The organism is Agromyces sp. NPDC055658 (assembly GCF_053618155.1).
The window spans coordinates 1-56,069 of record NZ_JBSHHD010000025.1 but is presented as its reverse complement, the minus strand read 5'-3'; the positions used below and the strand labels follow the sequence as shown (position 1 = coordinate 56,069).

The window sequence follows — 56,069 nt, the reverse complement described above, 5'->3', positions numbered from 1 at the left end:
TGCCGTCGTGCCCCATTTCGGGGTACAGGCAAGGAGACCTGTCCTGCAGATTCGGAATCTGTCGGACGGAATGATCCGGCGACTTGGCCCGCGTTCATGAAGGCGGTGAGCGTTCCCTAAGGAGCCTCCAATTCGATTCGGCGGGGGTACCCCCTCCGTGTCGCCCAGCTCGCTGGTGACTGTTGCTTGGATTGCTTGGGAGTTGCTTGGGGACGTTCGGTAGACGAAGCGAGCACGCCGAGGGCTCACGAGCCCTGTGACGGCTGAGATCGGCGATGTTTCAGGACGGAGCGACGACGCGCATAACACAGGTCGATACGGACTCAGGCTGACTCTTAATCAGTGGGTTCAGGGTTCAAGTCCCTGGGGGTGCACCAAGAGAAGCCCGGAAAGCGCGCGAATCGCGTGGTTCCGGGCTTCTTCCGTGTGCGGTCGTGCGGCGCGCACCTCTCGCGAGGACGTCAGGGCATCATGCCGCCGCGCATCTGCCGCATCGACTTCTCGCGCTCGACGTCGACCGAGTTCGCGACGTCCGTGCCGCCGGGCGCGGGTCGGCCGGAGCGGCCGGCCTTGCGGCGACGCGTGTACATCCACTGGCCGACCGCCCAGACGGCGATCAGCACCCCGATCGCGAGCCAGAAGGACCAATCCATCACGCACCTCCGCGAGGGTTTCCGACGAGTGACCCTCAATGTACCCCCGATGGTGGACGACGCGGCGGCGGGCGCGACGCGAGCGCGCCGAGGCGTGCGTCTCAGTCGTCGAAGCCGCGGGCGATGAGCGCCTCGCCGAGATGGTCGGCCGTGCGCAGCGCGCGCACGATGACGGGCACCGCGAGCGCCGTGACCGAACCCTCCGCACCTCGGGCCTTCCTCGCCTCGAGCACCTCGCGAACGATGTCGGCGAGCAGGGGCACGCAGCGGATCGCGAGCGCGAGGGCGAGGCCGACTCGGTCGGCGTCGACCCATCGGTGCAGCGGGCGCAAGAGCAGCTGCATGGCATCGAGGGTCGCGGAGACGGGCGTCGTGAGCGTGTAGAGCGCGGCGAGCGCAACGGCGATCACGAGCCGGAACGCCATCGTGGCCGCCGACTCCCAGCCGGAGAACAGCCACTGCACGGGCACGGCGAACGCGAGCACCCAGAGGATGGGGACGATCTGCCGCCAGGCGGCGCGCGCCGGAAGGCGCGCGACGAGGAACAGCACGATGGTCGCCGCAGCGGCGGCGCCCAGGACGACGAGCGAACTCTGCACCGCGACGACGGTCACGAGCACGGCGAGCAGCCCGAGCTTCAGGAGCGCGGGCGCCCGGTGCACGAGCGAGTCGCCGGGGTGGAAGACGCCGATCACGATTCCGCCGCTCAGCCGATCAGGAACCGGTAGGCCGCGAGCGCACCGGCGGGCTCGTCGTCGGCGACGACGCGGCCCGACTCCATGACGATCACCCGGTCGAAGTCCTCGAGCAGTTCGAGCTGGTGGCTCACGACGACGAGCCGCTGGTCGAGCGCGCGGAAGTGGTCGGCGACGAGCCGGGCGTTGCGCGCGTCGAGCAGTGTGGTGGGCTCGTCGGCGACGACGATCGCCGGGTCGGCGACGAGCACCGACGCGAGGGCGAGCAGCTGCTTCTGCCCGCCCGAGAGGCGGTGCGCCGGTCGATCGGCGAGGCCCATGAGCCCGAAGCGTTCGAGCGTCGCCTCGACGCGCGCCGCGGCATCCTCGGCCGGCAGCCGATGGCGGCGCAGGGTGAATGCGACGTCTTCGCGGACCGTGGGCATGACGATCTGGTTGTCGGCGTTCGTGAACACGAAGCCGACCCGGCGGCGCACGTCGCGACCGCGTCGCGCGACGTCGAGGTCGTCGACGATCACCCGACCCGTCTTCGGCGTCACGAGGCCGTTGATCATGCGGGCGAGGGTCGACTTGCCCGAGCCGTTCGCGCCGACGATGCCGACCCGTCGTTCGTCGATGACGAGCGAGACGTCGTCGACGATCGGCTCGGCGCCGAAGTCGTGCGAGACGCGGTCGAAGACGATCCCGCTCATGCGACGCGCTCCACGATCATCGCGATGCCCTGGCCGCCGCCGATCGAGCACGCGGCGAGGCCCGGGCGGTCGTCGTCGGCGGAGAGCATGCGCGCGGCGAGCCGCACGAGCAGCACGGCGCCCGAGGCACCCCACGGATGTCCGATCGCGATGGCACCGCCCTCGGCGTTGACGATCTCCTCGTCGAGCTCGAGGGCATCGGTCACGGCGAGGAGCTGCGCGGCGAACGCCTCGGTGATCTCGACGAAGCCGAGGTCGGCCGGGGCGAGGCCCGCCCGGACCAGGGCGGCCTGCGCGGCCGGCGCGGCGCCGAGCCCGGGCAGGGCGGGGTCGCCCGCGGCGACGGCGGCCGCGCGGACGCGGAGCGCGGGCAGCCCGAGTTCGCGCGCGAGCTCCGGCGTGGTCACGGCCATCGCCGCTGCGCCGTCGGAGAAGCCGCAGGAGTTGCCGGCCGTGACGGTGCCGGCACCGGCGGCATCGCTCGAGTCCGCCGGGTCCGACACGAAGGCGGGCGCGAATCGTGCGAGCGTCTCGAGACTCAGCCGGCGCGGCCGGTCGTCGCGGACGACCCCGTCGACGGCGACGAGCTCGGCATCGAAGCCGCCCGAGCGGTGGGTGGCGAGCGCGAGACGGTGCGAGCGCTCGGCCCAGGCGTCCTGGCGTGTGCGGGAGATGCCGGCGACGGCGGCGAGCCGGTCGGCGGCGGGACCCATGTCGGGGTCGGGCAGCCCGGGCGGGGCGAACGGTGCACGGTCGTACCGGGCGCCCGTGTCGCGCCAGCTGCGAACCGGCGCCGTCGACGCCGACTCGGCGCCGCCGGCGACGAGCAGCCGGCCGTCGCCCGCCCGCACGCGGGCGGCCGCCTGCATGACCGCGTCGAGACCCGAGCCGCACTGCCGGTCGACGGTCACACCGGGAACGCCGACGCCGAGACCGGCGCGGAGCGCGGCGACGCGGGCGAGGTCGCCGCCGGGGCCCATGCAGTTGCCGAGCACGACGTCGTCGATCGGCACCTCGGCCGGCGCGACCCGCGCGGCCACGGCCGCGAGCACGGGCGCGGCGAGCGCATCGACCGAGTGGCCGGCGAAGCCGCGGCCGGCAGTGCCGATGGGCGTACGGCGGCCGGCGACGAGGACGGGGGTCGGGGCGGCGGTCATGCGGGTCCTCCCGTCGGTGGTGCGGCGTTCGTCGGTGCGGCGCCTGCTGCGACGGCGCGGATCGCGTCGTGGCGGCGGGCTGCGGCCCGGTGCTCGCCGTCGAGCCCGCCGGCGGCGAGCGCCGACCGGAGCGCGCCGCGGGCGACCTTGCCCGAGTCGGTGCGCGGCAGCGGGGCGAAGAACCAGCGGCGCGGCAGCTCGGCGACCTCGAGGCGCGCCCTCGCCTCCGCGACGACCTCGTCGCGGAGGTCGGTCGCGTCGCGGGGGTCCGCGGCCTCGTCGTCGCCGCCGAATGCGTCGCGATCGGTCGCGCGGACGCGCTCGTCGAGCTCGTCGAGCTCGACGATCGCGACCACGCGCTCGCCGAGCAGCTCGTTCGGTTCGCCCACGACGGCCGCCGCGGCGACGCCCGGGAGGCCGGCGAGCACGCCCTCGATCCGTTCTGCGATCACGGTGGCACCGGCTGTCGTGATCGCCGCATCGCCGCGTCCGAGGATCATGAGGGTGCCGTCGGCGCCCAGTTCGGCGAGGTCGCCGACGGTGGCGAAACCGGCGGCGTCGCGGCGCAGCATCCCGCCGACCGCGTCGATCGCGAGAAAGGGCGACCGCACCCAGAGCTCACGACCGCCGGCGGCCTCGCGCAGCTCGATCTCGGCACCCGGGAACGCAACGAGCCCCTCGCCGTGCCCGGCCGCGACGAACGAGAGCTCGGCCGCACCGTAGTACTCCGTGAGCCGGAGGCGCGCACGGGCGGTGTGCCGCACCCGCTCGGGGAGCGCGGCGCCCGCGACCACGGCGGCACGGGCGTCGAGACCGCCGTCGAGGAGCCGGGCCAGCCTCGTCGGCGTCGCGTGCACGACCGTCGCATCGCGAACGGAGTCGCCGACGACCGCGCCCGCCCACAGCGCGTGCAGCGCCGCGTAGAGGTGCATCGAGACGTGCAGCGGCCCGGTCACGGCCACGCGGTCGCCGGCCTCGATGCCGGCGAGCTGCGCCAGCGGCGCAGCCGACTCGAGCCAGGATGCCTCGGTGCGGGCCACGACCGTGGGCGCGGTGCCCGACGAGCCCGAGGTGCGCAGCGCGATCGCGGTGGCCACAGGCAGCAGGTCGTCGAGGCGCCGTGCCTCGTCGGACGACCCGCCGACGAGGACGGGCCGACCGCGCTCGAGGGCCGCCAGCACGGTCGTGATGAGCTCGACCGGTGCCGTGCCGACGGGGCAGGGCACCAACCCGGTGCCGCCGGGCAGGCGGGCCGCGGCGACCGCCGCGGCGAGCTCGCCCACGCGCACGACGTCGCCGCCGAACGCGAGGGCGGGCGCACCGGGCGAACCCCGCAGCCACTCGCTCACGCGGCGTCGACCGCCCCGGCGTCGAGCGCGGCGCGGCGCGCCCACGGCCACGAACGCGGCTCGATGAGGCCCGGCCACGCGCGGTGCACGCCCTTCGCGACGAGCACCGTGATGACGACCTTCAGCGCATCGCCGGGCAGGAACAGCAGCGAGCCGGCGGCGGCGACGCCGATCGGGGTGCCCGTCATCGCCGCGAGGACGGGGATGCCGACGGCGTAGATCGCGACGATGCCGCCGAGCGCCGTCCAGAGCAGTGCGGGCACGACGCGGTAGCGGGGGAGCAGGCGCGCGGTCGCCCAGCCGATCACCACGACCCCGACGAGCCACCCGATCAGGTAGCCGACCGACGGGCCGACGAAGACGACGAGCCCGCCGCGGCCGCCGGAGAGGAGCGGGAGTCCCGCGGCGACGAGGGCGATGAGCAGCAGCACCGAGAGGAAGCCCTTGCGTGCACCGAGGATGGCGCCCGCGAGCATGACGCCGAGCGTCTGGAACGTGATCGGCACCGCGGTGCCGCCGAGGTAGATCGCGCCGGGCAGGCCGAGTGCGGCGATGAGGCCGGTGAAGACCGCGATCTGCGCGAGGTCGCGTGCGGTGTGGCGCCGCGTCGGCGCGTCGACGACGTCGGTCTCCGAACCGCTCGTCGGGCCGGCGGTGGGCGGGGTGCTGCTCGGTGCGGTGCTCATCGGGATCCCCTCTCAAGGCGTGCGGGCGGAGTGCCCGTGAATCACGCTATGAGGGCGGGGAGGGGTCGCGTCGCCCCAGCCGTACAAGAATCGGAGGTCGATTTTGGAAGCGCACGGTGGGGGTCCCGAGGCGCGCCGGCGCTCGCTCGTCACCCCGCTCGACGGGGTCAGGCGGCGGCGCGAGCCTCGAGCTCGGTGAGCGGACCGAACGGCCGCACGTCGGCTTCGAGGAAGGATGCCTCGGCGTCGGCGTCGATCGAACCGGAGGTCTCGACGGGGTCGGCCCAGACGATGAGCGGCGCGGGCTCCCAGCCGAGCGCCATCGACTCTTCGCCTGCGGGAACCACGACCGCGACCGAGTCGCGCTCGTCGAGGATCGCACGGGTGAGCTCGGCGGCGATCTGGTGCGTCAGCATCGCGTGGAAGATGCGGTCGGTGTCGCCGTCGCTGCGGCGCACGAGCGACCAGCCGCCGCCCGGGCCGATGAACTCGGAGAGGCGGGCGTTCAGCAGTTCGAAGATGTGCTCGCCGCGCAGGTCGGCCGCGGTGGGGCGCGGTGCGGGAGCGGGAGCGGCAGCGTGTGCGGAGGCCTGGGCGGCAAGCCGAGCGCGTCGCCAACGGCGGAACATCGGTGGCCCCTCTCGTCGTGTTGCAGCGGGTACTGCGATATTCGGGTCGTTCGCTCCAGTTTCGGGCACGGCGGAGCGGATTCCGCAAGACACGCCGCAGAGCGGCGGCTGCGACCGGCTATTCGCCGAGCTCGGGTCGCTTCGTCTCTTCGGCCACCGTGCCGATCGCGATCGCGAGGCTCGCGGCCCACGAGATCCAGAGCAGCAGCAGTCGCCAGTCGCGCGGACCCGACGCGGTGGCCTTGATCACGGTGATGCCGCTGACGGCTGCTGAGATCACGGCTCCGCTGAAGAGGTACTTGCGCATGGCGCCACGCTACCGCGCCACCCGCCCGTGCTGGGAGTCATCCGTGAATCTGACCGATCGTGCAGGATCTGACCGATCGGTCAAGTACCGTCGGAGCATGCCCACCGATGCGACCGCACCTCCGCGCGCCCGCGCGAGCGACGAGCTGCTGCACGCCGCCCTCGAACAGTTCGCCACCGTCGGCTTCGCAGGCACGTCGCTGCAGCAGATCGCCGACCACGCCGGCTACTCGAAGTCGAGCGTGCTCTACCACTACGCCTCGAAGGAGGCGCTGCTCGAGGCCGGCATCGCGCCCGCGATCGAGCGGCTCGAGGTGCTCGTCGCCGAGTTCGCCGAGGGGCGCCGCTCCGATGCGGCGCGCGGCGCGTTCATCGGCCGGTTCGTCGACCTGCTGCTCGGGGAGCGCCTCGCCGTGCACCTCTTCGTGAGCCAGGGGCACTCGCTCGGCGACATCCCGATCGTGAAGCGCGGCAACGCCGCGATCCGCGTCCTCGCCGACGCGATCTGCTCGGGAGCCTCGCTCGCCGAGCAGATGCGCTTCGGCGTCGCGCTCGCCGGGGCCACCTACGCCCTCGTCGCCGGGGCGACGTTCTTCGACGACGACGAGATGAGCGAGCTCATGAACACCCACTCCGACGACGAGGTGCGCACGGCCCTCGTCGACGTGCTCACCGAACTGCTGATCCCGGCCGACGGCCGGCCGACCCGTTAAGGCACCGCCCATGGCTCTGCTCCTCCATCGCATCGGGCGATTCGCCTACCGCCGCGCCTGGCTCGTCATCGTCGCGTGGGTCGTCGCGCTCGGCGCCGTCCTCGGCACCGGCGTCGCGCTCGGCGGCCAGCTGCAGGACTCGTTCGCCATCCCCGGCACCGAGTCGCAGCAGGCGATCGACCAGCTCGCCGCCGTCTTCCCGCAGACCGCTGGGGCGTCGGCGAAGGCCGTCGTCGAGGCCCCGGAAGGGGAGTCGGTCGAATCGGCGCAGTACCAGGGCGCCATCGAGGACATGGAATCCGCCCTCGAGGACGTCGACGGCATCGCGAGCGTTCTCGGGCCGTTCGACGAGTACGCGGGCGACCAGGTCTCGGGCGACGAGCGCACCGCGTACATCCAGATCACGTTCGACGGACAGGTCACCGACGTGACCCCCGAGACCCTCGACGAGGTCACCGCGACCGGCGAGATCGGCACCGACGCCGGGCTCCAGGTCGCGTTCGGCGGCGATGTCTTCCAGGAGACGAGCTTCGGCCTCACCATCACCGAGGTGTTCGGCGTGCTGTTCGCCGCCGTCGTGCTGATCATCACCTTCGGCTCGCTGCTGGCCGCGGGGATGCCGCTGCTCACCGCACTCGTGGGCGTCGGCACCGCCGTCGGCGGCATCACGATCGTCGCGGCGTTCGCGACGGTCTCGTCGACCGCGCCCATGCTCGCCGTCATGATCGGGCTCGCGGTCGGCATCGACTACGCCCTGTTCATCCTCTCGCGGCACCGCAACCAGCTCGCCCGCGGACAGGACCCGGAGGAGAGCGCGGCCGAGGCCGTCGCGACCGCGGGCGGCGCCGTCGTCTTCGCCGGACTCACGGTGATCATCGCGCTCCTCGGACTCCTCGTCGTCGGCATCCCGTTCCTCAGCGTCATGGGCGTCGGCGCCGCGTTCGCCGTCTTCATCGCGGTGGCCGGTGCGGTCACGCTCCTGCCGGCGCTGCTCGGGGTCTTCGGGCGCAAGCTCACGCCGAAGCCCGGCAGCCGTGCGCACCGTCGGGCGAACGCCGCCGACGAGGGCGGCGAGCGCACGATGGGCCGCCGCTGGGTCGACCTCGTGCTCAAGGCGCCCGTCGTCTTCGTCGTCGCCGTGGTCGGCCTCCTCGGCCTGGCCGCGGTGCCGGCGCTCAGCCTGGACCTCAACCTGCCGAACGGCTCGGGCGAGGCCGGATCGACCCAGCGCGAGGCCTACGAGATGATCGACGACGGCTTCGGCCCCGGGTACAACGGTCCCCTCATCGTCACGGTCGACATCACGCAGACGACCGACATCTTCGACGACCTCGACGCGATCGGCGCCCGCATCGCCGAACTCGACGACGTCGCCTACGTCGGCGACGGCCTGCCGAACGAGACGGTCGACACGGCGATCATCCAGGTCATCCCCGAGTCGGCGCCCGACTCGCCCGAGACGAAAGAGCTCGTCGCCTCGATCCGCGACCTCGCCCCGTCGATCGAGCGGGACTACGGCACTCCGATCGCGGTGACCGGCTTCACCGCGGTCGCGATCGACATCTCGAACCGGCTCGCCGACGCCCTCGTGCCGTTCGCCCTCATCGTCGTCGGACTCTCGGTGGTGCTCCTGCTCATGGTGTTCCGCTCGGTGTTCGTGCCGATCAAGGCCGCACTCGGCTTCCTCCTGTCGGCGTTCGGCGCCATCGGCGCGACGGTCGCGATCTTCCAGTGGGGATGGTTCGCCGACCTGCTGCACGTCGAGCCCGGCCCGATCCTGAGCTTCCTCCCCATCCTGCTCATGGCCGTGCTGTTCGGCCTCGCGATGGACTACGAGGTGTTCCTCGTGTCGGGCATGCGCGAGGAGTTCGTGAAGACGAAGGAGCCGCGCACGTCGATCGTGCACGGGTTCCAGCACGCCGCACGCGTCGTCACGGCTGCCGCGCTCATCATGTTCTTCGTCTTCTTCGCGTTCGTGCCCGAGGGGTCCGGCGTCATCAAGGGCATCGCGTTCGCCCTCGCGATCGGCGTGGCCTTCGACGCCTTCCTCGTGCGCATGACCCTCGTGCCCGCCGCGATGGCGCTCGCCGGGACGTCGGCGTGGTGGCTGCCGAAGTGGCTCGCCCGCATCCTCCCCGACGTCGACATCGAGGGCGAGGGCCTGCGCGCCCACCTCGAGCAGGCCGAGTGGGCGGCGGCGCGACCGGCGGCCGTCAACCTCGACGAAGCGGTCTTCGGGCTGCCCGAGCGGCCGATCGGGCCGCTCGCGGTCGAAGTCCCGACCGGCGGCGTGCTCGTCGTGCGCGGCGAGGCCGTCGACCGCCGTGTCGTCGCCGCGTCGCTCGCGGGCCGGCTCGCACCGGTCTCGGGCCGGGTCGCGGTGCAGGGCACACCCCTGCCGACCGGCGCGGGGCGGGTCATGCGGCAGGTCGCCATGGCCGAGGTCGCCTCCGACGCTCCGACCGGCTCGACCGTCGGCGAGCTCATCGCCGCCCGCCTCGACGCGACCCGTCCGTGGTACCGGCTCGCCCCGTCGAGCTCGCTCGTCCGCGAGTGGGCCGACCGTGCCGCGACCGCGCTCGGCGTCGACCGGACTCGGCTCGGTGTCGACACCCCGCTGTCGGCGCTCGGTGCCGAAGCCCGCACCGTCGTCGCCGTGGCGGCGGCGCTCGCCGAGCGTCCCGGAGTCGTCGTCGTCGACATCGACGACGATCCGGGCGACGCGAGCGACGAGCTCTGGGCCGCGCTCGGCCGGCTCCTGCCCGCGCAGGTCACCCTCATCGTCGGCCTTGGTGCCGGGTCGTGCACGCCCGACGCGGCGCCCGAGCTCGCAGCCCGAGGCATCCGATTCATCGAACCCGTTTCACGCTCCCTGGAGGCACAGCGATGAGCTCCCGACTCGCCCGCCTGTTCGGCTCGACCCCCGCCCAACGCCGCGTGCGCTACGGCGTGCTCGTCGCCGCCGTGATCGCCGTCCCCCTCGCCGTCACCGGGCTCGTCTCGGGCGCGCTCGGCGGCGCCGACGACAATCTCGAGCAGATCCCCGCCGTCGTCGTCAACAACGACGAGATGGTCACGATGACCCTGCCCGACGGCACCGAGCAGCCCGTGCTCGCCGGCCGCCAGCTCGTGACCGAGCTCACCGGGCCCGACACCGCAGGGTTCGAGTGGACGATCTCGAACGACGACGAGGCCGCCGACAAGCTCGCCTCGGGCGAGGCGTACGCCGTGCTCACCATCCCCTCCGACTTCTCGGAGTCGGTCACGTCGATCTCGGGGGAGTCGCCGACCCGTGCGAACCTCGACATCCGCACCGACGACGCGCACGGCTACCTCACCGGCTCGGTCGCCCAGTCGGTGGGCGACGCCATGTCGACCGCCTTCGGTCGCGAACTCACGACCCAGTACCTCGAGGGCTTCTACGGCAACCTCGCCACCATGGGAGGCTCGCTCGGCGACGCCGCCGACGGCGCCGCGCAGCTCTCGAGCGGTGCGGGCTCGCTCTCGAACGGCATCGGCCAGCTCGCCGACGGCGTCGCGCAGTCGGCCGCCGGTGCCTCGGATGCCGCGGACGGAGCATCGGCGTACGCCGGTGGGGTCGCCCAGTACACGCAGGGCGTCGACGGCATCGCGAGCGGCCTCTCGAGCTACTCGAGCGGTGTCGCCCAGTACACCCAGGGCGTCGACGGCATCGCGAGCGGGCTCTCACAGCTCGAGCAGAACACCGACCAGCTGGGCCAGCTCGGCGACGGCGTCGTGGCGTACACCGGGGGCGTCACGGCGCTCTCGGACAACTATGCCGCGCTCGAACCCGGCCTCCTCGCCCTGATCGACCAGACCATCTCGACCGCGACCGGCGGAGCCGCCGACTGCGCTACGAAGCCGCTGCCGACAGAGCTCACCTCCCTCTGCGAGATGCGTGCGGGCGTCGTCGGCGTCGGCGACGGCGCCGAAACCCTCTCGACGGAAGGTGCACCGCTCGCCGCCGGCGGGGCCGGGCTGCCGGCGCTGCAGGAGGGCATCGCCGGGCTCTCCACCGGCGCCGCGAAGCTCTCGGCCGGCTCGGCCGGGCTTCGCGACGGCGCTGCGGGACTCGCATCGGGCGCGCAGCAGCTCTCGGCCGGATCCGCGGGGCTGAGCGACGGCGCGAACGGCCTCGCCTCGGGCATCGGCGAGCTCGCCGGTGGGCTCGGCCAGCTCGAGTCGGGCGCCGACGGCGCCGCCGACGGCGCCACGAAGCTCGCGACCGGCGCCGACTCCCTCGCCGACGGCCTCGCCTCGGGCGCGAAGGAGGCGCAGAAGCTCGGCGACATCGACGCGGCGAAGACCGCCGACGTCGTCGCAGAACCGGTGAGCGTCGACACGTCGCGCGAGAACGAGATCGCTTCGACGAGCGAGGTCATCGGCATGCTGTTCGTGCCGATCGGGCTCTGGCTCGGCGCGATGGCGCTCTTCCTCGTGTTCCGGCCGTTCGGCCGCGAAGCGCTGCGCAGCACGGCCTCGAACGGCGGGCTCGTCTGGCGCTCCCTCGCGCGTGCCGGGCTCATCGCGCTCGCGCAGGCGGTCGCCGTCGTGCTCCTGCTGCACGGCGCCTTGGGCGTCGCATGGAGCCTGCTGCCGCAGACCCTCGCGTTCTCGGCTCTGCTCGCGCTCGCCTTCACGGCCCTGCACGCGTTCTTCACGGCGTGGCTCGGCCGGGCCGGACTGCTCGTCTCGCTCGTGCTCGTCGCGCTGCAGTTGACGTCGACGGGCGGGCTCGTGCCGATCGAGGTGCTGAGCGGGCCGTACCAGGCGATCAGCCCGTTCCTGCCGCTCACGTGGGCGGTGCAGGGCATGCAGACGATCGTGTCGGGTGCGGGCGGGGGAGCCGTCGCGGGCGCGGCCGGCGTGATCGCGCTGTTCGGCGTGATCGGGGTCGTCGGCACCGCGATCGTGGTCGGCCGACGCCGAGGCATCCGCTCGATCGGATTCGCGGCCGCAGCGCTCGGCTGAGCGAACCCGCCGCCGATCGAGCCGGCGCGCCGGGAGGGTATCGGGGCACCTGCGGTGGTGGTCTCGCTACGCTCCTTCGGGCGCTACTCGACCGGCGGCGGAATCAGGCGGGCAGCGCCGCGATCGCGCTCACCTCGATGAGCGCGCCCGGCACCCCGAGGCCCGCGACCGTCGCCGCGGTGACGAGGGGCGGCGCGCCGCCCGTGGCGAGGCGCGGCGCGATCGCACCGTAGGCGGCGCGCAGATCGGCGCCGTCGGCGATGAGCACGGTCCACTGCACGACGTCGGCGAGCGACGCACCCGCCGCGGCGAGGGCGACGGCCGCATTGTCGATGGTGCGCACGGCCTGCTCGGCGATGTCGCCCGAGACGACCGAGCCCGTCTCGTCGACGCCGTTCTGGCCGCCGAGGTAGACGGTCGTCGCGCCGGCGGGAACGATCGCGACGTGGCTGAACGCCGGGCTCACGACGAGCCCGTCTGGCTGGAGGCGTTGGATGTCCATGACCCGATGCTGGCAGGAACCCCCGACATCGGGGTGCGCGTCGACCCGACCGTCCGGCGCATGCGGGGGCGCTGTTAGCCTGAGGACAGCGCGAGGAGGGACATCCGCTCTATGAACGCCCCCGAACCATCACGCGACGACCTGTACGTCGATGCCGCCTACGACATGATCGTGGTCTCGAACCGGTTGCCCGTCGACTACCAGGCGGGGCCCGACGGCGAGACGCAGTGGAGGAGCTCGCCCGGCGGGCTCGTCACCGCCCTCGAGCCGGTCATGCGCACCGCCGACGGCGCCTGGATCGGGTGGGCCGGCGTGGCCGACCGCGAGTTCGAGCCGTTCGAGCACGACGGCATCTCCATCATCCCGGTGCCGCTCAGCGAGTCGGAGCTCGAGGAGTACTACGAGGGGTTCTCGAACGACACGCTCTGGCCGCTCTACCACGACGTGATCGCGCCGCCGTCGTACCACCGCGAGTGGTGGGACGCGTACGTGCGCGTCAACCGGCGCTTCGCCGAGGCGGCCGCCAGGGCCGCGTCGCCGGGCGCCGTCGTCTGGGTGCAGGACTACCAGCTGCAGCTCGTGCCGCGCATGCTGCGCGAGAGCCGGCCCGACCTCGTGATCGGCTTCTTCAACCACATCCCGTTCCCGGCGTACGGCATCTACTCGCAGCTGCCGTGGCGCCGCCAGGTCGTCCACGGACTGCTCGGGGCCGACGTCATCGGCTTCCAGCGCGCTGCCGACGCCGGCAACTTCACGCGGGCGGTGCGGCGGCTCTTCGGCTTCGCGACGCGCGGCAGCGTCATCGACGTGCCCGATGACTCGGGCGAGGTGCGGCACGTCGTCGCCAGGCAGTTCCCCATCTCGATCGACTCGGCCGGCTTCGAGGAGATCGCCCGCCGGCCCGAGGTGCAGGCCCGGGCCCGCGAGATCCGCGCGAGCCTCGGCGATCCCGAGACGATCATGCTCGGGGTCGACCGGCTCGACTACACGAAGGGCATCCGGCATCGGCTGAAGGCGTTCGGCGAGCTGCTGCGCGACGGACGCCTCTCGGTGCAGCAGGCCACGCTCGTGCAGGTCGCGAGTCCGTCGCGCGAGCGCGTCGAGACGTACCGGCAGCTCCGCGACGAGATCGAGCTCATGGTGGGCCGCCTGAACGGCGACTACTCGACGCTCGGCCACCAGGCGATCGCGTACCTGCACCACGGCTACCCGCGCGAGGAGATGGTGGCGCTCTACCTCGCCGCCGACGTCATGCTCGTGACGGCGCTGCGCGACGGCATGAACCTCGTCGCGAAGGAGTACGTCGCGTGCCGATTCGACGAAGACGGGGTCCTGCTGCTCAGCGAGTTCACCGGCGCGAGCGATGAGCTGCGCCAGGCCGTGCTCGTCAACCCGCACGACATCGAGGGCGTGAAGGACGCGATGGTCGAGGCGGTGTCGATGCCCAAGCGGGAGCGCACGCGGCGCATGCGGGCGCTCCGACGGCGCGTCCGCGACAACGACGTCGCGAACTGGTCGGCCTCGTTCCTGAAGACCCTCACGGGGGCCGGCATCATCGCCCCGGGCGTGCCCGAGCCGCTCGAGGCGGCCGTCCGTCGCGTCGCCGGCGCCGAGCGGCTGCTCGTGGCACTCGACTTCGACGGCACCCTCGCGCCGCTCGTCGACCGTCCTGAAGACGCGAGGGCGACCGGACGCGCCCGCGCCGCCGTCGAGCGGCTCGCGGCGGCCGACGACACCCGAGTCGCGATCGTCTCGGGCCGTGCGCTCGAGAGCCTGCGCGAGGTCGCCGACCCGCCGCACGGCGCCCTGCTGAGCGGTTCGCACGGCGTCGAACTGCAGCTCGACGGGGGAGCGGTGACGATGGAGCTGCGCGACGGCGAGCTCGCCGATCTCGAGGAGCTCACCCGCATCCTCGACGAGATCGCCGCGGGCGATGCGGCGGCGTGGGTCGAGTGGAAGCCGGCGGGACTCGCGCTGCACACGCGCAAGGTGCCCGCGGCCACGGCCAGCGAGCTGCAGCGCGCCGCGCGCGAGCGGGTCGCCGCCGAGCTGCCCGACCTCACGATGCGGGCCGGCAAGGGGGTCATCGAGTTCTCGGTGCGGCCGAGCGACAAGGGCGAGGCGCTCATGCGGCTCCGCCAGCATGCGGGCGCGAGTGCGGTCGTCTACGTCGGCGACGACGTCACCGACGAAGACGCCTTCGCCACCCTCGAGGGCGATGACGTCGGGGTGAAGGTCGGCCAGGGGCGCTCGCTCGCGACGCACCGGGTGCGCAGCCCCGAGGATGTCGCGCTCCTGCTCGAGCGCCTCGCCGACGAGCGTGACATCTCGCGCGGGGCCCCATCGCGCTGGCCATAGACTCGATGCATGTCGGAGTTCGATCCCAAACCGCGTAGTCGTACCGTCACCGATGGCATCGAGGCCATGACGAGCCGGGGCATGCTCCGCGCCGTCGGCATGGGCGATGCCGACTGGGACAAGCCGCAGATCGGCATCGCGAGCTCGTGGAACGAGATCACCCCCTGCAACCTCTCGCTCGGCCGCCTCGCGCAGGCCGCGAAGGAGGGCGTGCACGGCGGCGGCGGCTACCCGCTGCAGTTCGGCACCGTCTCGGTCTCCGACGGCATCTCGATGGGGCACGAGGGCATGCACTTCTCGCTCGTCTCGCGCGAGGTCATCGCCGACTCGGTCGAGGTCGTCATGCAGGCCGAGCGCCTCGACGGCTCGGTGCTGCTCGCCGGCTGCGACAAGTCGATCCCCGGCATGCTCATGGCGGCCGCCCGCCTCGACCTCGCGAGCGTCTTCCTCTACGCCGGCTCGATCGCGCCCGGTTGGGTGCGCCTCTCCGACGGCACCGAGAAGGACATCACGATCATCGACTCGTTCGAGGCGGTCGGCGCGGTCAAGGCCGGCACCATGAGCGAGGCCGATGCGAAGCGCATCGAGTGCGCCTTCGCGCCCGGCGAGGGCGCCTGCGGCGGCATGTACACCGCGAACACGATGGCGTCGGTCGCCGAGGCGCTCGGGCTCTCGCTGCCCGGCTCCGCCTCGCCGGCGTCGGCCGACCGCCGCCGCGACTACTACGCGCACCGCTCCGGCGAGGCCGTCGTCAACCTCCTCAATAAGGGCATCACCGCCCGCCAGATCCTCACCAAGAAGGCCTTCGAGAACGCCATCGCCGTCGGCATGGCGCTCGGCGGCTCGACGAACATCGTGCTGCACCTGCTCGCGATCGCCCGCGAGGCCGAGGTCGACCTCACCCTCGACGACTTCAACCGCATCGGCTCGAAGGTGCCGCACATCGGCGACCTCAAGCCGTTCGGCAAGTACGTCATGAACGACGTCGACCGCCGCGGCGGCGTGCCCGTGCTCATGAAGGCGCTGCTCGACGCGGGCCTCCTGCACGGCGACGTGCTCACCGTCACCGGCAAGACCATGGCCGAGAACCTCGCCGAGCTCGACCTGCCGCCGCTCGACGGCGAGGTGCTGCACACCCTCGACGACCCGATCCACGAGACCGGCGGCCTCACCATCCTTCACGGTACGCTCGCGCCCGAGGGCGCGGTCGTGAAGACCGCCGGCTTCGACGCGGCCGTGTTCGAGGGCCCTGCGCGCGTGTTCGAGCGCGAGCGCGGCGCGATGGATGCGCTCACGAACGGCGAGATCAAGCACGGCGACGTCGTCGTGATCCGCTACGAGGGGCCGAAGGGCGGCCCCGGCATGCGCGAGATGCTCGCGATCACCGCGGCCATCAAGGGCGCAGGGCTCGGAAAAGATGTACTACTCTTGACGGACGGTCGATTCTCAGGCGGCACAACCGGCCTGTGCATCGGCCATCTGGCACCCGAAGCAGTCGACGCAGGTCCGATTGCTTTCGTGCGCGATGGTGATCTGATTCGGGTCGATATCGCAGCCCGGTCCATCGACCTACTTGTCGACGAGGCCGAGCTGGCTGCCCGCCGTGAGGGCTGGGCTCCGCTTCCTCCGCGCTACACCCGAGGCGTTCTCGCGAAGTACTCCAAGCTCGTGCGCTCCGCTGCCGAAGGCGCGACGACGGGCTGAGTGCTGCGCACCCTTCGCAATCACCGTCCACCAGATAGGAACCGCATGCCCACGGAATCGACCCCCGTGCCGACGCCTGCGGCCGTGCCGTCCGCTGCACCCGTGGAGATCACGGGTGCCGAGGCGGTCGTCCGTTCGCTCGAACTGCTCGGCATCACCGACGTCTTCGGACTCCCGGGCGGGGCCATCCTGCCCGTCTACGACCCGCTCTTCGAGAGCAAGAAGCTCCGCCACATCCTCGTCCGTCACGAGCAGGGCGGCGGCCACGCCGCCCAGGGCTACGCGTCGTCGAGCGGCCGGCTCGGCGTCACGATCGCCACGTCGGGGCCCGGCGCGACGAACCTCGTCACCGCCATCGCCGACGCGCACATGGACTCGGTGCCGCTGCTCGCGATCACCGGCCAGGTGTTCTCGACGCTCATGGGCACCGACGCCTTCCAGGAGGCCGACATCGTCGGCATCACGATGCCGATCACGAAGCACTCCTTCCTCGTGAAGAAGGCGGAGGACATCCCCGCCACGATCGCCGCGGCCGTGCACATCGCCACGACGGGCCGGCCCGGCCCCGTGCTCGTCGACATCACGAAGGACGCCCAGCAGGCGAAGTTCCCCTTCCGATGGCCGCCGAAGGTCGAACTGCCCGGCTACCGCCCGATCACGAAGGCGCACGGCAAGCAGGTCACCGCCGCAGCGCAGCTGATCGCGGCGGCCAGGCGCCCGGTGCTCTACGTCGGCGGCGGCGTCATCCGCGCCCGCGCCTCCGAAGAGCTGCTCGCGCTCGCCGAGACGACGAAGGCCCCGGTCGTCACGACGCTCATGGCCCGCGGCGCCTTCCCCGACTCGCACCCGCAGCACCTCGGCATGCCCGGCATGCACGGCACCGTGCCCGCGGTGCTCGCGCTGCAGGAGTCCGACCTCATCGTCGCCCTCGGTGCGCGCTTCGACGACCGGGTCACCGGCAAGGCCGCGCTGTTCGCCCCCGATGCGAAGGTCGTGCACGTCGACATCGACCCCGCCGAGATCTCCAAGATCCGCACGGCCGACGTGCCGATCGTGGGCGACCTGAAAGAGGTGCTCGTCGACCTCGGCGCCGCCTACCGCGACGCGATCCGCGCGACGACGCCCGACCTCGACGAGTGGTGGGCGACGCTCGACGGGCTCCGCAACGAGTACCCGCTCGGCTACTCCGAGCCGAGCGACGGACTGCTCGCCCCGCAGTACGTGATCGAGCGCATCGGCGAGCTCACCGGCCCCGAGGGCGTCTACGCCGCGGGCGTCGGCCAGCACCAGATGTGGGCGGCCCAGTTCATCAAGTACGAGCGCCCCAACTCGTGGCTCAACTCCGGCGGCGCCGGCACGATGGGCTACGCGGTGCCCGCGGCGATGGGAGCGAAGGTCGCGCAGCCCGACCGCGACGTCTGGGCGATCGACGGCGACGGCTGCTTCCAGATGACGAACCAGGAGCTCGCGACGTGCGCCCTGAACGACATCCCCATCAAGGTCGCGGTCATCAACAACTCCTCGCTCGGCATGGTGCGCCAGTGGCAGACCCTGTTCTACGACGGCCGGTACTCGAACACCGACCTCAACACGGGGCACGACACCGTTCGCATCCCCGACTTCGTGAAGCTCGCCGAGGCGTACGGCGCCCTCGGCATCCGCGTCACGAAGAAAGAGGAGGTCGACGACGCGATCAAGCTCGCCCTCGAGACGAACGACCGCCCGGTCGTGATCGACTTCGTCGTCTCCGCCGACGCGATGGTGTGGCCGATGGTGCCGCAGGGTGTGTCGAACAGCTACATCCAGTACGCCCGCGATCACGCGCCGGCCTTCAGCGAGGAGGACTGACCATGTCGACCCACGTGCTCTCACTCCTCGTCGAGGACAAGCCCGGCCTCCTGACCCGCGTCGCGGGCCTCTTCGCACGCCGCGGCTTCAACATCGAGTCGCTCGCGGTCGGCCACTCCGAGATCGACGGCCTCAGCCGCATCACGGTCGTCGTCGACGTCGAGGACCTGCCGCTCGAGCAGGTGACGAAGCAGCTCAACAAGCTCGTCAACGTCATCAAGATCGTCGAGCTCGACCCCGCCCAGTCGGTGCAGCGCGAGCACCTGCTGATCAAGGTGCGCGTCGACAACACGACCCGCTCGCAGGTGCTCGAGGCGGTCAACCTCTTCCGCGCCCGCGTCGTCGACGTCTCGACCGACGCACTCGTGATCGAGGTCACCGGCGACTCGGGCAAGACCCAGGCGCTGCTCAAGGTGCTCGAGCCCTACGGCATCAAGGAGATCGCCCAGTCGGGTCTCCTCGCGATCGGCCGTGGCGGCAAGAGCATCACCGAACGCGTCTTCAAGAACTGAGCGCGGATGCCGCGGCACGGCGCCGAGGCATCCGTCATGAACACCCACACCAAGGAGAAGAACAGCAATGGCTGAGATGTATTACGACCAGGACGCCGACCTCTCGATCGTCCAGGGCAAGAAGGTCGCCGTCATCGGCTACGGCTCGCAGGGCCACGCGCACGCGCAGAACCTGCGCGACTCGGGCGTCGAGGTCGTCATCGGCCTCAAGGAGGGCTCGAAGTCGATCCAGAAGGCCGAAGAGGCCGGCTTCGAGGTCAAGAGCGTCGCGGATGCCGCGGCGTGGGCCGACGTCGTCGTCATCCTCGCCCCCGACCAGTACCAGCGCCACATCTACGCGGAGTCGGTGCGCGACAACCTCGTCGAGGGCAACGCGCTCGTCTTCGGTCACGGCTTCAACATCCGCTTCGGCTACATCGAGGCGCCCGCGGGCGTCGACGTGATCCTCGTCGCGCCGAAGGCGCCCGGTCACACCGTGCGCCGCGAGTTCGTCGCCGGCCGAGGCATCCCCGACATCATCGCCGTCGAGCAGGACGCGACCGGCACCGCCTGGGAGCTCGCGAAGTCGTACGCCAAGGGCATCGGCGGCACCCGCGCCGGCGTCATCAAGACCACCTTCACCGAAGAGACCGAGACCGACCTGTTCGGCGAGCAGGCCGTGCTCTGCGGCGGCACCTCGCAGCTCGTGCAGTACGGCTTCGAGACCCTCGTCGAGGCCGGCTACCAGCCCGAGATCGCCTACTTCGAGGTGCTGCACGAGCTCAAGCTCATCGTCGACCTCATGTGGGAGGGCGGCATCGCCAAGCAGCGCTGGTCGGTCTCCGACACGGCGGAGTACGGCGACTACGTGTCGGGCCCCCGCGTCATCGACCCGTCGGTCAAGGAGAACATGAAGGCGGTGCTCGCCGACATCCAGGACGGCACCTTCGCGAAGCGCTTCATCGCCGACCAGGACAACGGGCAGAAGGAGTTCCTCGAGCTCCGCGCCAAGGGCGAGCAGCACCCGATCGAGACGACCGGCCGCGAGCTGCGCAAGCTCTTCGCGTGGAACTCGTCGGACGACGACGACTACGTCGACGGCGAGGTCGCTCGCTGACCCACCCCGCCGGTTGAGGAGCGCCGGGCGAAGCCCGACGCGTCTCGAAACCCACACGGCCCGTCCAGGAATTCCCTCCTGGACGGGCCGTTCGTCGCCGTGCGCGAATGAGCACGAGGAATTCAGCTGCAAACCCTTGCAGTGAGGCATCCCGACGTGGTCGGATTCGATGCCATGAGCGATCACTCGAATCACGAACCCGTCCCCCGCTGGTGCTCGTGCGCAGTTCCCGACGAAGAGGTCGGCCACGCGTCATCCGGTTTCACCCGACGAAACGTCCTGATCGGCGCCTCGGCCGCGACCGCCCTCGCCGCGGCCGGCTGGTCGGCCGCCCCGGCGACGGCGGCGACGAACGGCACGACGGCGAAGATCACGATCATGGGCACGTCCGACCTGCATGCGAACGTCGTCAACTGGGACTACTACAAGGACGCGGTGTACTACGACGGCAAGCCGGGTGTTCCGAGCAACGCGGTCGGGCTCTCTCGGGTGGCCAGCCTCGTGAAGCAGGTCCGCGCCGACCGGGGGCGCGGCAACACCTTGCTGTTCGACGCCGGCGACACCATCCAGGGCACCCCGCTCGGGTTCTACTACGCGACCGTCGATCCGATCACCGAATCGGGTGCGATGCACCCGGTGGCCGCGCAGATGAACGCCCTCGAGTACGACGCCGTCGCCCTCGGCAACCACGAGTTCAACTACGGCCTCGACTTCCTCGACAACTGGATCTCGCAGATGGACGCCCCGGTGCTCGCCGCGAACGCCGTCCACGCGGGCACGAAGGTTCCCCGGTACACGCCGTACACCATCACGTCGATGAAGGTCGCGAAGGGACACCCGCCCGTCAAGGTCGGCGTGCTCGGACTCACGAACCCCGGCGTGGTCATCTGGGACAAGGCGAACGTGTCGGGCAAGGTCGAGGTGCTCGACCTCGTCGAGACCGCCAAGCGCTGGGTTCCGGTGATGAAGGCCGAGGGCGCCCACATCATCGTCGTGAGCGCCCACTCGGGTGAGAGCGGCCTGTCGACCTACGGGCCCGAACTGCCGATCGAGAACGCGGCGAAGCTCGTCGCCGAGCAGGTGCCGGACGTCGACGTGATCCTCTTCGGTCACGCGCACGCGGAGATTCCCGAGCGCCTCGTCACGAACCTCGTGACCGGCGCCGAGGTCATCATGAGCGAGCCCAAGAACTGGGGCCAGCGCCTCAGCGTCTTCGACCTCGATCTCACCTACGCGCGCGGCAAGTGGTCCGTCGCCGAGCACAAGGCGTACCTGCTCAACGCGAACACCGTCGTCGACGACCCCGAGTTCGTCGCGATCGTGCGCGACCAGCACGATGCCGTCGTCGACTACATGCACTCGAAGGTCGCGGTCTCGACCGAGGAGATGCTCGCCGCCGAGTCCTGCTGGAAGGACACCGCGATCCTCGACTACGTCAACAAGGTGCAGACCGAGACCGTCGCCGCGGCGGTCGCCGGCACGCCCGAGGCCTCCCTGCCCATCGTCTCGATCGCCGCGCCCTTCAACCGGGCCGCGAGCTTCCCGCAGGGCGATGTGACGATCAAGGACGTCGCGGGGCTCTACATCTACGACAACACGCTCATGGCCTCGATCCTCACGGGCGCGCAGATCAAGCAGTACCTCGAGTTCTCTGCCGAGTACTTCAAGGTCGTCGCGCCCGACGCCCCGATCGAGCCCGAGAAGTGGACGAACGCGGCGACCCCGAGGTCGGCGTTCACACCCGACTACAACTACGACCAGTTCTCGGGCGTCGAGTACACGATCGACATCTCGAAGCCGGTCGGCCAGCGCATCTCGCCGCTCATGTACGACGGTGCGCCGGTGACCGACGGCCAGCAGTTCCTCGTCGCCGTGAACAACTACCGCCAGTCGGGCGGTGGAGGATTCCCGCACATCGCGTCGGCACCGGTCGTCTACAACGCCCAGGTCGCCATCCGCGAGGCGATCGTCGCCTACGCCTCGGAGCAGGGCACGATCGACCCGGCCACCTTCCACACCGTGAACTGGAAGCTCGTTCGCAACGGGGTGCCGGTCTTCCCGTAACGGGTCGTGTCGCGCGGTCGGCGGCCCGCTCCGAGGATGCCTCGGGGCGGGCCGCCGGCGTGCGGCCGCGGTGTCGAGGTCCGCGGAGACGGCGGCGACGTCGGAGCGCGGTGCCGCCCGCTACGCTGTCGAGAATGGTCGCCTTCCCGCTCCCCGTCGAGATCGCCGTTCAGGATGCCTCGGGCACGCGCATCGCGCTCGAGCACGGGGCCGCGCGCATCGAGCTCTGCCAGGCCCTCGGCCTCGGCGGCCTCACGCCGTCGATCGGACTCGTCGAGACGACGGTCGGGCTCGCCGCCGAGGCGTCGGCACCCTCGTTCGTGCACGTGCTCGTGCGCCCGCGCGGCGGCGGATTCGTCTACGACGCCGACGAGCTCGACACGATCGAGCGCGACATCCGGGCCGTGGTCGCCGCCGGCGCCGACGGCGTGGTCGTCGGCGCGCTCACCGAGACGGGCGACCTCGACGTCGAGGCCGTGCGCCGGTTCATCGACGCCGCGGGGCAGGCCGACGTCACCGTGCACCGCGCCGTCGATGCCGCGAACGACCCCCGCGCCGCGGTCGCCGGTCTCGCTCGCCTCGGCGTGCGGCGGGTGCTCACCTCGGGCGGCGCGGCCGACTGCCGCACGGGCCTCGCGAATCTCGCAGCCATGGCCGAGGCGTCCGGCGTGCTCGAGATCATGGCGGGCGGCGGAGTGAGGCTCGACGACATCGCCGAGCTCGCCGCGGCGGGCGTCGATGCGGTGCACCTCTCGGCCCGCGGGCGGGCCGTACGCGGCGGCGCGAGCGGACCGGGCGGCGGGGTCGACGGATTCGACGAGACCGATGCGGCGCTCGTGGCCGCCGCCGTCGAGGCCGCCCGGCGCGGGGTGACCGCGGGCGCCTGACTCCCGCAAGCGGCCCGGGGAGCCGCGCCGCTAGGCTGGAGCCATGCGTCCCGACCCTGATTCCGACGACGACGCCCTGCGCTGGGACGGTGACGACGACCCGACCCTCGCCCCAGGCTGGAAGACCGTCGGCAAGGCGGTTCCGCTCGCTGATGCGGGAGCCGCGGAACCGGCCGACGACGGAGCGGCCGACGAGGAGGCCGGCGGGTCGAGCGACGAGGATGCCCCGGCGCAGACGGGCTCGGCCGTGCTCATCGCCCTGGGCGTGCTCGGCGGGGTCTACCTGCTCTACACGATCGGCTGGCTCATCACCGCCGTGCGGACGTCGGCGCCCGGCACGAGCGTCGTGAGCGACGCCATGTACTCGCTCGGGCTCTGGCTCGCCGTGCTCGCTGCGCCCTGCTGGTTCGCGCTGGCACTGCGCGGCACGACGACCACGCGGTCGCGATTCCTCTGGCTCGTCGCGGGCGCCGTCGTGCTCGTCCCGCTGCCGTTCGTACTGGGGGTGACCGCATGACCGCCGAACCGCTCGCCCCCGAGGCGTCCGCCCCCTCGCGCCGCGTGCCGATGTGGCTCGATGTCGCGCTCGCGACGCTGTTCGGCCTCTTCTACGCGTACGACGTGTGGGAGGTCGTCGAGAGCGTCGTGCAGCTGCTCGGCATCGGGCTGACGTTCTCGCCGGCGGGCTGGGCGATCATGACCGTGGCGTTCCTCGCGCCGTTCGCGTGCTTCTTCGCCGCGTTCGCGCTCGGCCGGTCGCGCGGCGTGCTCCCTCGCGTCGCGCTGTACTTCACCGGACTCTGCGTCTCCGGCGCGCTGTTCCTCAGCTGCACGGTGCTGCTGGGACTCGTGCGCGGGGTCGTCGTCGGCTGACACCCGAGTCCGCGCACAGTTCGTTCGCGCTTTCACCCATTCCGGCCCGATCGACCGGTGTCGCGGGCCGTCACAGAACGAGATGCGGCGTCATGCTCCAGTAGGGTTGTCGGGGTAACGGCGCCCCCACTGGCGTAGGCGCACCCCCCTTTGCGCGCTTCGTCGCGCACCGCCCCGAAGGAACCGTTCGTGTCAAAGCCGGTCGTGCTGATCGCCGAAGAACTCTCGCCCGCCACCGTCGACGCCCTCGGGCCCGACTTCGAGATCCGCAAGGTCGACGGTACCGACCGTCCGGCGCTCCTGTCGGCGCTCGCCGATGCCGCCGCCGTCCTCATCCGTTCGGCCACGAAGGTCGACGCCGAGGCCATCGCCGCGGCGCCGAACCTGCGGGTCGTCGCCCGTGCCGGCGTCGGCCTCGACAACGTCGACGTGAAGGCGGCCACGACGGCCGGCGTCATGGTCGTCAACGCCCCGACGTCGAACATCATCTCGGCCGCCGAGCTGACGATCGGCCACATCCTGAGCCTCGCCCGCCACATCCCGGCCGGGCACGCCTCGCTCTCGGCGGGGGAGTGGAAGCGCTCGGCCTACACCGGCACCGAGCTGTACGAGAAGACCGTCGGCATCATCGGTCTCGGCCGCATCGGCGCGCTCATCACCGCCCGCCTGCAGGCGTTCGGCGTCGAGGTCATCGCGTACGACCCGTTCATCACGTCGGCGCGCGCCCAGCAGCTCGGCGTGCAGACCGTCTCGCTCGACGAACTGCTCGAGCGCAGCGACTTCGTCACGATCCACATGCCGCGCACGCCCGAGACGGTCGGCATGATCGGCGCAGAGCAGCTCGCCAAGATGAAGAACACGGCGTACATCGTGAACGTCGCCCGCGGCGGCCTCATCGACGAGCAGGCGCTGCACGACGCCCTCGTCTCGGGCGAGATCGCGGGCGCCGCGCTCGACGTCTTCGTGCAGGAGCCGCCGAAGGAGTCGCCGCTCATCGGCCTGCCGAACCTCATCGCGACGCCGCACCTCGGCGGGTCGACCGATGACGCGCAGGAGAAGGCGGGCGTCTCGGTCGCGAAGTCGGTGCGCCTCGCCCTCGCCGGCGAACTGGTGCCCGACGCCGTCAACGTCGCAGGCGGCGTCATCGACCCGTACGTTCGCCCCGGCATCCCGCTCGTCGAGAAGCTCGGGCAGCTGTTCTCGGGCCTCGCCCACGGCGCGCTCACGAGCCTCGACGTCGAGGTGCGCGGCGAGCTCGTCGACTACGACGTGAGCGTGCTGAAGCTCGCGGCGCTCAAGGGCGTGTTCACGAACGTCGTCTCCGAGACCGTGTCGTACGTCAATGCGCCGCTCCTCGCCGAGCAGCGCGGCGTGCAGGTGCGCCTCATCACCGAGGCCGACAGCCCCGAGTACCGCAACGTCATCACGCTGCGCGGCGCACTCGCCGACGGCACCCAGGTGTCGGTCGCGGGCACGTTGACCGGCCCGAAGCAGGCCGAGAAGCTCGTCGGCGTGAACGGCTACGAGCTCGAGGTGCCGATCGCGACGACGCACATCATCATGGAGTACACCGACCGCCCCGGCATCGTCGCGGTCTACGGCCGGGAGTTCGGCGAGGCCGGCATCAACATCGCCGGCATGCAGATCGCCCGTCGCGAGGCCGGCGGATCGGCGCTCAGCGTGCTCACGGTCGACTCGCCGGTTCCGGCCGACGTGCTCGACCGGGTGCGCGAGGCGATCGACGCGACGCTGTTCGTCGAGATCGACATCACCGAGTAGGTCGATTCACCGCCCGGATGCCTCGGCGCTGCGCCCTCGCGGGCGTCGCGCCGAGGCATCCGTCGTTCTGGGACGTTGCAGGAGCTGCGGTCGGCGGGTGCGTATGCGGTGGTGCCGGCCGGAATGTCCTGTGACGTCGCCGGCTGAAGCGGATCCGGTCGATCCTCTCGGAGCGTCGCGCCGACGCCGGGGGCGACCTGCTGTCAGCGGGTGACGAGGCGCTCGAGCAGGGCGACGAGCGCCGTCAGCTGCTCGGCCGAGACCGACCCGGTCGCGGCGGCGGGGAGGTCGACGCCGACGGCTTCTGCGCGGAGGGCCGCCCGATGGTAGAGGCCGTCGCCCAGGAGGGTGACGGCGAGGGCGAGCGTCGGGTCGCCGACGTGCCGCGTGATGGTCTCGATCCAGCGGGTCTCGGCCTCGTCGAGTGCGCGCCCCGCCTCGCGATCGCCGCCCTGGGCGAGCCGCAGCGTCGCCACGAAGGTGTGGTCGAGCGGGGTCTCGATGTCGAGCGAGGAGCGCAGGAAGTAGGCGATCGCGCCGTCGGGCGCCTCGTCGATGCGCGTCAGGTCTTCGTCGACGAGGCGCAGCAGGCGCTCGATGAGCCCCGCGACGAGGGCCTGCTTCGAGCCGAAGTGGTAGAGCAGCCCGCCCTTCGAGACGCCGGCGGCGCGGGCGGTCGCGTCGATCGTCGCGGTGCGCTCGCCGTCGGCGATGATGAGCCGTTCGAAGGCGTCGAGCACCGCTTCGCGGGCGGCGGGTGGGCGGGCCATGGCTTCATTCTCCCTGAAACGGCGGTGATCGCGTGCTGGGCGAGGCGGCTGCCGCGACGTCGGCGGATTCTGTTACTATACCAGCCAGACGGTATAGAAACTGAGTGAAACCATGACCGACCAGACGGCCACCACGACCACGACCACGAACCAGACGAACGGCCGGCCGCGCGCTGTGCCCGAGGCATCCGCCGCGGCCGCCGCCACCCGCGCCCGGGCTGCGGCCCGAGCCGGCCGAGCGCCGCGCCGCGCCTGGCTCGCCCTCGCGGTGCTCATGCTGCCGGCGCTGCTCGTGTCGATCGACAACACGGTGCTGAGCTTCGCACTGCCCGAGATCTCGAGCGACCTCGCGCCGACCGCCGCGCAGCAGCTCTGGATCATCGACGCCTACCCGCTCGTGCTCGCCGCCCTGCTCGTCGCGATGGGCAGCGCCGGCGACCGCTGGGGCCGTCGCCGCATGCTCATGATCGGCTCGATCGGCTTCGCGGCCGTCTCGGTCGGGGCGGCCTTCGCGCCGACCGCCGAACTCCTCATCGCGGCGCGTGCCGCGCTCGGCTTCTTCGGCGCGATGCTCATGCCCTCGACGCTGTCGCTGCTGCGCTCGATCTTCAGCGATCGCGAGCAGCGGCGTCTCGCGATCGCGATCTGGGCCTCGGCGTTCGCCGCGGGCAGCGCGCTCGGACCGCTCGTGGGCGGCGTGCTCCTCGAGCACTTCGCGTGGGGTTCGGTGTTCCTGCTCGCGGTGCCCGTGCTCGTGCCGATGCTCGTGCTCGTGCCGCTGCTGATCACCGAGAGCCGTGACCCGAGTCCCGGTCGCATCGACGTCTGGAGCATCCTGCTGTCGCTCGCGACGATGGCGCCGATCGTGTTCGGCATCAAGCACCTCGCGACGGAGGGCATCGACGTCGTCGGCCCGCTGTTCATCGTCGGCGGGCTCCTGGCCGGCTACCTGTTCGTGCGGCGCCAGCTCGCAAGCGACGCCCCGATGCTCGACGTGCGCCTCTTCACGGTGGGGCCGTTCGGCGGCGCCGTGCTCGTGAACCTCCTGAGCGTCGTGTCGCTCGTCGGCTTCCTGTTCTTCGTGTCGCAGCACCTGCAGATCATCGCGGGGCTCTCGCCCGTCGAGGCGGGGCTCGCACTCCTGCCCGGACTCATCGCGATGATCATCTCGGGCCTCGTCGTCGTGCCGATCGCACGTCGCGTGCACCCGAGGGTGCTCGTGCCCTCGGCGCTCACGCTGTCGGCGGGCGGCTACCTCGTGGTGGCGTTCGGCGCTTCCGACGGGTCGACCGGGGCCGTGATCGTCGCGTTCACGATGCTCGGCATCGGGATCGGCATGGCCGAGACCGTCTCGAACGAGCTCATCCTCTCGAGCGCGCCGCCCGCGAAGGCGGGCGCGGCGTCGGCCGTCTCGGAGACGGCGTACGAACTCGGCGCGGTGCTCGGCACCGCGGGCCTCGGCAGCATCATCGCGGCGCACTACGCGAGCGCGATCGAACTGCCCGCCTCCCTGACGGCGGCCCAGGCGGATGCCTCGCGCGAGACGCTCGCAGGCGCGGCGGCCGTCGCGAGCGAGCTGCCCCCGGCGCAGGCCGACGCGCTCATGGGCGCCGCGGCCGTCGCGTTCGACGGCGGCGTGCTCGTGACCTCGCTCATCGGCGTCGGCCTCATGGTCGCCGCCGCGGTCGTCGCGGCGGTCACGCTGCGCAACCCCGCGCAGCACGACTGAGCGCCGGCCGCCCGGGCGGACCCCCGGGCACGCGACGGGTCGCGCGTGCGTCGGGCGCCCGCACCGGCTCGGCGGCGAGGGTGCGGCGGGTCACGCCGTGACGATCAGAGCGTCGGGTCCTCGGGCGTGGAGTTCTCGGCCCGAGTCATCCGGTCTCCCGTCGTGGGGTCGACGCTCGTGTGCGACGTCGCGATCGTCCGGCGGCGCCGGACGAGCAGGATGATCCCGATCACGATGATCACCGCACCGGCGGCCATCAGGATGTAGCCGACGAGTTGCAGGTCGATCCAGTCGACCGTGACATTCAGGGCGTACGTGAGGATCGCGCCGATGACGACGAGCACGATACCGAGTCCCAGACTCATTGCGTCCTCCCTTGTTCCGCGACGGCCGTGGGCGGACGCCGCCTCGATGAGCATCCCGTCAGGCGACGGGTCCTCGTCATAGGGCTGAGCGTAGCGAGGTACGGCACTACGCTGGAGGGGCTGGTGCGAGAAGGAGAATCCATGGTACGTACGGTCAAGCTCGCGGTCATCCCCGGAGACGGCATCGGCCCCGAGGTCGTCGCCGAGGCGCTCAAGGTGCTCGACGCTGCGACGGCCGGGGGCGACCTCGCATTCGAGCAGACGCCGTTCTCGCTCGGTGCCGCGCGCTACCTCGAGACGGGCGACGTGCTGACCGACGCCGACCTCGACGCCATCAAGGCGCACGACGCGATCCTGCTCGGCGCGGTCGGCGGGGTGCCGGGCGACCCGCGGCTGGCCGGCGCCAACATCGAGCGCGGCCTGCTGCTGAAGCTCCGCTTCGAGCTCGACCACTACGTGAACCTGCGCCCGAGCGTGCTCTACCCGGGGGTCGTGAGCCCGCTCGCGAATCCCGGCGACGTCGACTTCGTCGTCGTGCGCGAGGGCACCGAGGGCCCGTACGTCGGCAACGGCGGGGCGATCCGCGTCGGCACGCCCGCGGAGGTCGCGAACGAGGTCTCGGTCAACACCGCGTACGGGGTCGAGCGCGTCGTCCGCTACGCGTTCGCCGAGGCATCCCGCCGCCGCAACAAGCTCACGCTCGTGCACAAGACGAACGTGCTCGTCTTCGCGGGGTCGCTGTGGAAGCGCACGGTCGACGCCGTCGCCGCCGAGTTCCCCGATGTCGCGGTCGACTACCTGCACGTCGACGCGGCGACGATCTTCCTCGTCACCGATCCTGCTAGATTCGATGTCATCGTCACGGACAACCTCTTCGGCGACATCCTCACCGATCTGGCCGGCGCAATCAGCGGCGGCATCGGACTCGCAGCCTCGGGCAACATCAACCCCGACGGCACGTTCCCGAGCATGTTCGAGCCGGTTCACGGTTCGGCTCCCGACATCGCCGGGAAGGGCATCGCCGACCCGACCGCCGCGATCGGCTCGGTCGCGCTCCTGCTCCGCCACCTGGGCGAGACGGATGCCGCGACCCGCGTCGAACGGGCGATCGCCGACGACGTCGCCGAGCGCGGCGACGCCGCACGGTCGACCAGCGAGGTCGGCGACCGCATCGCCGCCCGCATCGCGGCGACGGTGCCCGCGAATTCGTAGCAACCGCATCCCATATCCGCATCTCTGAGAGAGGGCGCCATGACCATCGACCTTCCGCTCCAGGCCCCGACCGCCGCCGGGCTCATCTGGCAGACCATCCGCAACCCCGAGGCGAAGTCCGACGCCGAGCGCGAGGCGATCCTCGCCGCTCCGGGCTTCGGCCAGCACTTCACCGATCACATGGTCGACGTGTGCTGGAGCGAGAAGGGCGGCTGGCATCGGCCGCGCGTCTCGCCGTACGGTCCCATCCAGCTCGACCCCGCGGCCGCCGTGCTGCACTACGCGCAGGAGATCTTCGAGGGCCTCAAGGCCTACCGTCACGCCGACGGCTCGATCCAGACCTTCCGCCCGCAGGCGAACGCCGCGCGCATGCAGCGCTCGGCCCGCCGCCTCGCGCTGCCCGAGCTGCCCGAGTCGATCTTCCTCGACTCGCTCGCCCAGATCATCTCGGTCGACGGAGCGTGGGTGCCCTCTGCCGACGAGACGAGCCTGTACCTGCGTCCGTTCATGTTCGCGAAAGAGGCGTTCCTCGGCGTCCGTCCCGCGAAGAAGGTCGCGTACTACCTCATCGCGAGCCCGGCCGGGGCGTACTTCCCCGGCGGCGTGCAGCCCGTGAACATCTGGCTCTCGACGAACTACGCCCGCGCCGGCAAGGGCGGCACCGGTGCCGCCAAGACCGGCGGCAACTACGCGTCGAGCCTGCTGCCGCAGGCCGAGGCGTACGAGAAGGGCTGCCAGCAGGTGCTCTTCCTCGACGACGAGCGCAACCTGGAAGAGCTCGGCGGCATGAACGTCGTGCTCGTCACGCGCGACGGCCGGCTGCTGACCCCCGAGTCCGACTCGATCCTCGAGGGCATCACGCGCGACTCGATCCTGCAGCTCGCGCGCGACCGCGGCATCGAGGTCGAAGAGCGCAAGATCTCGATCGACGAGTGGCGCCGGGGGGCCGAGTCGGGCGAGATCATCGGCGCGTTCGCGTGCGGCACCGCCGCGGTCGTCGTGCCGATCGGCAAGCTGCTCGCGGACGACTTCGAGATCGTGCACGAGGGCGACGCCGCGACGGAGCTCGCGATGTCGCTGCGCGACGAGCTCACGGGCATCCAGTACGGCCGCGTCGAAGACCGTCACGGCTGGATGGTGCGGCTCGACGCGTGACCGAGGCGGCCTCCTCCTCCTCCTCCTCGTCGGCGCCTGCGGATGAGACGGTGACGGCCGGATCGATCGCGATCCGGTCGTTCGCCGTCGGCGACACCGAGGCGGTGGTCGCGCTCTGGCGCGCAGCGGGTCTCGTGAAGCCGTGGAACGACCCCTACCTCGACGTCGAGCGCAAGCTCTCGGTGCAGCCCGAGCTGTTCCTGGTCGCGGTGGCCGGCGATCCCGCCGCCGGCCGCGTGGTCGGCACGGCGATGGTCGGCTACGAGGGGCACCGCGGGTGGGTCAACTACCTCGCGGTCGCCGACCCGGCCCGCGGCACGGGACTCGGGCGAGCGCTCATGGACGAGGCCGAGCGCCGGCTCATCGAGCGCGGCTGCCCCAAGCTCAACCTGCAGGTGCGCACGTCGAACACCGAGGTGATCGCCTTCTACGAGCGGCTCGGCTACGTGATCGACGACGCGGTGAGCCTCGGCAAGCGGCTGATCCCCGACGGCTGAGCCGGTCGGGCCGCTGCGTCGCCCCGCCGGCGTGCCCGGTGGTCGGCACGCTCATCGAGTCGCCGAAGCATGCTCTTCTTCGCGTCATGAGCAGCACTGTTCGGCGACTCGGCGGGCGAAGACCGCGCCGATAGGCTTGACGTCATGAAGATCGCGCGGTTCAGCCACGGTGAGACCATCTCGTTCGGCGTCGTCGACGAAGAGGAGCACGAGCTCGTCGTGTTGAAGGCCGACCCGATGTTCGCCGGCTACGAGCCGACGGGCGAGCGGGTTCCGCTGACCGAGGCGAAGCTGCTGGCGCCCGTGATCCCGCGGTCGAAGGTCATCGCGGTCGGCAAGAACTACCGCGACCACGCGGCCGAGATGGGTGGCGAGGCGCCCGCCGAGCCGCTGCTCTTCCTGAAGCCGAACACCTCGGTGATCGGCCCCGGCGACGCGATCGTGCTGCCGAGGCAGAGCGAGCAGGTCGAGCACGAGGGCGAGCTCGCGGTCGTCATCGGGCGCATCGCGAAGAACGTGAGCGAAGCCGACGCCGACCAGGTGATCTTCGGCTACACCATCGCGAACGACGTGACGGCCCGCGACCTGCAGCGCCGCGACGGCCAGTGGACCCGCGCGAAGGGCTTCGACTCGTTCTGCCCGCTCGGCCCGGTCATCGACACCGACGTCGACTTCGCGGCCGGCACGATCGAGACCAGCGTCAACGGCGAACGCCGCCAGGACGGGCGACTGGCCGACCTCGTGCACTCGGTGCCCGCGATCGTCGCGTACGCCTCGAGCGTGTTCACGCTGCTGCCGGGCGACGTCATCCTCACGGGCACGCCCGCGGGCGTCGGCCCGATCGTCGACGGCGACACGGTCGAAGTCACGATCTCAGGGCTCGGCAGCCTCTCGAACCCGGTGCGCGCCGCGCAGTAGGCGAGTCGGGGCATGGGTGCGGCGAGCGGGGAGCGGCGAGACATCCGCGACCGCGACGATCTCGCCGCGCTGATCGGGGCGTTCTACCGTCGTGCGTTCGCGGACCCGCTCATCGGCCCCATCTTCACCGACGTCGCGCACATGGACCTCGACCACCACCTGCCGATCATGTGCGACTTCTGGGAGACGGTGCTGTTCGACACCGGTGCCTACCGCCGCAACGCGCTCGCGCTGCACGTCGCGGTGCACGCGAAGGCGACGCTCGGCGCACCCGAGTTCGATCGCTGGCTCGAGCTGTGGAACGCCGAGGTCGATGCCCGTTTCGCCGGCCCCACCGCCGGACGGGCGAAGACGCAGGCGCAGCGGATCGCCGCATCGATCCGGCGACGCCTCGAGGGCGGATCGGGCTCGATGCACAAGACCATCACCACGCGCGAACGCCTCGAGGCGGCGGGCATGATCGATGCACCCGACGGCTCGGGCGCCGATGCCGAACGGCTCAGCCGACGCCGAGCGGGCTGCGTGAGCCGGTGACCGCGTCGGCGGCGAGGGCGACATCCTCTTCGTCGTTCCAGAGGTGGAACGCGACCCGCGCCCGACCTGCGCGCCCCGACGCGACGAGCCCGGCCGCGGTCAGCGCGGCGAGGTCGCACCCGGTCTCGTCGGGCCAGGTCACGATGGCCGAGTCGGATGCCTCGAGCCCGAGCCGCTCGCGGAACGCGTTCGCGAGCCCGACATCGTGGCGCCGCACCGCCCGCAGGTCGAGCGACGCGGCGAACCCGAGCGCCGCCTCGGCGCCGGCCCAGGCATGCCACGCGGGGGAGACCTCGAACCGGCGCGCGCCCTCGGCGAGGTGCAGCTCGGGCCCGTAGCACGATGCCCACGGGTCGGCACCCGAGTACCATCCCGCGGTGTGCGGGGTGAATTCGGCGACCGCGCGGTCGGAGAACGCCGCGAAGGCCGCACCGCGCGGTGCGCCGAGCCACTTGTACGCGTGGCAGACGACGAGGTCGCCGGCGACCTCGTCGGTCGGCATCCAGCCGGTCGCCTGGGTCGTGTCGACGAGCGTCAGCGCGCCGGCCGCCCGGGCGGCAGCGGCGATGGATGCCTCGTCGGCGACCTCCCCGGTCGCCGACTGCACGAGCGAGTAGGAGACGAGCCAGGTCGACGTCGAGATCGCGTCCGCGAGGGCGTCGAGCGGCACGTGGCGCACTCGGAGGTCGCCCCGGGCGAGGAACGGTGCGACGACCGACGAGAAGTCGCCGTCGACGCAGAGGATCTCGGCACCGGCCGGCGCCGACGCGGCGGCGAGCCCGGCGAACACCGAGACCTGCGAGCCGGTCGCCACGCGCTCGGCCGCGGTGCCGAGCAGCGCGGCAGCGTGACCGCGCGCCCGCTCGAGAGTCGCCGAGTAGTCGGCGGCGCTCGCGGTGCCGGTCGCCCACCGCTCCAGGTCGCGGCGCACGGCGTCGCGGGTCACATCGGCGGGAAGTCCCAGCGTGCAGGCGGCCAGATAGCCGCGGCCGGCGGCGAAGCGGTCTCCGAGTTCGAGCATGCCTCCAGCCTCGACGTCCGAGAATCATTCGACAAGGCCCAGTGAGCGATGATATGCATAACGTCCGATTATGATTACGGCATGTCGGACGCCTCGATCGAAGCCCTCGCCGCAGCCCTCGACCTGCAGACCGTGCGGGTCGTGCGACGCATCGCCGAGCACGGCTCGCTCACGGCCGCAGCTGAGGCGCTCGGCTACAGCCAGCCCGCCGTGAGCCAGCAGCTGCGCCGCTTCGAGGAGCGCACCGGCATCGCCCTCGTCGAACGCGTGGGCCGAGGCATCCGCCTCACCCAATCGGGCCGGGTGCTCGCCCGCCACGCGAACGCCGTCGCGACCGCGCTCGAAGCGGCCGCGGGCGAGCTCGCCGAACTCCGGGGACTCCGCGCAGGACGGGTGCGCCTCGTCGCGTTCCCGTCGGCGTCGGCCACGCTCGTGCCCCGACTCATCGCCGCCCTCGCGGCCGAGCATCCCGGCGTCACGGTGACCTACGTCGAGGCGGAGCCCCCCGAGGCCGTCGCCGCCGTGCGCGGCGACCGGGCCGACGTGGCGATCACCTTCAGCTACCCGGGCGACCGCGACGACCCGCACCGGGCGAGCGCGCGCGGTCTCGACGTGCGCAGCTACGGCGACGAGCCGATGCGGCTCGTGCTGCCCACGGGGCATGCGGCCGCGGCATCCGAGACGATCGATCTGGCCGAGCTGGGGGAGGAGCCGTGGATCGCGGGCTGCCCGCGGTGCCGCGGCCACCTGCTCGAACTCGCCGGCGCCGCCGGGTTCACGCCGCGCATCGCGTTCGAGACCGACAACTTCGTCGCCGTCGAGGGCATGGTCGCGCAGGGGCTCGGCGTCGCGCTGCTGCCGGCGCTCGCGCTCGCCGCGTCGCCGAGGCATCCGGGGGTCGTCACGCGGCCGACGGCCCGCGCCGACGTGCGGTCGCTGCATCTGGTGACCGCCAAGGGCGCCGACCGGGTGCCCGCCGTCGCGGCGGCGCTGTCGGCGCTGGCCGCGCTGGCGGGTCACGAGGGCTGAGCGCGCCACCCCGGCACCGCGAACCCACCGCCCGCGTCGGTACCATTGAGCCGATGTCCGATTCAGCTCACCCCGTCACCCAGGCCACCGGCAGCGACATCCGTGTGCGCTTCTGCCCTTCACCGACCGGAACCCCGCACGTGGGTCTCGTGCGCACCGCCCTCTTCAACTGGGCGTACGCGCGGCACACCGGCGGCACGTTCGTGTTCCGCATCGAAGACACCGACGCCGCGCGCGACAGCGAGGAGAGCTACGAGCAGATCCTCGACGCGCTGACCTGGCTCGGCCTCTCGTGGGACGAGGGCGTCGGTGTCGGCGGCCCACACGAGCCGTACCGCCAGTCGATGCGAGGCGACATCTACGCCGGCATCATCGAGAAGCTGAAGGCGGCCGGCCATCTCTACGAGTCGTTCTCGACCGCCGAAGAGATCGACGCCCGCAACGAGGCCGCCGGCCGGCCGAAGCAGTTCGGCTACGACAACTTCGACCGCGACCTGACGGAGCAGCAGCGGGCCGCGTTCCGAGCCGAGGGGCGACAGCCCGCGCTGCGCCTGCGGGTGCCCGAGGTCGAGCTCGGCTTCGACGACCTCGTGCGCGGACGCATCGACTTCCCGGCGGGTTCGACCACCGACTTCGTGCTCGTGCGCCCCAACGGCGCCCCGCTCTACACGCTCGTGAACCCCGTCGACGACGCGCTCATGGGCATCACGCACGTGCTGCGCGGCGAAGACCTGCTCTCGTCGACGCCGCGCCAGATCGCGCTCTACCGCGCGCTCATCGACATCGGCGTGACGACGTTCATCCCGCGGTTCGGCCACCTGCCCTACGTCATGGGCGAGGGCAACAAGAAGCTCTCGAAGCGCGACCCCGAGTCGAACCTGTTCCACCACCGCGACCGCGGGTTCATCCCCGAGGGGCTGCTGAACTACCTGGCGCTGCTCGGCTGGGGCTTCTCGGCCGACCGAGACGTGTTCAGCCGCGACGAGCTCGTCGCCGCGTTCGACGTCGAGAACGTCAACCCGAACCCCGCGCGCTTCGACCTCAAGAAGGCCGAGGCGATCAACGGCGACCACATCCGCCAGCTCTCGGCCGACGACTTCGCAGCCCGCACCGTGCCGTACCTGCAGGCCGCGGGCGTCGCCTCGACGCCGATCTCGGCGGCCGAGGAGTCGGTGCTCGCCGAGGCGGCCCCGCTCGTGCAGGAGCGCATCGCCCTGCTGGGCGAGGCGCCCGGCATGCTCGGCTTCCTGTTCACGGATGCCTCGGGGCTCGAGTACGACGAGGCCGCCGTCGGCGGCCTGCCGGCCGACGCTTCCGCCGTGCTCTCGGCTGCCCGCGACGCCCTCGACGCGCTGCCCGCCTCGGCCTGGAACACCGCCGAGATCGAGGAGGCGCTGCGCGCCGCCCTCATCGACGGTCTCGGGCTGAAGCCCCGCGTGGCCTTCGGCCCCGTGCGCACCGCCGTCTCGGGCCGCCGCGTCTCGCCGCCGCTGTTCGAGTCGATGCAGATCCTCGGCAAGGTCGACTCGCTCGCGCGCATCGACCGCCTGGCGGCGCTCGTCGGCTGACGCTCGTATTCGTCGGTCGAGCAGCGCGAAGCGCGTATCGAGACCACGAGTTCCGGGGGTGCTCTCCCGCGATCTTCACCGCTTTCGCGGCACGGATTGCGGAGCTGCACCCTCGGAACCCGGCACGATCGGGTGAGACCGGCTCAGTTTGGCTGCGGCGGGCGGGTAGGCTACAGTTGACTCTCGGCCCGAGAACCTCGGTTTCGGGCCATTGGGGTATGGTGTAATTGGCAACACGGCTGATTCTGGTTCAGTTGTTCTTGGTTCGAGTCCAGGTACCCCAGCTTCGAAAAACCCCCGCTCAGGCGGGGGTTTTCGTGTTTCTGTGGACTTGTGGCTTGCCTGTCACTTTCCCGCTAGGCGCATGCGGGATGGTTGCGTGGCGCCAGCTCCAATCGCTTCTGTGGCCCGGATTTCCGCGGATCTTGTGCTCGCGCAATCAACGCACGCCGCCCGGATTCGACGAGCACCGTACTGGAACGACTACGAGTACGACCTCCTCGGCAACCGCATCAAGCTGACCACCCACTCCGCCGCCGGTGTAGTGGCGACCACCACGAGCAGGTACGGCACCGGTGCGGCCGGCCCACACCAACTCGTCTCAACCACTGGTAGCGCTCCCACGACGTTCACATACGACAGCGCAGGCAACCGCACGACCAAATCCCCGACCGGTGGCACTGCGACGACCTATAGCTGGGATGCGGAGGGTGAGCTCACCGCGGCCGGCACGGCGAAGAACATCTACGACGCGGACGGCAACAGGCTCGTCCGTGAAGACAGGACGGGCACCACCGTGTACGCCGGCGGGCAGGAAATCCTGATCACCCCGACTGGCGACGTGAAAGCCACCCGCTACTACCAGTTCGCAGGTAAGACCGTCGCGGTCCGCACCGGGCGCGGCTCAACGCGGTCACCTCACTCATGACGGACCACCACGGCACCCCAGTCGCGGCGATCCCGAACGGCGGCAACCCGGCCAAGACCCCGGTCAAGCGGCTGTACACCGATCCATTCGGCGCCACCCGCGGCATCTCCACCGCAAGCACGGTGCCCGGTGGCATCCAGTTCCTCGGAAAGAACCGCGACACCAACAGTGGGCTCACCCTGCTTGGAGCCAGGTATTACGACGAGGCCGCCGGTGGATTCATTAGCGTCGACCCGGTTCTAGACCTGCTCAATCCGCAGCAGTGGAACGGATACGCTTACTCGGGCAACAACCCCCTCACGTACGCGGACGCTTCGGGGCTGCTCATGCAGGGTTGGACCGACTACAGCACGTACAACCCACATACGAAGGAGACGAATCGCAAGTCGAACAGCAGCTCTTCTGCCAATGCGATTGTGGCTGCTCATTGGGATTCGCTGGGAAAGGTGTCGGAGCCGCGCATGAACGTCGCGTCCGAAACATCGCGACTGGATGAAGGCGAACGCGAATCGATCAAGGCCGATCGCGATTGGTGGCAACAGTCGAGCTACTCGTATGACTACGAGTAGCTGGTTGCGAACACCGCTGACGGATACACAAAGGAGTCTGTGATGTGGGTGCTCCAAGAGCGCCCTGAGGACATCTTCCCGTTCGCTATTAGTGGGTGCGACTCATTCAAGAACAACACGACCTGCACTCTGGTTGACGCCAACCCTCTTGAGGGAACCGGAGACGTCAGCGTTGAAACGACTACGACAAGTGTCCGGTTCACGGACGTCTCGGACGACTATTTCGACGCCCCTGGATCGACCATTGAATTTAGTACTTTCGAGCGGGACGCCGGAATCTACCTTCATCAATCCGCTGACGCGATTGGAACGAACATGCTTGTTACGCGAGGCGTGGAGCAGGGCATCGCGAAATGGGTTTGGGCGAGCCAGGCGTCGGATCTGAACCGAGCCGTAAATGAATAAGCATGCGCTTAGGACGACGTGGGTAGGGATGTGGCTCGCACTTCTTCTTGGCTGTGCGACCGGGGCGGCCTTGGATCTTCTGTTCGTCGCCTCCAGCACTCGCGACGGCCTCATCGCAGTGGCGTATTGGGCGTTTGGTCTCCTGGTCGCACTGCCCTTAGGTGCGACGCTCGCGCTCGCCTCCTTCGGCGCCGGCCTCGGGGTGGAGATGCTCGGTCGGCGTAGCGGGTTGCGCGCGTCGACTGTGGCCTGCCTCGGCGGAGCCCTTGCCGCGATCGTTGGGTTGGTTCTCTCGGCGCTCGTCCGAATCGGTCCGCTCTCGGAGCTTGGCGAATTTGCGTGGCTCTCGAACTTCGTAGCGATCTTCGGGGGAGCTGCGATGTTCGGCTGGCTCGCATGCCGGTCGCGCCAGGTTGCAGGACGCGAATGACATCCGAGTGACACGCGCGTCCCATAGGGCTATTGGTCGAATCCTGGGGGCGAGACTGGGGGGACTGTTTCCCCATCGGGCCGTTGGTGTCGAGTATGCTCCGGCCGGGGAGTGGTTCGGTTCGGGACTGACCGTGGTGCAACTGTCGCCGAAGCTGTTTGAACCCTGCTGGCTGGGATCCACAGCGGCGATTTCTCTCATTCGAGGATGAAGCACACTGAAGGCGAGCGAGGTGCGGAGCCCAGTTTGTCCAGTCGTTTCGGGGTGGACAGAACGTCGTCGGCCGGTCCATCACATCCGCGGTGCAGGCCCCCGCCCCGACCACTACGCGACGTACTTCCTCGAGCCGCACGGCTTCAAGCTCGAGGTGGTCTGCCTGACACCGCTCGACGAATCCTGACCGGGGTGTCGGGTGAGCGTCGGTCGTGCTCGAAAAGATGCACAAGAAGACTTGTACAAATACACTTGTGCATCTATCGTGAAGGGCATGGAACCCATCCAGGAGCCCGACGGCATCCGCGACGTCGTCGACGTCGATGTGCTGAAGGCGTTCACGCACCCCCTGCGCAACCGTCTGTACGACCTGCTCTCGGTCGACGGTCCGGCGACGGTCTCGATGCTCGCCGAGAAGGCCGGCGTCGCGATCGGGAGTGCCAGCCACCACCTCGGCATCCTCGCGCGAGCCGGCCTCATCGTCGAGGCGCCCGAGCTCGCGCGCGACGCTCGCGAGCACTGGTGGCAACGTGCCCAGCGCGGCATCCGCTGGTCGTCGACGGCGTTCACCGATCCCGCGGCGCGCGTCGTCGCCGATGCGATCGAAGAGCAGATGCTCGAGCAGCAGCATGCCCAGGCCCGCCAGTGGCTCGCCGAGCGCGATGATCGGCCCGAATGGGCCGAGGTCGCGTTCGCGCACCAGTCGCGGCTGTGGCTCACGGCCGACGAGGCGACCGAGCTCGGCGAGGCGCTCGAGGCCGTGCTGCGCTCGTTCGCCGGGCGCGAGCGCGAAGGGCGGGAGGCCGTGCTCGTGTGGGCGCGCGCATTCCCGAACCACCCATGAGCGTCGAGCAGGCGCCGAGCGTCGAGCAGGCGCCGAGCGTCGAGCAGGCGCCGAGCGTCGAGCGCCCGGTCGCAGGCGGCACCGAGGCACCGCAGGACGTCGTCGCCGTCCCGGCGGCGAACGGCCGGCGCGGCGGGGGAGTCTGGCGCAATCGCGACTTCCTGCTGATGTGGACGGGCGAGGCGGCGTCGGTCACCGGCGCCGGGATGACGAGCGTGCTGCTGCCGCTCATCGCGGTCGACCTGCTCGACGCCTCGGCGACGTGGATGGGCGTGATCGCAGCGGCGACGTGGCTGCCGTGGCTCGTCGTGGGCCTGCCGATCGGCGCCTGGGTCGACGGTCGTTCGCCGCGCGCCGTGATGATCGGCGCGAACGCGATCTCGATGGCGGCGTACGCCTTCGTTCCGGTCGCCGCGATGCTCGGCGTGCTGAGCCTCTGGCAGCTCGTGATCGTCGCGCTCGTCGTCGGCACCGCGACGATCGCGTTCCGCTCCGCCTACACGAAGCTGCTCGTGCGGATCGTGCCGGAACCCGATCGGGCGCTCGCCAACAGCCTCCTGTTCGGCACGGAGAACGCCGCGAACACCGTCGGTCCGGGGATCGGCGGTCTCGTCGGGCAGCTCATCGGGCCGGTGAAGGGACTGCTCGGCGAGGCGATCGGACTTGCGGTCTCGCTCGTCTGCCTCGTGGCGATGCGACCCCACCCGGTCGCGAGACGAGTCGAGCGCGAGCCGCTCTGGGCATCGGTGCGTGCGGGGCTCAGGCTCGTGTTCGGCGACCGGATGGTGCGATTCTTCGTCGTGCAGGGCGCCGTGGCGAACTTCGGCCTGATCGGCCAGCAGGCGATCCTCGTGCTGTGGCTGAGCCGCGACCTGCGACTCGACGCCGCGATGATCGGCGCCGTGTTCGCGATCACCTCGATCGGCGGCGTCGTCGGGGCGCTCGCGGCGCCGTGGCTCGGCCGTGTGCTCGGCGACGCGCGCGGCATCAGCATCATGCTGACCGGCGCGGGGCTGATGCTGCCGCTGCTCGCCCTCGCCCAGCCCGGTCCGGTGCTGTGGATCGTCGTCGTCGCCGATGCGCTGGCGGTGGCGGGCATCGTCGCCGCGAACGTGCTGCGACGCACCTGGATCCAGTCGTACGTGCCCGAGCACATGCTGGCGCGGCAGAGCACGAGTGCCCAGCTCGTGAACTTCGCGGGCATGCCGATCGCGGGCGTCCTCGCCGGCGTGCTCGCCGAACAGTGGGGACCCGCGCCGGTGATCTTCGCCATGGGCATGGTGGCGCTGCTCTCGAACGCCGCCTCGTGGTGCCAGCCGTGGCTCCGCCGGCGCGACCTTCCCCGCCCCGGCCGGAATGCTTGACGTACTACGTCACGCATAGTACGTTGAGGGCAATATCAACGGGGTGTGCGGAGTGGAGGTCGTCATGATCAGCGCCGACGCGATTCGCGGTTACGTCGATCTGATGCTGCTGTCGCTGCTGCGACAGCGTCCCTCGTACGCCTACGAGCTCGCGCAGCAGATCCACGCGGTGACCGGCGCGGAGTACTCGATCAAGCAGACCACCCTGTACTCGGCGATGAAGCGCCTCGAGGGGGCGAGCCTCGTCACCTCGTACGCCGGCGCCTCGGAGTCGGGCAAGCCGCGCACCTACTACCAGATCACCGCCGACGGGCTCGCCTACCTCGAGTCGAAGGTCGCCGAGTGGCGCGACACGAAGTCCGTCGTCGATCGATTCATCGAAGGGGTCGAAGCATGAACGTCATCACCGCCTATCTCGAGACGATGTTCGGCGCCTACCCGAAGACGACGCGGCTGCTCGAGGCGAAGGCCGAGCTCCACGCGATGATGGAAGACGCCTATCACGGCTATCTCGCCCAGGGCATGTCCGAGAACGAGGCCGTCGGGCGCGTCATCACCGAGTTCGGCAATCTCGACGAACTGGCGCCCGTGCTCGGCATCAGCGCGGAGGTCGCACCGTCCGGAAGCGGCCTCGAAGGCACGGGCGGAGCGCCGGTCGCATCGTCCGCACCGGGTGCGCCGGCCGTCCGCAAGGTGCCCGCGCCGGCACCGGTCACCCAAGAAGAGGCCGAGCGGTACGCCGAGGCCCGCCGCCGCAGCGAGCCGCGCCTGGCGCTCGCGATCGCGATGTTCGTCGTCTCGCCCGCGCCGCTCATCGCACTGGCGACCCTGGGCGCGGGCGGCGTGATCGGGGTCGGCCAGGACGCCGCGGCCATGCTCGGCCTCGCCTGCCTGCTCGTGGTCGTGCTCGTGGCGGTGCTCATGGTCGTGCGCCGCGCCGGCGAGCTGGCGCCGTACCACCGACTCGCCACGGGCGAGTTCACCCGTTCGCCCGGAGTCGACCGGTGGGCGGAGCAGCTCGCCGCGGAGGCGGCGCCGAGGCGGTCGACGGCCCTGCAGGTCGCCGTCGCGCTGTGGATCCTGGCCGTCACCCCGGTGCTCGGCGTGAGCCTGCTCGCGCCCCCGTCGGTGTCCAACGCCTGGATCGGCGTCGCGGTCGCGGCGATGCTCGTCATCGTCGCGGTCGGGCTCCTGATCTTCCTCCCGGCGAACTGGGCCGCTTCGGTCGCCGAGACCCTCTCGGGCGGCGGCTCGGCCGGTCGCCGGGCGAGCGACGGCGACCGCAGCATCGTCGGGGTGATCGGCGCCTTCTACTGGCCGTTGGTCGTCGCGGTGTTCCTCGGCTGGAGCTTCATCGGTCACGCCTGGGGCATCTCGTGGATCGTCTGGCCGATCGCTGCGGTGCTCTTCGGGGCGATCGCCGGCGGGCTCAACGCCGTCGAGCGGTATCGCGCGGCCCAGCAGTAGCGACCCGCCATGTCCGAACCCGGGGATGCCCCGGGGCCGGCTCGCTGCGACCCAGGGGTCCGCCCGCGAAGCGGAGGCATCCGAGAGCTCGAACGCCCCGCCCCGCGGGCGCGACGTCAGCTCACGAGAGCGCGACCGCCTTCGCCGCCCGTTCGCCCGACTCGACCGCCCCGTTGAGGAAGCCGTAGTACTCGACGCTCGTATGCTCGCCCGCGAAGTGCACGTTGCCCTCGGGGGTCGAGCCCACGCCGAACAGCTGCGTGTACTGGCCCGGCCGCTGGCAGGTGTAGGCGCCGTGCGACCAGCGGTTCGCCCACCAGAAGTCGCGGTAGCTCTTGCCCGTGTACGCCGCCGTGACGCCCGGGAAGATCGGCTCGAGCTGCGCGAGCAGCCCCTGCACCTGCGCCGCCGGGGCGACGCCGAAGGGCTGGCCCGACCACGCCTTCACCTGGTCGCCCGAGGGGAAGAAGTTGTAGACGCCGACCGGCAGCGGGTGCGATGCCGTGTCGTCCCAGCCGCACTGGAACCCCGACGGATTCGTGTACGCCGCCCCGCCGTAGCCCTGCTCGACCCACGGCCGGTGCGAGACCTGCACGTGCACCTTGGCGTTCGCGCCGAGCCCGAGCTCGTCGATCGCCCGCCGGGTGAGCGACGAGAAGCCCGACTGGCTGAGGTCGCACTCGCGCAGCGTCGTGAACGGCAGCGCGAGGATGACGCGGTCGAAGGTCTTGTCGACGGTCTGGTTGCCGACCTTGAAGCTGAGCCGCACGGTGCCGTCGGCGTTGCGCTTGACGGCGATGAGCTCGTGGCCGTAGCGCGCCGTGCCGGCGGGCAGTTCCGCGAGCATGCGCGACACGATCTGGTCGTTGCCGCCGCGGACCACGTACTTCTCGTCGGCGCCGTTGATCGGCGAGAGGCTGTTCTGGGCGTTCCAGCCGAGGAGGTAGACGAGGTTGAGCGCCGACTGTTCGTGCGACTCGAGGCCGTACTCCGCCATCACGTTCGACTGCATGAGCTTCGCGAAGCGGCTCGACAGGCCACCCGGCACCTTCGCCGCGAGCCAGTCGTCGACCGTCATCCCGTCGAGGGCGACCCCGGCCGCCGTGTGCACGTCGTGGGTCTGGCAGTAGGGTGCGGCGGCGAGGTCGGCCTTCATCGCCTGGTACACCTCGCCCCAGTCGTCGTTCGCGTCGTCGTAGGGATAGTCGGCGCCGTCGATGCGGTACTTGTCGACCCAACCCATGTAGCTGCCGCCCGCGACGACGTCGAGGCTGAGCCCGAGGCTCGACGCGAGGTTGCGGATGGCGTTGTGGTCGGTGTTGATGAGCGCGCCGCCGTGCTCGACGACGATGCCGTCGTCGAAGTGGTCGCGCAGGCTGTAGCAGCGGCCGCCGGCGCGGGCACTGCCCTCGAAGAGCGTCGATGCGACGCCCTTCGTGCGCCACAGCCAGTGGGCGGCCCGCGTACCGGCGAGCCCGGCGCCGACGATGCCGACGCTCGGGGCAGGGGCGGGCTTCGCCGCCCCGGCGGCGGCCGGCATCGGCGAGGAGGCCAGTGCGAGTGCCGCGCCGGCTCCGGCGATGCCCGCGACCCTCAGGGCGTCGCGCCGGCTGGGCGGCGATTTCGGTCGTCCGGTGTCGGAAGAACTCGAGCCGGATGCCTCGGCGCGGGCCGCAGCGGCCTCGCCGAGCACCTCGTCGACGGGCATGCCGCGCCGTTCGGCTTCGCCGTGGGCGCGGAGGATCGCGCCGATCCGTGAACTGAGCGGCGTCGTGCCGCGGGGAGTTGCCTGCATGATGAACCTCGCTGTTTCCGTATCGGTGTATCGGTGGAGCGGTGCTGAACATGGAGCAAGTTCGATGCCCGGGCCGGCAGGAGTGCCGGATACCCGACGCGCGGCATCAGGCGCCCTCGCGCACCCCCTCTCCGTCGAAGAGGCGGTTCGCGACGAGCTCGCCGACGATCACCTCGGCGAGCGTCGCGACATCGGGCTCGTCGTCGTGCGCATGCCGCACGACGAGCTCGGCGCCGGCGAGTTCCCGGCCGACCGACGCGAAGCGCGACTCGCGCATCGCCATCCACTCGAGGGCCTGGTCGTCCCAGGCCGAGCCGGCGAACACGAGCGCCCGATAGTCCTGGGTCTTCGTGAGGTACACGTCGACGTGCGACCAGTCGCCCGTCTCCGAGGCGAACGCGCCCACCCGCGGCACCTCCCGCAGCATGAGCGCCGACTGTTGCGCGCTCGAGAGCCGCTCGACCGGGGCGAGGGTCCAGGTGCCCGACGGCCCGGCGAGCAGTCGGGTCATCGGGTCGAGCCAGCTCGAGCTCGTCGCGAGCAGGTCGGCCGAGGCGTCGGCGGCCCGGCGCAGCACCGCGGCGTCGAATCGTGCGGCACGGCCCGGCTCGGCGACCGGGCGCAGCGCGTGGAGCACCGCGTCGACGACGGCGAACGTCGCCCGGAAGGTGCGACAGGCGACGCCGGATGCCTCGGTGCCGGCGACGAGCGGTACGACGACGTCGGCCGCCTCGCCGAGGGCGGAGCCGGGGCGGTTGGTGATGGCCACGAGCCGGCCCGACCCGCGGTACCGCTCGACGGCGCGCAGCACCTCGACGCTTCCGCCGGTCGCCGACACGGCGACGACGACGAGGCCGGGTGCGGGCGCGGGCAGCAGCTCGGTGCTCGCGAGCTCGACGACGACGTGCGCGCCGGCCGCGCGGTGCCGTCGCGCGACGACGTCGGCGGCGTACCGGCTCGAGCCCATGCCCACGACGAGCACGCGCTCGACGGCGCCGCGCGCGAGCGCGGCGACCTCGTCGAGGCCCGCGAGCCCGGCGTCGAGCGCATCGGCGAGCGCGCCGAGCGAGTGCGGGATCAGGTCGAGGTCGGCGCGGAAGGCGGTGGGGTCCACTGGGTCTCCGGATGTTCATCGGTCGATCGATGGCGGTGGGTGATGGCGGCGTCGGGCGCGTAGCGCCAGACGGGCAGGAATCGGTCGGCGTAGTGGAGTTCTGCGACGAGCTGCTCGGCGCAGAAGCCGGGCAGGAGCGCCTCGTCGAAGAGCTCGGGGCGTGAGAGCTCGGACCGGTACGCCTCGAGAAACGCGGACCGGGCCCGATCCGCCCACGCGAAGGCGCGGTCGTCGGCGCAGCCGATGCGGCGCTGGGCGACCGCGGCGACGAGGTCGAGCGACACGACCAGATGCGCGACGTCGCGCGCGGCCGCGTCGGCGCGCTCGCGGTCGTCGGCCGAGAGCTGCGGGTCGCCGTCGAAGTCGATGACGGTGTAGCGCCGGGTGCCGGAGCCGTCGGGGGAGGCGAGCACCTGCCCGACGTGCAGGTCGCCGTGGATCGGGAACTCGAGCCCGGGCGAGGTGCCCCCGAGCGACCGGATGTCTCGGGCGAGCGAGGTGCGGCGGTTGTGCAGGCGCGCTCCGGTCTCGCCGTCGGCCGGATCGGCGGCCTCGAGCGCACGGGCGAGCGCGTCCTCGGCGCGGACCAGTCGGGCGGCGGGCGCGTCGTCGCCGGACGTCACGGCCGAGGCGCCGAGGACGCCGTGGATGCGGGCGACGCGTGCACCCAGGAGGCCGGGCCACTCGGGCTCCGTGCCCGAGCCGAGCAGCTCGACGACGTCGTCGACCGCCCAGGTCCAGCCGTCTTCGGCACCGGGCAGGTACTCGGTGACGATCGCGATCGTCGACCTGCCGAGCTCGGGATGCCGCCATTCGACTCGGCCGACCAGCCGGTCGACGTCGCGCGACCCCGCCTCGGCGAATCGCTCGAGCAGGGCGCCGGCGCGGTCGGCGGCGCCCCAGCGGCCGACGAGCTTCACGACGAGGCGCTCGTCGACGATGACCGAGACGTTCGTCTGGTCGACCGTGATCGCCCGCTCCGCGGCATCCGCCGTGATCGATGAGCCGGGAACCGCGGCGGCGAGCGCACGGGCGAGCCCGTCGCCGGCAGCGGGGTGCCGCCCGTCGGCGAGCAGCGCTCCGTCGTCGCCGACGGACAGCGTGCGCCCGCCGACGACCGGCTCTGCGCCGCTGATGGTGGAGCCGTCGCTCATCGTCGAGTTCATTGAATTCGGATTATAACTATTCGGCAAAGCCCGCTCCAGTGTTTTCTCGGAGCCATTGCCATTTCTTGATGACCGATGCAACAATCGCTCAACCTTGTCCACTGTTGCAGGAGGTTCCCCATGCGTTCGACCCGTCGAATCGTCGCCGCCTCGGGCTGCGCACTCGCGTTCGCCCTCGCCCTCTCCTCGTGCGCCTCCTCCGGTGGCGGTGCCGCCGACGAGACGCTCGACCCCGACGCCGACCTCAGCCAGCAGACGCTCACGGTGTCGATCTGGGCCGACTACTACCCCGAAGACCTCGCCGAGCAGTTCGAGCAGGCGACGGGGGTCAAGACGACGATCGTGAACCACACCACCAACGAGGACATCGTCGCCAAGCTCACCGCGAGCGCCGACCCCGGCATCGACGTCGCGTTCGTCTCGGGCCAGTACGCCCAGGCGCTCGGCGAGCAGGGGCTGCTCCAGGAGCTCGACAAGTCGCTCATCCCGAACGAGGAGAACCTCTACCCCGAGGCGCTCGAGCTCGACTACGACGAGGGCAACGTCTACTCCGAGCCGTACGCCTGGGGCACGACGGGCCTCTGCTACCGTCCCGACCTGACCGGCTTCGCACCGACGTCGTGGAACGACCTGCTCGACCCGAAGCCCGAGCTCGAGGGCAAGACCACGATGCTCTCGACCGACCGCTGGCTCGCGATGCCCGCGCTCAAGGCCGCCGGTCACTCGCTCAACACGACCGACGACGCCGAGCTCGACGAGGCGAAGGCGCAGCTGCTCGAGACCAAGCCGACCCTCCTCGCCTACGACGACACGACGTTCTACTCGAAGCTCGTCTCTGGCGAGGCCGCCATGGTCGAGGCCTGGGACGGCTGGTGCAACTACGGCATCGCCGAGAACCCCGACATCGAGTTCGTGATCCCCGACGAGGGCGCCGACCTGTGGGTCGACACCATGACGGTGCTCAAGAGCTCGGAGAACAAGGAGGCCGCGATGGCCTTCGTCAACTACATCCTCGACCCCGAGGTGCAGACCTGGGTCGCCGAGAACATCCTCTACAAGGTGCCGAACCAGGCCGCGATGGAGGCCCTCGACCCGGCGCTCGTCGAGCAGTACCCGACGCTCGGCATCTCGGTCGACGAACTGTTCGAGCAGGAGGTCATCGTCGACCTCGGCGAGGACACGACGAAGTACGTCGACCTCAACGCCGAAGTGCTGGCGACCAACTGACGCCGTGACGTCGACACTCGACCGGGAGGCCCCCGCCGTACGCGCACCCCGCGCGCGGCGGGGGTTCGCCCCGGTTCCGTTCCTCGCCCCGGGCCTCGTCTTCCTGATCGCCTTCATGGCGATCCCGGTGGGCCTGCTCGCGTTCTACAGCTTCTTCAAGCGCGGCCGCTTCGGCGGCGTCGTGTTCGAGTTCACGCTCGACAACTGGGTGAAGCTCTTCGAGCCGTTGTACCTCGGTGTCATCGTGCAGTCGGTCGGCGTCGCGCTCGTCGTGACCCTCCTGGCGCTCCTCATCGGCTACCCGATGGCGTACGCCATCGCCGGGCTCTCGCCGAAGTGGCGCACCGTCGCGCTCGTCGCGATCGTGCTGCCGTTCTGGACGAACTTCCTCATCCGCACGTACGCGTGGATCCTGCTGCTCAACAATGCGGGCTGGGTGAACCAGTGGCTGCAGTCGCTCGGCATCGTCGACGAGCCGATCGCGATGCTGTACACCCCGCAGGCGATCGTGGTCGGACTGCTCTACATGTACCTGCCGCTCATGGTGCTGCCGCTCTACGCGTCGCTCCAGCAGCTCGATCCGTCGCTCCGCGAGGCGGCGACGAACCTCGGCGCCACCCCGTGGCGCACCTTCCGCACCGTCACGCTGCCGCTCTCGCTGCCGGGGGCGCTCACCGGCTGCATCTTCGTGTTCGTGCCGGCCATGTCGAACTTCGTGATTCCCGAGCTCATCGGCGGCGGCAAGACGATCATGGTCGGCAACCTCGTACGCGACCAGTTCTTCGAGGCGCGCGACTGGCCGTTCGGCGCGACCCTCGCGCTCGTGCTCACGATCATGCTCGTGCTCGTCATCCTCGTGCAGTCCGCGGTCTCGCGGCGCCTGACCGAAGGGAGCCGCCGTGGCTGACACCGGCAACCCGCCGACGACCGCGATGCGCGAGGCCGATCCGGCGTCGGCGCCGCGGGCGGTGCGCAAGGCCCGAGGCATCCTCGTGCCGTTGTGGCTCGGCTACGCGTTCCTCTACCTGCCGATCCTCGTGGTCGTGATCATGAGCTTCAACGACTCCGAGAACCTGTTCGTCTGGCGCGGGTTCTCGCTGCGCTGGTACCCCGAGCTCTTCGCCGACGAGCAGATCATGCAGGGCCTCGCGAACACGCTCGTCGTCGCCGCCGGCGCCACGGCGATCGCGACGGTGCTCGGCACGCTGCTCGCGTACGGCATCCAGAAGTACACGCGTGGCGGACTCATCCGCGCCTTCGCGATCGCGCCCGCCATCCTGCCCGACCTGCTGCTCGGCATCGGCCTGCTCACGTTCTTCTCGCTGCTGTCGTTGACGCTCGGCCTGCACTCGGCGATCCTCGCGCACGCCGTGTTCGCGACCGCGTTCGTCACCGCGATCGTGCTCGCCCGCATGGCGAGCCTCGACCAGAGCCTCGAGGAGGCGTCGCGCGACCTCGGCGCGGGTCCCGTGCGCACCTTCATGCGCGTGACACTGCCGCAGCTCGCCCCGGGCATCGTCGCGGGCGCGCTGCTCGCGTTCACGCTCTCGATCGACGAGTTCGTGATCGCGTTCTTCACCACCGCGCCGACCCAGCCGACCTTGCCGATCGTCATCTACTCGATGGTGCGCTTCGGGGTCACGCCCGAGGTCAACGCCCTCGCCACCATCCTCCTGCTCGTGAGCATCGTCACGGTGATCGCGGCGCAACGACTGACCCGACTGACAGGAACCGTGAAGTGAGCACCGCACCCCTCCTCCGCGTCGACGGCGTGCGCGCCGTCTACGGCGACACCGTCGCCCTCCACGACATCTCGCTCGACATCGCCGACAACGAGTTCTTCGCCCTGCTCGGGCCGTCGGGATGCGGCAAGACGACGCTGCTGCGCTCGATCGCCGGCTTCGAGACGCCGGCCGCGGGTCGCATCGAGATCGACGGCGACGACCTGCTGCGCATGCCGGCGCACCGACGCCCGGTGAACATGATGTTCCAGAGCTACGCGCTGTTCCCGCACATGTCGGTCGAGAAGAACGTCGCCTACGGGCTCGAGTCCGAGGGGGTCGGCCGGGTGGAGATCGCGAAGCGCGTCGCGGAGGTGATGGACGTCGTCGGCCTCGGCCACCTCGCCAGGCGCCGGCCGGGCCAGCTGTCGGGCGGCCAGCGCCAGCGCGTCGCGCTCGCCCGCGCGATCGTCAAGCGCCCGAGGCTGCTGCTCCTCGACGAGCCGCTCTCGGCACTCGACCGGCAGGTGCGGGCGTCGATGCAGCTCGAGCTCAAGCGGCTGCAGCACGAGGTCGGGCTCACGTTCGTCGTCGTCACCCACGACCAGGAGGAGGCCATGTCGATGGCGGACCGCATCGCCGTGCTGCGCGACGGTCGCCTCGAGCAGCTCGCCACCCCGCAGGAGCTCTACGCGAACCCGGCCACGCGCTTCGTCGCGTCGTTCATCGGCTCGGCGAACCTGCTCGACGGTGTCGTTCGCCCGGGGCGGGTCGACGTACCCGGCGTCGGCGCCGTCGAGGTGGCAGCGCACGCGCTGCCCGACGGCACCCCGGCGACCGCGGTCGTACGACCCGAAGACGTCGACCTCACCGCCGATGCGGCGACGGCCGCGCTCTCGGGCGTCGTCGTCGACACCTACTTCCTCGGCGGGGCGTCGACGCTCTCGATCGAGGTCGCGGGCCTCGCGGCGCCGATCATCGCCTCGGTGCACGGCACGAGCGCGCTCACCCGCGGCGACGCGGTGGGCGTGCGGTTCGGGCGGGCGGCCGCGGTCTCCCGCGACGCGGCGACCGTCGACGACCAGGACGGCACCGATGACTCGGCGGAACCGACCGGCGTCGCGGGCACGCCTCAGGAGGAGGCGGAGGGGGTCAGGTCATGACCCGTCGCGAGCCGCGCGCTCGCCACGATGAGCTCGTAGGCCCCGTCGTGGTCGATCGTGGGGTGGCCGGCGATGATGCGATAGCCGTACGCGTCCTCGAGGGCGACGAGGTTGCGCGCGATCACGAGCGACGGCTGCGCGAGGGCGAAGATGCCGCGTGCGGCGCCCTGCTCGAGCACGACCTGATACATGCCGACCTGGCGGTCGTAGAGGGTCGTGAGCAGCGACGCCATGAGGGGGTTGCGGCCGGCCGACCCGCCGAGCTCGCAGAGCAGCCGCACCTCGGTGTCGCCCGGGCCGCTCGGCAGGCCCGACTTCGCGAGGGCCAGCAGGCGTGCCACCGGGTCGTCGGGCAGTTGTTCGAGCATGCGCACGCGCGCCTCGTAGAAGCGCTCCATGCCGGCACGGTTCGCCTCGAACATCAGCTCGTCGATGTCGGGGTAGTAGTACAGCACCGCGCTCGACGTGAGGCCCGCCTCTTCCGCGACGCGATTCAGTCGCGCCCCGTCGGGGCCGTGCGCCGCGATCGCGCGCTGGGCCGCCGCGACGAGTTGGCTGCGTCGCTCCTCCTGCCGCTTCGGCCGCGCCATTCGGGCTCCCCTCACCGTCGAGTTCTCTGTACTGCTGGTCAATGATACGTCGATGCGGCCAGATTTCTCGCAACCCTTGACAACTCGAATTCTTTTCATCACGATTCAATAAATCGACGAAGGAGTCACCAATGGCAGACGAGCGCCGCACCTTCCTCTTCATGCCCGAGAGCGCCTACGGCCCGACGAACAACTGCATCGGCATCGGAAACGTGCTCCTGCAGCGCGGCCACCGCGTCGTGTTCGCCGCCGAGCGCTCGTGGGAGGGCAAGCTCGCCGCCCTCGGCTTCGAGGAGGATCTCGTCGACCTCGCACCTGCACCCGAGGAGGAGGTCGAGCAGGATGCCGGCCAGTTCTGGAAGGACTACATCCGGGAGGTGTCGCCCGAGTTCCGCAAGACGACCGCCGAGCAGCTCGAGACGGTCACGCTCCCGATCTGGCAGGCGCTCGTCGACGGCGCGAAGTACTGCGAGCCGCAGCTGAAGGCGATCATCGAGCGGGTGCGGCCCGATGTCGTCGTCGAAGACAACGTCCTCGCCTTCCCGGCGCTCGTCACCGCGGGCGTTCCGTTCGTTCGCATCGTGTCGTGCAACCCGCTCGAGGTGCCCGGCGACGACATCGCGCCCGTCTTCTCGGGGCTGGCCGAAGACGACCGGGCGGCCTGGCCCGCGTTCCGCGCCGAGTACGACCGCACGCACCGCGCGCTCTGGCAGGAGTTCGACGCGTGGGTGCAGGAGCAGGGGGCACCCGCCCTGCCCGAGCTCGAGTTCATCCACCGCGGCGACGCGAACCTCTACGTCTACCCCGAGGTGCTCGACTACACCGACGCCCGCCCCCTGGACGAGACCTGGCACCGGCTCGACTCGTCGGTGCGCGAGACCGAGCAGGCACCCGCCGAACTGCCCGCCTCGTTCACCGACGGCAGCCGCCCGCTCGTCTACTTCAGCCTCGGCTCGCTCGGCTCGGCCGACGTCGAGCTCATGCGCCGGGTGATCGCGGCGCTCGCCGACCAGCCGATCAACGTCATCGTCTCGAAGGGGCCGTTGCACGACGAGATCGAGCTCGCCGACAACATGTGGGGCGCCGAGTTCCTGCCGCAGACCACGATCCTGCCGCTCGTCGACCTCGTCATCACCCACGGCGGCAACAACACGACGACCGAGGCGCTGCACTTCGGCAAGCCCATGGTGCTGCTGCCGCTCTTCTGGGACCAGTACGACAATGCGCAACGCGTCCACGAGAAGGGCTACGGCCTCCGGCTCGACCCGTACCGCTTCACGCCCGACGAGCTCGCGGACGCCGTGCGCACCCTCGTGGGCGACGCGGCCCTGCGCGAGCGCGTGGCGGCCGCCGGGGCGGAGATCCGCTCGCGCGACGGCGTCTCGGCCGCCGCCGACGTGATCGAGCGCGTCGGCGCCCGGGAACGGGTGTGAGCGCCACCGGGGCGCGAGCGCAGCAACGGGCGCAGGCGCAGGCCGAGGCGGCGCTCGCCGACGCAGCGCCCCGCGCCTACTGGACCGACCACGCGCAGCGCGACGGCGCCCCGTCGCCGCGGACATCGCTGACCGGCCAGGACGAGGCCGACCTCGTCGTCATCGGGGCGGGGTTCACCGGCCTCTGGACCGCCTGGCGGGCGCTCGAGCGCGACCCCGCGGCATCCGTCGTCGTGCTCGAGGCCGAACGCGTGGCGCACGGGGCGACCGGCCGCAACGGCGGCTTCGTCTCGAGCTCGCTCACGCACGGGCTCACCCACGGCACCGCGATCTGGCCCGACCAGGTGGGCGCCCTGCACGACGAGGGCGAGCGAAACCTCGCCGAGCTCGTCGCGACGATCGAGGCGGCCGGCATCGACTGCGGGCTGCGGCGCGCCGGCAAGACGACGATCGCGATCGAACCGTGGCAGCTCGACGGGCTGCGCGAGGCGCACGAGCTCGGTGCCAGGCACGGGGTCGAGCTCGAACTGCAGGACCGCGACGAGGTGCAGGCGGACGTGCACTCGCCGACGTACCTCGGCGGCCTCCGCGACCGCACCGGCACGGTGCTCATCGACCCCGCGCGGCTCGCCTGGGGCATGGCCGCGGAGCTCGAACGCCGCGGGGTGCGCATCTTCGAGGCATCCGCCGTCACCGGCATCGACCGGCAGGGCGCGGGCGTGCGCGTGCGCACTGTGCTCGGGCACGTCGACGCGCGCGACGCGGTCATCGCGACCGCGGCCTACCCGGCGCCGCTCCGGCGGCTCGGCAACTACATCATGCCGCTCTACGACCACGTGCTCATGACCGAGCCGCTCGACGCCGCGCAGCAGGCGGCGATCGGCTGGTCCGAGGGGCAGGGGCTCACCGACGCGGGCAACCAGTTCCACTACTACCGGCCGACCGCCGACGGGCGCATCCTGTTCGGAGGCTGGGACGCCGTGTACTACTTCGGCGGCAGGGTCGACGCGGGGCTCGAGCAGCGCGACGCCTCGCACGAACTGCTCGCGCGCCACTTCTTCGAGACCTTCCCGCAGCTGGACGGCGTGCGGTTCACGCATCGGTGGGCCGGGCCGATCGACTCGACGACCCGATTCACGGCGGCGTACGGCACCGCCCGCGGCGGGCGGGTCGCCTATGCGGTCGGGCACACCGGCCTGGGCGTGGGGGCATCGCGATTCTCGGCGGACGTCGCGCTCGACCTGCTCTCGGGCGAGCCGACGTCGCGCCTGCGCTACGACATCGTGCGCCGCCGTCCGTTCCCCATCCCGCCCGAGCCGCTCCGCAACCCGATCGTGCAGTTCACGCGGCGCTCGATCCTCGCGGCCGACGCCCGCGAGGGCCGACGCAACCTGTGGCTGCGCACGCTCGACCGGTTCGGCCTCGGCTTCAACTCCTGACCACCCGCTCGCCGAGCCCGTCGACGCGAGCCGCACGACCGCTGGGTCCGCTCCGACGGACTCGGTGAACGAGACGAGAGGAGCTCTCCATGAGCACCGGAACCTTCATCGGCGACTACCGCGCCGGCACCGGCAGCGACGCCGTGATCACCAATCCCGCCACTGAGGAGGAGGTCGCCGCGTTCACCTCATCGGGCGTCGCCGACGTCGACGAGGCCGCGGCGGCGGCGCGGGCGGCGCAGCCGGCGTGGGCCGCGAAGACGCCGGGGGAGCGCTCGCTCGCGCTCCTGCGGCTCGCCGACGCCCTCGAGGATGACGCGGCGAATCTCGCCCGGCTCGAGGTCGAGGACTCGGGCAAGCCCTGGACGACCGCATTCGACGGCGAGCTGCCGTTCGGCATCGACAACCTGCGGTTCTTCGCCGGGGCGGCGCGCTCGCTCGACGGCACCGGGGCGGGGTCGTTCTCGAACGGATACACGTCGATCCTCACCCGGCGCCCCGTCGGCGTCGTCGCGGGCATCACACCGTGGAACTTCCCGCTCATCATGGCGATCTGGAAGGCCGGTCCCGCGCTCGCCGCGGGGAACGCCGTGATCGTGAAGCCCGCGCCGGCGACCCCGCGCACGACGCTCCGCTTCGCCGAACTCGCGGTCGAGGCCGGACTGCCCGCAGGCCTCTTCAACGTCGTCACGGGCGACGCCGAGGTCGGGCAGGCGCTCGTGACGCACCGCGAGGTCGACATGGTGAGCGTCACCGGGTCGACCCAGACCGGCAAGGCCGTCATGCGCGGCGCCGTCGACGGCGTGAAGCGCGTGCATCTCGAGCTCGGCGGCAAGGCGCCCGTCATCGTCTTCGCGGACGCCGACCTCGGCGCGATGGCGCAGGCCGTCACGATGGGGGCGACGTACAACTCGGGACAGGACTGCACCGCGGCGACCCGCGTCTACCTCGAGCGGTCGATCTTCGACGACGGGGTCGCGGCACTGCGGCAGGCCGTCGCGAGCGTCGTCGCCGGCGACCCGATGGACCCCGAGACCCACATCGGGCCGCTCGTGTCGAAGGCGCACCGTTCGCGCGTCGAGGGCTTCGTGACGCGCGCCGTCGCGGAGGGGGCCGAGGCGCTCGTCGGCGGCCGGTCGATCGATGGCCCGGGATCGTACTTCGCACCGACCCTGCTCGTCGGCGCGGCGCAGTCGTCGGAGATCGTGCAGGGCGAGGTGTTCGGCCCCGTGCTCGTGGTGCTGCCGTTCGACGGCGAGGCAGGCGGCATCGCGCTCGCGAACGACAGCGCGTACGGGCTCGCCTCATCGGTCTGGACGACCGATGTCGGCCGCGCGCTGCGGGTGAGCCAGTCGCTCGACGTGGGCGTCACGTGGGTGAACGACCACCTGCCGATCGCGTCGGAGGCCCCGCACGGCGGCGTCAAGGGGTCGGGCTTCGGCAAGGACATGTCGATCGAGCCGCTGCTCGACTACTCGGTGACCCGGCACCTCATGATCCGGCACGCGCCGCCGCCCGAGACGACCGGGTTCCGCCCGGCCTGAGCGCTGCCGTCGCCGCCGACGGGGGCGGCACGCGCAGACGACGACATGACACGACGACAGACGGAGAGGCACGATCGATGACGAAGCGGATCACGAAGGCGGTCATTCCTGCGGCGGGGTTGGGGACGCGGTTCCTGCCGGCGACGAAGGCGATGCCGAAGGAGATGCTGCCGGTGGTGGACAAGCCGGCGATCCAGTACGTGGTCGAGGAGGCCGTGGCGGCGGGGTTGACGGATGTGTTGATGATCACGGGTCGGAACAAGAACGCTTTGGAGAACCATTTCGACCGGGTCGCGGAGTTGGAGGCGACGCTGGAGCGCAAGGGCGATACGGCGAAGCTGGAGAAGGTGAACGAGTCGACCGA

The 56,069-nt window shown here is 71.1% G+C and carries 52 protein-coding genes and 2 tRNA genes; 38 read left to right on the top strand and 16 right to left on the bottom strand.

The window, feature by feature from the left end; translation table 11 throughout:
- The first annotated feature begins 300 nt into the window (after nt 1-300).
- Nucleotides 301-377, top strand: a tRNA-Leu gene (locus tag ACWGPE_RS12940).
- 84 nt (nt 378-461) lie between these two features.
- On the opposite strand, the gene ACWGPE_RS12935 is transcribed toward ACWGPE_RS12940, so the two are convergent.
- The 8 genes from ACWGPE_RS12935 to ACWGPE_RS12900 all read right to left on the bottom strand — a co-directional run bounded on the left by ACWGPE_RS12935 (nt 462) and on the right by ACWGPE_RS12900 (nt 6,168).
- The gene (locus tag ACWGPE_RS12935; RefSeq protein WP_452048846.1) at nt 462-653 is read right to left on the bottom strand and encodes a hypothetical protein; all 192 of its coding nucleotides are present in this window, start codon (nt 651-653) and stop codon (nt 462-464) included.
- 101 nt (nt 654-754) lie between these two features.
- Entirely contained in the window at nt 755-1,348 is a 594-nt protein-coding gene (locus tag ACWGPE_RS12930; protein ID WP_452048845.1) for an energy-coupling factor transporter transmembrane component T family protein, read from the bottom strand.
- Between the two features lie 11 nt (nt 1,349-1,359).
- Nucleotides 1,360-2,040 (bottom strand): energy-coupling factor ABC transporter ATP-binding protein, encoded by a 681-nt coding sequence (locus ACWGPE_RS12925; protein WP_452048844.1) that lies wholly within the window; start codon nt 2,038-2,040, stop codon nt 1,360-1,362.
- Nucleotides 2,037-3,197 carry a thiolase family protein gene (locus tag ACWGPE_RS12920; RefSeq protein WP_452048843.1) on the bottom strand — a complete coding sequence of 387 codons (1,161 nt, stop codon included), beginning with the start codon at nt 3,195-3,197 and terminating at the stop codon, nt 2,037-2,039. The genes ACWGPE_RS12925 and ACWGPE_RS12920 overlap by 4 nt, the downstream gene beginning before the upstream one ends.
- Nucleotides 3,194-4,546, bottom strand: coding sequence for an AMP-binding enzyme (locus ACWGPE_RS12915; protein WP_452048842.1), 1,353 nt, complete (start codon nt 4,544-4,546; stop codon nt 3,194-3,196). Before ACWGPE_RS12915 ends, ACWGPE_RS12920 begins: the two co-directional genes overlap by 4 nt.
- On the bottom strand, nt 4,543-5,232 hold the full coding sequence (locus ACWGPE_RS12910) for a biotin transporter BioY (RefSeq protein ID WP_452048841.1): 690 nt from the start codon (nt 5,230-5,232) through the stop codon (nt 4,543-4,545). The genes ACWGPE_RS12915 and ACWGPE_RS12910 overlap by 4 nt, the downstream gene beginning before the upstream one ends.
- Before the next feature lie 167 nt (nt 5,233-5,399).
- On the bottom strand, nt 5,400-5,861 hold the full coding sequence (locus tag ACWGPE_RS12905; protein ID WP_452048840.1) for a hypothetical protein: 462 nt from the start codon (nt 5,859-5,861) through the stop codon (nt 5,400-5,402).
- A 118-nt stretch (nt 5,862-5,979) separates the two neighbouring features.
- Nucleotides 5,980-6,168: a hypothetical protein gene (locus ACWGPE_RS12900; protein WP_231430643.1), complete on the bottom strand. Its 189-nt coding sequence runs from the start codon at nt 6,166-6,168 to the stop codon at nt 5,980-5,982.
- A 97-nt stretch (nt 6,169-6,265) separates the two neighbouring features.
- Between ACWGPE_RS12900 and ACWGPE_RS12895 the strand changes: the two genes are divergently transcribed.
- Genes ACWGPE_RS12895 through ACWGPE_RS12885 form a run of 3 tightly spaced genes read left to right on the top strand, consistent with a single transcriptional unit; the run spans nt 6,266 to nt 11,872 of the window.
- Nucleotides 6,266-6,880, top strand: coding sequence for a TetR/AcrR family transcriptional regulator (locus ACWGPE_RS12895; RefSeq protein WP_231430644.1), 615 nt, complete (start codon nt 6,266-6,268; stop codon nt 6,878-6,880).
- A 10-nt stretch (nt 6,881-6,890) separates the two neighbouring features.
- Nucleotides 6,891-9,770, top strand: coding sequence for an MMPL family transporter (locus ACWGPE_RS12890; RefSeq protein ID WP_452048839.1), 2,880 nt, complete (start codon nt 6,891-6,893; stop codon nt 9,768-9,770).
- Nucleotides 9,767-11,872, top strand: a complete 2,106-nt coding sequence (locus ACWGPE_RS12885) for a YhgE/Pip family protein (protein WP_452048838.1) — start codon at nt 9,767-9,769, stop codon at nt 11,870-11,872. The genes ACWGPE_RS12890 and ACWGPE_RS12885 overlap by 4 nt, the downstream gene beginning before the upstream one ends.
- A 103-nt stretch (nt 11,873-11,975) precedes the next feature.
- Here the strand turns inward: ACWGPE_RS12885 and ACWGPE_RS12880 are convergent, their stop codons facing one another.
- Nucleotides 11,976-12,374: a RidA family protein gene (locus ACWGPE_RS12880; RefSeq protein WP_231430647.1), complete on the bottom strand. Its 399-nt coding sequence runs from the start codon at nt 12,372-12,374 to the stop codon at nt 11,976-11,978.
- 111 nt (nt 12,375-12,485) lie between these two features.
- On the opposite strand from ACWGPE_RS12880, the gene ACWGPE_RS12875 reads away from it, so the two are divergent.
- The 10 genes from ACWGPE_RS12875 to serA all read left to right on the top strand — a co-directional run bounded on the left by ACWGPE_RS12875 (nt 12,486) and on the right by serA (nt 25,495).
- Nucleotides 12,486-14,732 carry a bifunctional alpha,alpha-trehalose-phosphate synthase (UDP-forming)/trehalose-phosphatase gene (locus ACWGPE_RS12875; protein ID WP_452048837.1) on the top strand — a complete coding sequence of 749 codons (2,247 nt, stop codon included), beginning with the start codon at nt 12,486-12,488 and terminating at the stop codon, nt 14,730-14,732.
- A 9-nt stretch (nt 14,733-14,741) separates the two neighbouring features.
- Complete coding sequence (gene ilvD, locus ACWGPE_RS12870; RefSeq protein ID WP_231430649.1) at nt 14,742-16,436, top strand: dihydroxy-acid dehydratase; 1,695 nt, start codon at nt 14,742-14,744, stop codon at nt 16,434-16,436.
- A gap of 45 nt (nt 16,437-16,481) precedes the next feature.
- Nucleotides 16,482-18,284 carry an acetolactate synthase large subunit gene (locus ACWGPE_RS12865; RefSeq protein WP_452048836.1) on the top strand — a complete coding sequence of 601 codons (1,803 nt, stop codon included), beginning with the start codon at nt 16,482-16,484 and terminating at the stop codon, nt 18,282-18,284.
- A 2-nt stretch (nt 18,285-18,286) separates the two neighbouring features.
- A complete protein-coding gene (gene ilvN, locus ACWGPE_RS12860) occupies nt 18,287-18,796 on the top strand; it encodes an acetolactate synthase small subunit (protein ID WP_231430651.1) in 510 nt (169 codons plus the stop codon).
- Nucleotides 18,797-18,863: 67 nt separating this feature from the next.
- On the top strand, nt 18,864-19,892 hold the full coding sequence (gene ilvC / locus ACWGPE_RS12855; RefSeq protein ID WP_231430652.1) for a ketol-acid reductoisomerase: 1,029 nt from the start codon (nt 18,864-18,866) through the stop codon (nt 19,890-19,892).
- A 174-nt stretch (nt 19,893-20,066) separates the two neighbouring features.
- On the top strand, nt 20,067-21,956 hold the full coding sequence (locus tag ACWGPE_RS12850; protein ID WP_452048835.1) for a 5'-nucleotidase C-terminal domain-containing protein: 1,890 nt from the start codon (nt 20,067-20,069) through the stop codon (nt 21,954-21,956).
- Between the two features lie 134 nt (nt 21,957-22,090).
- The gene (locus ACWGPE_RS12845; RefSeq protein WP_452048834.1) at nt 22,091-22,843 is read left to right on the top strand and encodes a copper homeostasis protein CutC; all 753 of its coding nucleotides are present in this window, start codon (nt 22,091-22,093) and stop codon (nt 22,841-22,843) included.
- A gap of 43 nt (nt 22,844-22,886) precedes the next feature.
- Nucleotides 22,887-23,360 carry a DNA polymerase III subunit gamma/tau gene (locus tag ACWGPE_RS12840; protein ID WP_376931447.1) on the top strand — a complete coding sequence of 158 codons (474 nt, stop codon included), beginning with the start codon at nt 22,887-22,889 and terminating at the stop codon, nt 23,358-23,360.
- Nucleotides 23,357-23,716, top strand: coding sequence for a hypothetical protein (locus ACWGPE_RS12835; RefSeq protein ID WP_231430656.1), 360 nt, complete (start codon nt 23,357-23,359; stop codon nt 23,714-23,716). Before ACWGPE_RS12840 ends, ACWGPE_RS12835 begins: the two co-directional genes overlap by 4 nt.
- Before the next feature lie 189 nt (nt 23,717-23,905).
- Nucleotides 23,906-25,495 carry a phosphoglycerate dehydrogenase gene (serA, locus tag ACWGPE_RS12830; protein ID WP_231430657.1) on the top strand — a complete coding sequence of 530 codons (1,590 nt, stop codon included), beginning with the start codon at nt 23,906-23,908 and terminating at the stop codon, nt 25,493-25,495.
- Between the two features lie 203 nt (nt 25,496-25,698).
- On the opposite strand, the gene ACWGPE_RS12825 is transcribed toward serA, so the two are convergent.
- The gene (locus tag ACWGPE_RS12825) at nt 25,699-26,265 is read right to left on the bottom strand and encodes a TetR/AcrR family transcriptional regulator (protein ID WP_231430658.1); all 567 of its coding nucleotides are present in this window, start codon (nt 26,263-26,265) and stop codon (nt 25,699-25,701) included.
- A 112-nt stretch (nt 26,266-26,377) separates the two neighbouring features.
- On the opposite strand from ACWGPE_RS12825, the gene ACWGPE_RS12820 reads away from it, so the two are divergent.
- Nucleotides 26,378-27,994 (top strand): MFS transporter, encoded by a 1,617-nt coding sequence (locus ACWGPE_RS12820; protein ID WP_452048833.1) that lies wholly within the window; start codon nt 26,378-26,380, stop codon nt 27,992-27,994.
- Between the two features lie 104 nt (nt 27,995-28,098).
- Here ACWGPE_RS12820 and ACWGPE_RS12815 read toward each other — a convergent pair whose 3' ends face one another.
- Nucleotides 28,099-28,359: a DUF6458 family protein gene (locus ACWGPE_RS12815; RefSeq protein ID WP_231430660.1), complete on the bottom strand. Its 261-nt coding sequence runs from the start codon at nt 28,357-28,359 to the stop codon at nt 28,099-28,101.
- 141 nt (nt 28,360-28,500) lie between these two features.
- On the opposite strand from ACWGPE_RS12815, the gene ACWGPE_RS12810 reads away from it, so the two are divergent.
- The 5 genes from ACWGPE_RS12810 to ACWGPE_RS12790 all read left to right on the top strand — a co-directional run bounded on the left by ACWGPE_RS12810 (nt 28,501) and on the right by ACWGPE_RS12790 (nt 32,675).
- Nucleotides 28,501-29,571 carry a 3-isopropylmalate dehydrogenase gene (locus tag ACWGPE_RS12810; protein WP_275505749.1) on the top strand — a complete coding sequence of 357 codons (1,071 nt, stop codon included), beginning with the start codon at nt 28,501-28,503 and terminating at the stop codon, nt 29,569-29,571.
- A 39-nt stretch (nt 29,572-29,610) separates the two neighbouring features.
- A complete protein-coding gene (locus ACWGPE_RS12805; RefSeq protein WP_231430662.1) occupies nt 29,611-30,726 on the top strand; it encodes a branched-chain amino acid aminotransferase in 1,116 nt (371 codons plus the stop codon).
- Nucleotides 30,727-30,776: 50 nt separating this feature from the next.
- Nucleotides 30,777-31,223: a GNAT family acetyltransferase gene (locus ACWGPE_RS12800; RefSeq protein WP_452048832.1), complete on the top strand. Its 447-nt coding sequence runs from the start codon at nt 30,777-30,779 to the stop codon at nt 31,221-31,223.
- Between the two features lie 144 nt (nt 31,224-31,367).
- The gene (locus tag ACWGPE_RS12795) at nt 31,368-32,141 is read left to right on the top strand and encodes a fumarylacetoacetate hydrolase family protein (RefSeq protein ID WP_231430664.1); all 774 of its coding nucleotides are present in this window, start codon (nt 31,368-31,370) and stop codon (nt 32,139-32,141) included.
- Between the two features lie 12 nt (nt 32,142-32,153).
- Nucleotides 32,154-32,675 carry a group III truncated hemoglobin gene (locus ACWGPE_RS12790; RefSeq protein WP_376931450.1) on the top strand — a complete coding sequence of 174 codons (522 nt, stop codon included), beginning with the start codon at nt 32,154-32,156 and terminating at the stop codon, nt 32,673-32,675.
- Here ACWGPE_RS12790 and ACWGPE_RS12785 read toward each other — a convergent pair.
- Nucleotides 32,641-33,696 (bottom strand): aminotransferase class V-fold PLP-dependent enzyme, encoded by a 1,056-nt coding sequence (locus tag ACWGPE_RS12785; RefSeq protein ID WP_231430666.1) that lies wholly within the window; start codon nt 33,694-33,696, stop codon nt 32,641-32,643. The genes ACWGPE_RS12790 and ACWGPE_RS12785 overlap by 35 nt on opposite strands.
- An 81-nt stretch (nt 33,697-33,777) precedes the next feature.
- Here ACWGPE_RS12785 and ACWGPE_RS12780 point away from each other — a divergent pair, with 81 nt between their 5' ends.
- The 10 genes from ACWGPE_RS12780 to ACWGPE_RS12735 all read left to right on the top strand — a co-directional run bounded on the left by ACWGPE_RS12780 (nt 33,778) and on the right by ACWGPE_RS12735 (nt 42,513).
- Complete coding sequence (locus tag ACWGPE_RS12780; protein ID WP_231430667.1) at nt 33,778-34,725, top strand: LysR family transcriptional regulator; 948 nt, start codon at nt 33,778-33,780, stop codon at nt 34,723-34,725.
- 53 nt (nt 34,726-34,778) lie between these two features.
- Nucleotides 34,779-36,293, top strand: a complete 1,515-nt coding sequence (gltX, locus tag ACWGPE_RS12775) for a glutamate--tRNA ligase (RefSeq protein WP_452048831.1) — start codon at nt 34,779-34,781, stop codon at nt 36,291-36,293.
- Nucleotides 36,294-36,505: 212 nt separating this feature from the next.
- Nucleotides 36,506-36,577: transfer RNA gene (locus tag ACWGPE_RS12770), tRNA-Gln, on the top strand.
- 119 nt (nt 36,578-36,696) lie between these two features.
- Nucleotides 36,697-37,221, top strand: coding sequence for a hypothetical protein (locus ACWGPE_RS12765; RefSeq protein ID WP_452048830.1), 525 nt, complete (start codon nt 36,697-36,699; stop codon nt 37,219-37,221).
- Nucleotides 37,218-37,790 (top strand): RHS repeat-associated core domain-containing protein, encoded by a 573-nt coding sequence (locus ACWGPE_RS12760; RefSeq protein ID WP_452048829.1) that lies wholly within the window; start codon nt 37,218-37,220, stop codon nt 37,788-37,790. Before ACWGPE_RS12765 ends, ACWGPE_RS12760 begins: the two co-directional genes overlap by 4 nt.
- Before the next feature lie 433 nt (nt 37,791-38,223).
- Nucleotides 38,224-38,625 carry a hypothetical protein gene (locus ACWGPE_RS12755; protein WP_452048828.1) on the top strand — a complete coding sequence of 134 codons (402 nt, stop codon included), beginning with the start codon at nt 38,224-38,226 and terminating at the stop codon, nt 38,623-38,625.
- 487 nt (nt 38,626-39,112) lie between these two features.
- Nucleotides 39,113-39,682 carry an ArsR/SmtB family transcription factor gene (locus ACWGPE_RS12750; RefSeq protein WP_275507133.1) on the top strand — a complete coding sequence of 190 codons (570 nt, stop codon included), beginning with the start codon at nt 39,113-39,115 and terminating at the stop codon, nt 39,680-39,682.
- Nucleotides 39,679-41,046: an MFS transporter gene (locus tag ACWGPE_RS12745; RefSeq protein WP_452048827.1), complete on the top strand. Its 1,368-nt coding sequence runs from the start codon at nt 39,679-39,681 to the stop codon at nt 41,044-41,046. Before ACWGPE_RS12750 ends, ACWGPE_RS12745 begins: the two co-directional genes overlap by 4 nt.
- Nucleotides 41,047-41,110: 64 nt before the next feature.
- Nucleotides 41,111-41,443: a PadR family transcriptional regulator gene (locus ACWGPE_RS12740; RefSeq protein WP_452048826.1), complete on the top strand. Its 333-nt coding sequence runs from the start codon at nt 41,111-41,113 to the stop codon at nt 41,441-41,443.
- Nucleotides 41,440-42,513: a permease prefix domain 1-containing protein gene (locus tag ACWGPE_RS12735; protein ID WP_452048825.1), complete on the top strand. Its 1,074-nt coding sequence runs from the start codon at nt 41,440-41,442 to the stop codon at nt 42,511-42,513. Before ACWGPE_RS12740 ends, ACWGPE_RS12735 begins: the two co-directional genes overlap by 4 nt.
- Nucleotides 42,514-42,634: 121 nt before the next feature.
- On the opposite strand, the gene ACWGPE_RS12730 is transcribed toward ACWGPE_RS12735, so the two are convergent.
- The 3 genes from ACWGPE_RS12730 to ACWGPE_RS12720 form a co-directional block, all read right to left on the bottom strand.
- Nucleotides 42,635-44,308 (bottom strand): flavin monoamine oxidase family protein, encoded by a 1,674-nt coding sequence (locus ACWGPE_RS12730; protein ID WP_452048824.1) that lies wholly within the window; start codon nt 44,306-44,308, stop codon nt 42,635-42,637.
- Nucleotides 44,309-44,414: 106 nt separating this feature from the next.
- Entirely contained in the window at nt 44,415-45,422 is a 1,008-nt protein-coding gene (locus tag ACWGPE_RS12725) for an SIS domain-containing protein (RefSeq protein ID WP_231430675.1), read from the bottom strand.
- A complete protein-coding gene (locus tag ACWGPE_RS12720; RefSeq protein ID WP_452048823.1) occupies nt 45,386-46,588 on the bottom strand; it encodes a hypothetical protein in 1,203 nt (400 codons plus the stop codon). The genes ACWGPE_RS12725 and ACWGPE_RS12720 overlap by 37 nt, the downstream gene beginning before the upstream one ends.
- A gap of 120 nt (nt 46,589-46,708) precedes the next feature.
- On the opposite strand from ACWGPE_RS12720, the gene ACWGPE_RS12715 reads away from it, so the two are divergent.
- The 4 genes from ACWGPE_RS12715 to ACWGPE_RS12700 are packed head-to-tail and all read left to right on the top strand — an operon-like array spanning nt 46,709 to nt 50,699.
- On the top strand, nt 46,709-47,815 hold the full coding sequence (locus ACWGPE_RS12715) for a polyamine ABC transporter substrate-binding protein (protein WP_231430677.1): 1,107 nt from the start codon (nt 46,709-46,711) through the stop codon (nt 47,813-47,815).
- 4 nt (nt 47,816-47,819) lie between these two features.
- Nucleotides 47,820-48,722, top strand: a complete 903-nt coding sequence (locus tag ACWGPE_RS12710; protein WP_275507127.1) for an ABC transporter permease — start codon at nt 47,820-47,822, stop codon at nt 48,720-48,722.
- Complete coding sequence (locus ACWGPE_RS12705) at nt 48,715-49,557, top strand: ABC transporter permease (protein WP_231430679.1); 843 nt, start codon at nt 48,715-48,717, stop codon at nt 49,555-49,557. Before ACWGPE_RS12710 ends, ACWGPE_RS12705 begins: the two co-directional genes overlap by 8 nt.
- Complete coding sequence (locus ACWGPE_RS12700; protein ID WP_452048822.1) at nt 49,554-50,699, top strand: ABC transporter ATP-binding protein; 1,146 nt, start codon at nt 49,554-49,556, stop codon at nt 50,697-50,699. The genes ACWGPE_RS12705 and ACWGPE_RS12700 overlap by 4 nt, the downstream gene beginning before the upstream one ends.
- On the opposite strand, the gene ACWGPE_RS12695 is transcribed toward ACWGPE_RS12700, so the two are convergent.
- On the bottom strand, nt 50,669-51,289 hold the full coding sequence (locus tag ACWGPE_RS12695) for a TetR/AcrR family transcriptional regulator (protein ID WP_231430681.1): 621 nt from the start codon (nt 51,287-51,289) through the stop codon (nt 50,669-50,671). The genes ACWGPE_RS12700 and ACWGPE_RS12695 overlap by 31 nt on opposite strands.
- Before the next feature lie 131 nt (nt 51,290-51,420).
- On the opposite strand from ACWGPE_RS12695, the gene ACWGPE_RS12690 reads away from it, so the two are divergent.
- The 4 genes from ACWGPE_RS12690 to ACWGPE_RS12675 form a co-directional block, all read left to right on the top strand.
- Nucleotides 51,421-52,722 carry a glycosyltransferase gene (locus tag ACWGPE_RS12690; protein ID WP_231430682.1) on the top strand — a complete coding sequence of 434 codons (1,302 nt, stop codon included), beginning with the start codon at nt 51,421-51,423 and terminating at the stop codon, nt 52,720-52,722.
- Nucleotides 52,719-54,161 carry an NAD(P)/FAD-dependent oxidoreductase gene (locus ACWGPE_RS12685; protein ID WP_376931455.1) on the top strand — a complete coding sequence of 481 codons (1,443 nt, stop codon included), beginning with the start codon at nt 52,719-52,721 and terminating at the stop codon, nt 54,159-54,161. The genes ACWGPE_RS12690 and ACWGPE_RS12685 overlap by 4 nt, the downstream gene beginning before the upstream one ends.
- Before the next feature lie 89 nt (nt 54,162-54,250).
- Nucleotides 54,251-55,705 (top strand): aminobutyraldehyde dehydrogenase, encoded by a 1,455-nt coding sequence (locus ACWGPE_RS12680; RefSeq protein ID WP_275507122.1) that lies wholly within the window; start codon nt 54,251-54,253, stop codon nt 55,703-55,705.
- Between the two features lie 77 nt (nt 55,706-55,782).
- Nucleotides 55,783-56,069, top strand: a 287-nt coding sequence (locus ACWGPE_RS12675; protein WP_452048821.1) for a sugar phosphate nucleotidyltransferase, incomplete at its 3' end; no start/stop codon positions are given.

Coding starts and splice junctions, on each gene's coding strand:
- ACWGPE_RS12935 (WP_452048846.1), bottom strand. CDS start 653: ATGGATTGGTCCTTCTGGCTCGCGATCGGGGTGCTGATCGCCGTCTGG.
- ACWGPE_RS12925 (WP_452048844.1), bottom strand. CDS start 2,040: ATGAGCGGGATCGTCTTCGACCGCGTCTCGCACGACTTCGGCGCCGAG.
- ACWGPE_RS12920 (WP_452048843.1), bottom strand. CDS start 3,197: ATGACCGCCGCCCCGACCCCCGTCCTCGTCGCCGGCCGCCGTACGCCC.
- ACWGPE_RS12910 (WP_452048841.1), bottom strand. CDS start 5,232: ATGAGCACCGCACCGAGCAGCACCCCGCCCACCGCCGGCCCGACGAGC.
- ACWGPE_RS12905 (WP_452048840.1), bottom strand. CDS start 5,861: ATGTTCCGCCGTTGGCGACGCGCTCGGCTTGCCGCCCAGGCCTCCGCA.
- ACWGPE_RS12900 (WP_231430643.1), bottom strand. CDS start 6,168: ATGCGCAAGTACCTCTTCAGCGGAGCCGTGATCTCAGCAGCCGTCAGC.
- ACWGPE_RS12895 (WP_231430644.1), top strand. CDS start 6,266: ATGCCCACCGATGCGACCGCACCTCCGCGCGCCCGCGCGAGCGACGAG.
- ACWGPE_RS12890 (WP_452048839.1), top strand. CDS start 6,891: ATGGCTCTGCTCCTCCATCGCATCGGGCGATTCGCCTACCGCCGCGCC.
- ACWGPE_RS12885 (WP_452048838.1), top strand. CDS start 9,767: ATGAGCTCCCGACTCGCCCGCCTGTTCGGCTCGACCCCCGCCCAACGC.
- ACWGPE_RS12880 (WP_231430647.1), bottom strand. CDS start 12,374: ATGGACATCCAACGCCTCCAGCCAGACGGGCTCGTCGTGAGCCCGGCG.
- ACWGPE_RS12875 (WP_452048837.1), top strand. CDS start 12,486: ATGAACGCCCCCGAACCATCACGCGACGACCTGTACGTCGATGCCGCC.
- ilvD (WP_231430649.1), top strand. CDS start 14,742: ATGTCGGAGTTCGATCCCAAACCGCGTAGTCGTACCGTCACCGATGGC.
- ACWGPE_RS12865 (WP_452048836.1), top strand. CDS start 16,482: ATGCCCACGGAATCGACCCCCGTGCCGACGCCTGCGGCCGTGCCGTCC.
- ilvN (WP_231430651.1), top strand. CDS start 18,287: ATGTCGACCCACGTGCTCTCACTCCTCGTCGAGGACAAGCCCGGCCTC.
- ilvC (WP_231430652.1), top strand. CDS start 18,864: ATGGCTGAGATGTATTACGACCAGGACGCCGACCTCTCGATCGTCCAG.
- ACWGPE_RS12850 (WP_452048835.1), top strand. CDS start 20,067: ATGAGCGATCACTCGAATCACGAACCCGTCCCCCGCTGGTGCTCGTGC.
- ACWGPE_RS12845 (WP_452048834.1), top strand. CDS start 22,091: ATGGTCGCCTTCCCGCTCCCCGTCGAGATCGCCGTTCAGGATGCCTCG.
- ACWGPE_RS12840 (WP_376931447.1), top strand. CDS start 22,887: ATGCGTCCCGACCCTGATTCCGACGACGACGCCCTGCGCTGGGACGGT.
- ACWGPE_RS12835 (WP_231430656.1), top strand. CDS start 23,357: ATGACCGCCGAACCGCTCGCCCCCGAGGCGTCCGCCCCCTCGCGCCGC.
- ACWGPE_RS12825 (WP_231430658.1), bottom strand. CDS start 26,265: ATGGCCCGCCCACCCGCCGCCCGCGAAGCGGTGCTCGACGCCTTCGAA.
- ACWGPE_RS12820 (WP_452048833.1), top strand. CDS start 26,378: ATGACCGACCAGACGGCCACCACGACCACGACCACGAACCAGACGAAC.
- ACWGPE_RS12815 (WP_231430660.1), bottom strand. CDS start 28,359: ATGAGTCTGGGACTCGGTATCGTGCTCGTCGTCATCGGCGCGATCCTC.
- ACWGPE_RS12810 (WP_275505749.1), top strand. CDS start 28,501: ATGGTACGTACGGTCAAGCTCGCGGTCATCCCCGGAGACGGCATCGGC.
- ACWGPE_RS12805 (WP_231430662.1), top strand. CDS start 29,611: ATGACCATCGACCTTCCGCTCCAGGCCCCGACCGCCGCCGGGCTCATC.
- ACWGPE_RS12795 (WP_231430664.1), top strand. CDS start 31,368: ATGAAGATCGCGCGGTTCAGCCACGGTGAGACCATCTCGTTCGGCGTC.
- ACWGPE_RS12790 (WP_376931450.1), top strand. CDS start 32,154: ATGGGTGCGGCGAGCGGGGAGCGGCGAGACATCCGCGACCGCGACGAT.
- ACWGPE_RS12785 (WP_231430666.1), bottom strand. CDS start 33,696: ATGCTCGAACTCGGAGACCGCTTCGCCGCCGGCCGCGGCTATCTGGCC.
- ACWGPE_RS12780 (WP_231430667.1), top strand. CDS start 33,778: ATGTCGGACGCCTCGATCGAAGCCCTCGCCGCAGCCCTCGACCTGCAG.
- gltX (WP_452048831.1), top strand. CDS start 34,779: ATGTCCGATTCAGCTCACCCCGTCACCCAGGCCACCGGCAGCGACATC.
- ACWGPE_RS12760 (WP_452048829.1), top strand. CDS start 37,218: ATGACGGACCACCACGGCACCCCAGTCGCGGCGATCCCGAACGGCGGC.
- ACWGPE_RS12755 (WP_452048828.1), top strand. CDS start 38,224: ATGTGGCTCGCACTTCTTCTTGGCTGTGCGACCGGGGCGGCCTTGGAT.
- ACWGPE_RS12750 (WP_275507133.1), top strand. CDS start 39,113: ATGGAACCCATCCAGGAGCCCGACGGCATCCGCGACGTCGTCGACGTC.
- ACWGPE_RS12745 (WP_452048827.1), top strand. CDS start 39,679: ATGAGCGTCGAGCAGGCGCCGAGCGTCGAGCAGGCGCCGAGCGTCGAG.
- ACWGPE_RS12740 (WP_452048826.1), top strand. CDS start 41,111: ATGATCAGCGCCGACGCGATTCGCGGTTACGTCGATCTGATGCTGCTG.
- ACWGPE_RS12735 (WP_452048825.1), top strand. CDS start 41,440: ATGAACGTCATCACCGCCTATCTCGAGACGATGTTCGGCGCCTACCCG.
- ACWGPE_RS12730 (WP_452048824.1), bottom strand. CDS start 44,308: ATGCAGGCAACTCCCCGCGGCACGACGCCGCTCAGTTCACGGATCGGC.
- ACWGPE_RS12720 (WP_452048823.1), bottom strand. CDS start 46,588: ATGAACTCGACGATGAGCGACGGCTCCACCATCAGCGGCGCAGAGCCG.
- ACWGPE_RS12715 (WP_231430677.1), top strand. CDS start 46,709: ATGCGTTCGACCCGTCGAATCGTCGCCGCCTCGGGCTGCGCACTCGCG.
- ACWGPE_RS12695 (WP_231430681.1), bottom strand. CDS start 51,289: ATGGCGCGGCCGAAGCGGCAGGAGGAGCGACGCAGCCAACTCGTCGCG.
- ACWGPE_RS12690 (WP_231430682.1), top strand. CDS start 51,421: ATGGCAGACGAGCGCCGCACCTTCCTCTTCATGCCCGAGAGCGCCTAC.
- ACWGPE_RS12680 (WP_275507122.1), top strand. CDS start 54,251: ATGAGCACCGGAACCTTCATCGGCGACTACCGCGCCGGCACCGGCAGC.